Annotated in this window: 61 protein-coding genes (2 of these 61 running past the window's edge); 31 read left to right on the forward strand and 30 right to left on the reverse strand. The window is 36.3% G+C overall.

Features of this window, described 5'->3' with window-relative positions:
• The 3 genes in view from ACPF63_RS13715 to ACPF63_RS13725 are tightly spaced (at most 7 nt apart) and all read left to right on the forward strand, a layout consistent with a single transcriptional unit that may run on beyond the window.
• Positions 1–172 carry the end of a cytochrome ubiquinol oxidase subunit I gene (locus ACPF63_RS13715; RefSeq protein WP_077415116.1) on the forward strand. Its footprint begins 1,172 nt before the window's first position, so the window shows 172 of its 1,344 coding nt (coding positions 1,173–1,344); the start codon falls outside the window, past its left edge; its stop codon occupies positions 170–172.
• Entirely contained in the window at positions 169–1,173 is a 1,005-nt protein-coding gene (locus tag ACPF63_RS13720; RefSeq protein ID WP_426480285.1) for a cytochrome d ubiquinol oxidase subunit II, read from the forward strand. Before ACPF63_RS13715 ends, ACPF63_RS13720 begins: the two co-directional genes overlap by 4 nt.
• Before the next feature lie 7 nt (positions 1,174–1,180).
• Positions 1,181–1,696 (forward strand): ClbS/DfsB family four-helix bundle protein, encoded by a 516-nt coding sequence (locus tag ACPF63_RS13725; RefSeq protein ID WP_426480286.1) that lies wholly within the window; start codon positions 1,181–1,183, stop codon positions 1,694–1,696.
• Between the two features lie 36 nt (positions 1,697–1,732).
• Here ACPF63_RS13725 and lysS read toward each other — a convergent pair whose 3' ends face one another.
• From lysS to ACPF63_RS13745, 4 genes are all read right to left on the reverse strand, one after another.
• A complete protein-coding gene (gene lysS / locus ACPF63_RS13730) occupies positions 1,733–3,430 on the reverse strand; it encodes a lysine--tRNA ligase (RefSeq protein ID WP_426480287.1) in 1,698 nt (565 codons plus the stop codon).
• Positions 3,431–3,689: 259 nt separating this feature from the next.
• Positions 3,690–4,619, reverse strand: coding sequence for a 23S rRNA (adenine(1618)-N(6))-methyltransferase RlmF (gene rlmF / locus ACPF63_RS13735; RefSeq protein WP_426480288.1), 930 nt, complete (start codon positions 4,617–4,619; stop codon positions 3,690–3,692).
• Positions 4,620–4,622: 3 nt separating this feature from the next.
• The gene (locus ACPF63_RS13740; protein ID WP_426480289.1) at positions 4,623–4,997 is read right to left on the reverse strand and encodes a c-type cytochrome; all 375 of its coding nucleotides are present in this window, start codon (positions 4,995–4,997) and stop codon (positions 4,623–4,625) included.
• On the reverse strand, positions 4,997–5,215 hold the full coding sequence (locus ACPF63_RS13745; protein ID WP_047383346.1) for a hypothetical protein: 219 nt from the start codon (positions 5,213–5,215) through the stop codon (positions 4,997–4,999). Before ACPF63_RS13745 ends, ACPF63_RS13740 begins: the two co-directional genes overlap by 1 nt.
• A gap of 204 nt (positions 5,216–5,419) precedes the next feature.
• Between ACPF63_RS13745 and ACPF63_RS13750 the strand changes: the two genes are divergently transcribed.
• From ACPF63_RS13750 to ACPF63_RS13815, 14 genes are all read left to right on the forward strand, one after another.
• The gene (locus ACPF63_RS13750) at positions 5,420–5,872 is read left to right on the forward strand and encodes a cupin domain-containing protein (protein ID WP_426480290.1); all 453 of its coding nucleotides are present in this window, start codon (positions 5,420–5,422) and stop codon (positions 5,870–5,872) included.
• Positions 5,873–6,159: 287 nt separating this feature from the next.
• Complete coding sequence (locus tag ACPF63_RS13755) at positions 6,160–6,801, forward strand: hypothetical protein (RefSeq protein WP_077415131.1); 642 nt, start codon at positions 6,160–6,162, stop codon at positions 6,799–6,801.
• Between the two features lie 255 nt (positions 6,802–7,056).
• Positions 7,057–8,481, forward strand: coding sequence for an anthranilate synthase component I family protein (locus ACPF63_RS13760; protein WP_077415133.1), 1,425 nt, complete (start codon positions 7,057–7,059; stop codon positions 8,479–8,481).
• A 59-nt stretch (positions 8,482–8,540) separates the two neighbouring features.
• Positions 8,541–9,143 (forward strand): anthranilate synthase component II, encoded by a 603-nt coding sequence (locus ACPF63_RS13765; protein ID WP_426480291.1) that lies wholly within the window; start codon positions 8,541–8,543, stop codon positions 9,141–9,143.
• 41 nt (positions 9,144–9,184) lie between these two features.
• A complete protein-coding gene (trpD, locus tag ACPF63_RS13770) occupies positions 9,185–10,171 on the forward strand; it encodes an anthranilate phosphoribosyltransferase (RefSeq protein ID WP_426480292.1) in 987 nt (328 codons plus the stop codon).
• A gap of 183 nt (positions 10,172–10,354) precedes the next feature.
• Positions 10,355–11,128, forward strand: coding sequence for an indole-3-glycerol phosphate synthase TrpC (trpC, locus tag ACPF63_RS13775; RefSeq protein WP_426480293.1), 774 nt, complete (start codon positions 10,355–10,357; stop codon positions 11,126–11,128).
• Between the two features lie 20 nt (positions 11,129–11,148).
• Complete coding sequence (locus tag ACPF63_RS13780; RefSeq protein ID WP_426480294.1) at positions 11,149–11,829, forward strand: phosphoribosylanthranilate isomerase; 681 nt, start codon at positions 11,149–11,151, stop codon at positions 11,827–11,829.
• A gap of 25 nt (positions 11,830–11,854) precedes the next feature.
• Positions 11,855–12,367, forward strand: a complete 513-nt coding sequence (locus ACPF63_RS13785) for a hypothetical protein (protein ID WP_426480295.1) — start codon at positions 11,855–11,857, stop codon at positions 12,365–12,367.
• Positions 12,364–12,909: a GNAT family N-acetyltransferase gene (locus ACPF63_RS13790; RefSeq protein WP_426480296.1), complete on the forward strand. Its 546-nt coding sequence runs from the start codon at positions 12,364–12,366 to the stop codon at positions 12,907–12,909. The genes ACPF63_RS13785 and ACPF63_RS13790 overlap by 4 nt, the downstream gene beginning before the upstream one ends.
• 4 nt (positions 12,910–12,913) lie before the next feature.
• A complete protein-coding gene (trpB, locus tag ACPF63_RS13795) occupies positions 12,914–14,092 on the forward strand; it encodes a tryptophan synthase subunit beta (RefSeq protein WP_426480297.1) in 1,179 nt (392 codons plus the stop codon).
• A gap of 66 nt (positions 14,093–14,158) precedes the next feature.
• The gene (gene trpA, locus ACPF63_RS13800) at positions 14,159–14,893 is read left to right on the forward strand and encodes a tryptophan synthase subunit alpha (RefSeq protein ID WP_426480298.1); all 735 of its coding nucleotides are present in this window, start codon (positions 14,159–14,161) and stop codon (positions 14,891–14,893) included.
• 31 nt (positions 14,894–14,924) lie between these two features.
• Positions 14,925–15,653, forward strand: a complete 729-nt coding sequence (gene lipB / locus ACPF63_RS13805) for a lipoyl(octanoyl) transferase LipB (RefSeq protein ID WP_426480299.1) — start codon at positions 14,925–14,927, stop codon at positions 15,651–15,653.
• 372 nt (positions 15,654–16,025) lie between these two features.
• Positions 16,026–16,985, forward strand: a complete 960-nt coding sequence (locus ACPF63_RS13810; protein ID WP_426480300.1) for a protein-glutamine glutaminase — start codon at positions 16,026–16,028, stop codon at positions 16,983–16,985.
• Between the two features lie 69 nt (positions 16,986–17,054).
• On the forward strand, positions 17,055–17,366 hold the full coding sequence (locus ACPF63_RS13815) for a hypothetical protein (RefSeq protein ID WP_139348488.1): 312 nt from the start codon (positions 17,055–17,057) through the stop codon (positions 17,364–17,366).
• 28 nt (positions 17,367–17,394) lie between these two features.
• On the opposite strand, the gene ACPF63_RS13820 is transcribed toward ACPF63_RS13815, so the two are convergent.
• Positions 17,395–18,147 carry an SDR family oxidoreductase gene (locus ACPF63_RS13820; RefSeq protein WP_426480301.1) on the reverse strand — a complete coding sequence of 251 codons (753 nt, stop codon included), beginning with the start codon at positions 18,145–18,147 and terminating at the stop codon, positions 17,395–17,397.
• A 260-nt stretch (positions 18,148–18,407) separates the two neighbouring features.
• On the opposite strand from ACPF63_RS13820, the gene ACPF63_RS13825 reads away from it, so the two are divergent.
• From ACPF63_RS13825 to ACPF63_RS13840, 4 genes are all read left to right on the forward strand, one after another.
• Entirely contained in the window at positions 18,408–19,040 is a 633-nt protein-coding gene (locus ACPF63_RS13825) for an NAD(P)H-dependent oxidoreductase (RefSeq protein ID WP_047383317.1), read from the forward strand.
• A gap of 31 nt (positions 19,041–19,071) precedes the next feature.
• Positions 19,072–19,506 carry a MarR family winged helix-turn-helix transcriptional regulator gene (locus ACPF63_RS13830; RefSeq protein ID WP_426480302.1) on the forward strand — a complete coding sequence of 145 codons (435 nt, stop codon included), beginning with the start codon at positions 19,072–19,074 and terminating at the stop codon, positions 19,504–19,506.
• Complete coding sequence (locus ACPF63_RS13835) at positions 19,507–19,932, forward strand: organic hydroperoxide resistance protein (protein WP_426480303.1); 426 nt, start codon at positions 19,507–19,509, stop codon at positions 19,930–19,932.
• Between the two features lie 170 nt (positions 19,933–20,102).
• A complete protein-coding gene (locus ACPF63_RS13840; RefSeq protein ID WP_426480304.1) occupies positions 20,103–20,537 on the forward strand; it encodes a hypothetical protein in 435 nt (144 codons plus the stop codon).
• A 38-nt stretch (positions 20,538–20,575) separates the two neighbouring features.
• On the opposite strand, the gene ACPF63_RS13845 is transcribed toward ACPF63_RS13840, so the two are convergent.
• The 9 genes from ACPF63_RS13845 to ACPF63_RS13885 form a co-directional block, all read right to left on the reverse strand.
• Complete coding sequence (locus tag ACPF63_RS13845) at positions 20,576–21,211, reverse strand: peptide deformylase (RefSeq protein ID WP_426480305.1); 636 nt, start codon at positions 21,209–21,211, stop codon at positions 20,576–20,578.
• A 248-nt stretch (positions 21,212–21,459) separates the two neighbouring features.
• The gene (locus tag ACPF63_RS13850; RefSeq protein WP_219072425.1) at positions 21,460–22,332 is read right to left on the reverse strand and encodes a ChaN family lipoprotein; all 873 of its coding nucleotides are present in this window, start codon (positions 22,330–22,332) and stop codon (positions 21,460–21,462) included.
• Positions 22,333–22,500: 168 nt separating this feature from the next.
• Entirely contained in the window at positions 22,501–23,529 is a 1,029-nt protein-coding gene (locus tag ACPF63_RS13855; RefSeq protein WP_426480306.1) for a hemin-degrading factor, read from the reverse strand.
• Positions 23,530–23,533: 4 nt separating this feature from the next.
• Positions 23,534–24,184: a class I SAM-dependent methyltransferase gene (locus ACPF63_RS13860; protein ID WP_426480307.1), complete on the reverse strand. Its 651-nt coding sequence runs from the start codon at positions 24,182–24,184 to the stop codon at positions 23,534–23,536.
• Between the two features lie 2 nt (positions 24,185–24,186).
• Positions 24,187–24,960: a heme ABC transporter ATP-binding protein gene (locus tag ACPF63_RS13865; protein ID WP_426480308.1), complete on the reverse strand. Its 774-nt coding sequence runs from the start codon at positions 24,958–24,960 to the stop codon at positions 24,187–24,189.
• Positions 24,960–26,000, reverse strand: a complete 1,041-nt coding sequence (locus ACPF63_RS13870) for a FecCD family ABC transporter permease (protein ID WP_077415173.1) — start codon at positions 25,998–26,000, stop codon at positions 24,960–24,962. Before ACPF63_RS13870 ends, ACPF63_RS13865 begins: the two co-directional genes overlap by 1 nt.
• Complete coding sequence (locus tag ACPF63_RS13875) at positions 25,984–26,862, reverse strand: heme/hemin ABC transporter substrate-binding protein (RefSeq protein ID WP_426480309.1); 879 nt, start codon at positions 26,860–26,862, stop codon at positions 25,984–25,986. Before ACPF63_RS13875 ends, ACPF63_RS13870 begins: the two co-directional genes overlap by 17 nt.
• Before the next feature lie 22 nt (positions 26,863–26,884).
• Complete coding sequence (locus tag ACPF63_RS13880; RefSeq protein ID WP_426480310.1) at positions 26,885–28,000, reverse strand: HmuY family protein; 1,116 nt, start codon at positions 27,998–28,000, stop codon at positions 26,885–26,887.
• Between the two features lie 16 nt (positions 28,001–28,016).
• Positions 28,017–30,122, reverse strand: coding sequence for a TonB-dependent receptor plug domain-containing protein (locus tag ACPF63_RS13885; protein ID WP_426480311.1), 2,106 nt, complete (start codon positions 30,120–30,122; stop codon positions 28,017–28,019).
• Positions 30,123–30,217: 95 nt separating this feature from the next.
• On the opposite strand from ACPF63_RS13885, the gene ACPF63_RS13890 reads away from it, so the two are divergent.
• Both ACPF63_RS13890 and ACPF63_RS13895 read left to right on the forward strand, forming a co-directional pair.
• On the forward strand, positions 30,218–31,024 hold the full coding sequence (locus ACPF63_RS13890) for a T9SS-dependent choice-of-anchor J family protein (protein WP_077415180.1): 807 nt from the start codon (positions 30,218–30,220) through the stop codon (positions 31,022–31,024).
• Positions 31,025–31,218: 194 nt separating this feature from the next.
• A complete protein-coding gene (locus ACPF63_RS13895; RefSeq protein WP_426480312.1) occupies positions 31,219–32,511 on the forward strand; it encodes a T9SS type A sorting domain-containing protein in 1,293 nt (430 codons plus the stop codon).
• A gap of 131 nt (positions 32,512–32,642) precedes the next feature.
• Here ACPF63_RS13895 and ACPF63_RS13900 read toward each other — a convergent pair whose 3' ends face one another.
• Both ACPF63_RS13900 and ACPF63_RS13905 read right to left on the reverse strand, forming a co-directional pair.
• Complete coding sequence (locus tag ACPF63_RS13900) at positions 32,643–32,933, reverse strand: putative quinol monooxygenase (RefSeq protein WP_426480313.1); 291 nt, start codon at positions 32,931–32,933, stop codon at positions 32,643–32,645.
• Between the two features lie 88 nt (positions 32,934–33,021).
• Positions 33,022–33,909 (reverse strand): sulfite exporter TauE/SafE family protein, encoded by an 888-nt coding sequence (locus ACPF63_RS13905; protein ID WP_077415184.1) that lies wholly within the window; start codon positions 33,907–33,909, stop codon positions 33,022–33,024.
• Here ACPF63_RS13905 and ACPF63_RS13910 point away from each other — a divergent pair.
• On the forward strand, positions 33,897–34,145 hold the full coding sequence (locus tag ACPF63_RS13910; RefSeq protein WP_219072423.1) for a hypothetical protein: 249 nt from the start codon (positions 33,897–33,899) through the stop codon (positions 34,143–34,145). The genes ACPF63_RS13905 and ACPF63_RS13910 overlap by 13 nt on opposite strands.
• A 31-nt stretch (positions 34,146–34,176) precedes the next feature.
• On the opposite strand, the gene ACPF63_RS13915 is transcribed toward ACPF63_RS13910, so the two are convergent.
• A complete protein-coding gene (locus ACPF63_RS13915; RefSeq protein ID WP_077415878.1) occupies positions 34,177–34,584 on the reverse strand; it encodes an RrF2 family transcriptional regulator in 408 nt (135 codons plus the stop codon).
• A gap of 176 nt (positions 34,585–34,760) precedes the next feature.
• Here ACPF63_RS13915 and ACPF63_RS13920 point away from each other — a divergent pair, with 176 nt between their 5' ends.
• The 3 genes from ACPF63_RS13920 (at position 34,761) to ACPF63_RS13930 (ending at position 37,423) form a co-directional block, all read left to right on the forward strand.
• Entirely contained in the window at positions 34,761–35,189 is a 429-nt protein-coding gene (locus ACPF63_RS13920) for a DUF4268 domain-containing protein (protein ID WP_077415186.1), read from the forward strand.
• Between the two features lie 120 nt (positions 35,190–35,309).
• Positions 35,310–35,939, forward strand: coding sequence for a hypothetical protein (locus tag ACPF63_RS13925; protein ID WP_426480314.1), 630 nt, complete (start codon positions 35,310–35,312; stop codon positions 35,937–35,939).
• A gap of 251 nt (positions 35,940–36,190) precedes the next feature.
• Positions 36,191–37,423, forward strand: coding sequence for a serine hydrolase domain-containing protein (locus ACPF63_RS13930; protein WP_426480315.1), 1,233 nt, complete (start codon positions 36,191–36,193; stop codon positions 37,421–37,423).
• A 131-nt stretch (positions 37,424–37,554) separates the two neighbouring features.
• Here ACPF63_RS13930 and gldG read toward each other — a convergent pair whose 3' ends face one another.
• The 5 genes from gldG to kbl all read right to left on the reverse strand — a co-directional run bounded on the left by gldG (position 37,555) and on the right by kbl (position 42,675).
• Positions 37,555–39,225, reverse strand: coding sequence for a gliding motility-associated ABC transporter substrate-binding protein GldG (gldG, locus tag ACPF63_RS13935; protein WP_426480316.1), 1,671 nt, complete (start codon positions 39,223–39,225; stop codon positions 37,555–37,557).
• A gap of 4 nt (positions 39,226–39,229) precedes the next feature.
• Positions 39,230–39,958, reverse strand: a complete 729-nt coding sequence (locus ACPF63_RS13940) for an ABC transporter permease (RefSeq protein WP_047376920.1) — start codon at positions 39,956–39,958, stop codon at positions 39,230–39,232.
• A 59-nt stretch (positions 39,959–40,017) separates the two neighbouring features.
• Complete coding sequence (locus tag ACPF63_RS13945) at positions 40,018–40,569, reverse strand: CopD family protein (protein ID WP_077415194.1); 552 nt, start codon at positions 40,567–40,569, stop codon at positions 40,018–40,020.
• A 93-nt stretch (positions 40,570–40,662) separates the two neighbouring features.
• Positions 40,663–41,313: a hypothetical protein gene (locus ACPF63_RS13950; RefSeq protein ID WP_077415196.1), complete on the reverse strand. Its 651-nt coding sequence runs from the start codon at positions 41,311–41,313 to the stop codon at positions 40,663–40,665.
• Between the two features lie 165 nt (positions 41,314–41,478).
• A complete protein-coding gene (gene kbl, locus ACPF63_RS13955) occupies positions 41,479–42,675 on the reverse strand; it encodes a glycine C-acetyltransferase (protein WP_077415198.1) in 1,197 nt (398 codons plus the stop codon).
• 158 nt (positions 42,676–42,833) lie between these two features.
• Here kbl and ACPF63_RS13960 point away from each other — a divergent pair, with 158 nt between their 5' ends.
• On the forward strand, positions 42,834–43,712 hold the full coding sequence (locus ACPF63_RS13960) for a cupin-like domain-containing protein (RefSeq protein WP_426480317.1): 879 nt from the start codon (positions 42,834–42,836) through the stop codon (positions 43,710–43,712).
• 66 nt (positions 43,713–43,778) lie between these two features.
• Here the strand turns inward: ACPF63_RS13960 and ACPF63_RS13965 are convergent, their stop codons facing one another.
• From ACPF63_RS13965 to ACPF63_RS14000, 8 genes are all read right to left on the reverse strand, one after another.
• Positions 43,779–45,707, reverse strand: a complete 1,929-nt coding sequence (locus tag ACPF63_RS13965; protein ID WP_426480318.1) for a M1 family aminopeptidase — start codon at positions 45,705–45,707, stop codon at positions 43,779–43,781.
• An 83-nt stretch (positions 45,708–45,790) separates the two neighbouring features.
• Positions 45,791–47,260, reverse strand: coding sequence for a D-alanyl-D-alanine carboxypeptidase/D-alanyl-D-alanine endopeptidase (dacB, locus tag ACPF63_RS13970; protein WP_426480319.1), 1,470 nt, complete (start codon positions 47,258–47,260; stop codon positions 45,791–45,793).
• A gap of 161 nt (positions 47,261–47,421) precedes the next feature.
• Entirely contained in the window at positions 47,422–49,869 is a 2,448-nt protein-coding gene (priA, locus tag ACPF63_RS13975) for a replication restart helicase PriA (protein WP_426480320.1), read from the reverse strand.
• A 439-nt stretch (positions 49,870–50,308) separates the two neighbouring features.
• Positions 50,309–51,217 carry an AEC family transporter gene (locus tag ACPF63_RS13980; protein ID WP_426480321.1) on the reverse strand — a complete coding sequence of 303 codons (909 nt, stop codon included), beginning with the start codon at positions 51,215–51,217 and terminating at the stop codon, positions 50,309–50,311.
• 136 nt (positions 51,218–51,353) lie between these two features.
• The gene (locus ACPF63_RS13985; protein ID WP_426480322.1) at positions 51,354–53,819 is read right to left on the reverse strand and encodes a beta-mannosidase; all 2,466 of its coding nucleotides are present in this window, start codon (positions 53,817–53,819) and stop codon (positions 51,354–51,356) included.
• 125 nt (positions 53,820–53,944) lie between these two features.
• The gene (locus tag ACPF63_RS13990) at positions 53,945–54,607 is read right to left on the reverse strand and encodes a copper homeostasis protein CutC (RefSeq protein WP_426480323.1); all 663 of its coding nucleotides are present in this window, start codon (positions 54,605–54,607) and stop codon (positions 53,945–53,947) included.
• A 20-nt stretch (positions 54,608–54,627) separates the two neighbouring features.
• Positions 54,628–55,182: a hypothetical protein gene (locus tag ACPF63_RS13995; protein WP_426480324.1), complete on the reverse strand. Its 555-nt coding sequence runs from the start codon at positions 55,180–55,182 to the stop codon at positions 54,628–54,630.
• A gap of 47 nt (positions 55,183–55,229) precedes the next feature.
• The gene (locus ACPF63_RS14000) at positions 55,230–56,228 is read right to left on the reverse strand and encodes an isoaspartyl peptidase/L-asparaginase family protein (RefSeq protein WP_426480325.1); all 999 of its coding nucleotides are present in this window, start codon (positions 56,226–56,228) and stop codon (positions 55,230–55,232) included.
• A gap of 109 nt (positions 56,229–56,337) precedes the next feature.
• Between ACPF63_RS14000 and ACPF63_RS14005 the strand changes: the two genes are divergently transcribed.
• From ACPF63_RS14005 to ACPF63_RS14015, 3 genes are all read left to right on the forward strand, one after another.
• Positions 56,338–56,943 carry a Crp/Fnr family transcriptional regulator gene (locus tag ACPF63_RS14005; RefSeq protein WP_077415218.1) on the forward strand — a complete coding sequence of 202 codons (606 nt, stop codon included), beginning with the start codon at positions 56,338–56,340 and terminating at the stop codon, positions 56,941–56,943.
• A gap of 224 nt (positions 56,944–57,167) precedes the next feature.
• Entirely contained in the window at positions 57,168–57,533 is a 366-nt protein-coding gene (locus ACPF63_RS14010) for a DUF3302 domain-containing protein (RefSeq protein WP_077415220.1), read from the forward strand.
• A 5-nt stretch (positions 57,534–57,538) separates the two neighbouring features.
• A protein-coding gene (locus ACPF63_RS14015) for an HlyD family secretion protein (RefSeq protein WP_077415222.1) crosses the window boundary here: on the forward strand, positions 57,539–57,671 show its start. The gene runs 1,025 nt beyond the window's last position; only the first 133 of its 1,158 coding nucleotides appear in the window; the start codon lies at positions 57,539–57,541; the stop codon falls past the right edge of the window.

Raw genomic sequence — 57,671 nt, forward strand, 5'->3', positions numbered from 1 at the left:
AGATGCAGTAACCCCAATGCCTGGAATACAGTATTCATTCTATTTCTTTACGGCAATTTTCATATCATTATCAATGATTCTTATCTTTCTTTTGAGAAGACAGATTCAAATGGTACCGAAACTTTACGATCCTACCGACCCTCAGTTTAACGATAAAAACAAAAAATCATGATCTACGTTGTTATAGGTTTTCTCTGGCTTTCCATCTGTCTTTATATTATTCTGGGAGGGGCAGATTTCGGAGCTGGTATTGTAGAACTTTTCACCAATAAAAAAGCCAGACACAAGACCCATGAAATCATGTATGAGTCTATTGCTCCTGTATGGGAAGCCAATCATATGTGGCTGATCATCGCGATTGTAATTCTTTTTGTAGGATTCCCCGAAATCTATACCACGATGTCTACCTATCTTCATATTCCTTTGGTATTGATGCTTGTAGGTATTATTGCAAGAGGAACAGCATTTACCTTCAGACATTATGATGCCGTGAAAGATAACTGGCAGGTTTTATATACCCAGATTTTCTACTATGCGAGTCTTTTAACGCCTTTCTTTTTAGGCTTAATTGCCGCTGCAACGGTTTCCCACTCTATCAATCCTGATGCGGTAACTTTTGTGGATTTATATATTTTCAGCTGGCTGAACTGGTTTGGAGTTTCTGTAGGCCTGTTCACTGTTGCATTGTGTGCCTATCTTGCTTCTATCTTTTCATTAAGAGAAACCCGTGATAAAGTGGACCTTTTACTGATGATAAGAAAGTCCAAGCAGACCATGATCTTTGTGGTGGTTACGGGAATATTGGTATTTGTGACCGCGTATATTTCAGATATTCCCCTTTTAATGTGGGTATTTTCCAAGCCTTTGGGAATTATGGCGATCGCTTTTGCTACCATTGCCTTATTGCTTATTTTAAGAGCGCTGAACCGACAAAAACTGCTTCCGGTACGTGCTTTGGCAGGATTTCAAATGGTCATGATTTTAGTAGCTGCAACGTATCAGCATAATCCGAATATTATTTTATTAGGAAACGGACAGCATCTTTCATTATTGGAACATATGGCTCCCGAAAAAACCATTGCCGCGCTGGGATGGGCTTTGATGCTCGGCTCTTTATTTATTCTTCCGTTTTTATTTTATCTGATGGCTTCTTTCAGTAAGCTGAGAAAATAGTTGAAATATGCAGACTTATAAGGATAAAGCAGAACTCATTGAGGAACTCAAAAAAAGATATTTGCTCTATGATCAAGAATTTAACGATATAAAAGAAGACGAAAAAGACCTTCTGCAACCCGGAGTTGACAAAACTCCATCACAAAATATTTCCTATCAATTGGGCTGGACTCACCTGCTTTTGCAATGGGAAGCTGATGAACAAAAAGGATTAGACGTAAAAACCCCTACTCCTGAATATAAATGGAATAATCTAGGAGGACTATATCAATCTTTTTATAATGAATATAGTTCTCATAGTTTACAAAAACAAAGAGAACTTCTGCAAGATCAGGTTAATAAAATTATTAATTGGATAGAAAATCTTGACAATGACACCTTATTCACTCCCGGACAGAGAAAATGGGCAACTACACCCGCTCAGTGGCCCGTCTGGAAGTGGATTCATATTAATACGGTAGCTCCGTTTAAAAATTTCAGGACACAGCTTCGGAAATGGAAAAAAGAAAAAGGTACAGAATAACTCTGTACCTTTTATATTTATATTTCCTGAAAAATCTTAAGCCAATTTCATCAAAATATTTTCGTCAATCTTCTCTACTTTCACAATATTGTTCTTTGTCAAAGTTTTGGAAGCTTTATCCCATTTTTTACCTGATAACTGACTTCTTTGTTTTACTTCAGTTAAAGACATTGCTTCTTCCTGAGAATTAAGGATTTCAAGGATTACCTTTTCATCTTCTCCCAGTTCAATTTGTGGAACCGCTTTTTCAGGTCTCATCTGAGGGAAGAATAATACTTCCTGAATGGATGCGTTATTTGTTAAGAACATGATTAATCTGTCCATACCGATTCCTAATCCTGAAGTTGGTGGCATACCATATTCCAATGCTCTTAAGAAGTCCTGATCGATGAACATTGCTTCATCATCTCCTCTTTCAGATAAAGTCATCTGTGCTTCAAAACGCTCTCTCTGATCAATAGGGTCATTAAGCTCTGAATAAGCGTTGGCAATTTCTTTACCGCACACCATCAATTCAAAACGTTCTGTTAAACCTTCTTTGCTTCTGTGTTTCTTTGTCAGTGGAGACATTTCGATCGGATAATCTGTAATGAAAGTCGGCTGAATGAAGTTTCCTTCACATTTCTCACCGAAAATCTCATCAATTAATTTTCCTTTCCCCATCGTCTCATTCACCTCAATACCGATAGACTTGGCAAAATCGTATAGTTCCTTCTCTGTTTTTCCTGTAATATCAAATCCTGTGTATTTCAGGATCGCTTCTGTCATGGAAACTCTTGGATAAGGAGCTTTCCAATTGATGGTGTGTTCACCAAAAGTAGATTCTGAATTTCCATTAACCTGAGTGGCGCAGAATTCCAATAACTTCTCAGTGAAATCCATCATCCAGTTGTAATCTTTGTATGCTACATAGATCTCCATAGCAGTAAACTCAGGGTTATGTGTTCTGTCCATCCCTTCATTTCTGAAGTTTTTAGAGAACTCATATACTCCGTCAAAACCACCTACGATCAATCTTTTCAGATATAATTCGTTGGCAATTCTTAAATATAATGGAATATCTAATGCATTATGATGCGTGATAAACGGTTTTGCAGCAGCTCCACCAGGAATTGACTGTAAAATAGGGGTTTCTACTTCAAAGTATCCTGCATCGTTGAAGAATGTTCTCATGGCATTGAACAATTTTGTTCTCTTCACAAAAATTTCTTTAACCTGTGGATTTACCGTTAAATCTACATAACGTTGTCTGTATCTTAATTCAGGATCTGTAAAACCGTCGTGTACAACACCATTTTCGTCTGTTTTAGCCTGAGGAAGAGGACGCAAAGCCTTTGTAAGAAGTGTAAAGTTCTTTACTAAAACCGTCATCTCTCCTACCTGCGTAGTAAACAACTCTCCTTCGATACCGATAATATCACCGATATCCAAAAGGTGCTTGTATACTTCATTATATAGTTCTTTATCTTCACCCGGACAGATCTCGTCTCTGTTGAAGTAAACCTGGATTTTTCCTTTAGAATCCTGCAATTCTGCGAAAGAAGCCTTCCCCTGAATTCTGCGGGACATCAATCTACCAGCGATCTTTACCTGTTTACTTTCAGAAAAGTCCTGTTTTATAGATTCTGTAGTATCTGTAATGGTATACTCATCCGCAGGGAACGCATTAATCCCCATTTCAGTAAGCTTATTCAGCTTTTCTCTTCTAATGATTTCTTGTTCTGATAATTGCATTTCTTATTTTTCTAAAAGCGTACAAATTTAGGCATTTTTGACCTGACCATCAATGGCTTTTTTAAGAAATTTTAAAATGTGAAGAGGAATGGTGTTGAGATACGAGATTCGGGATATTGGGATATAAGATTCGGGATGCTGTCAATAGTGAATTTTGCTTCGCAAATGAATGGTGAGTTTTGATGGAAAATCAAGACAATGATAACCAATGAAAACAGCAACCAGAAACCTTAAACTTTGAATTTTGAACCTTAAACTTTTATACAAACCACGTTCTCCTCTCCTTCTGAGGAATAAACGTCCAGGCCAGCATTCTGCTTATCTTTTGTCCCTGAGCCATATCAATCGTTTTCACTTCTACGGCTTTTATTTTCTTTAAAAGATGAGTCAGTTTATCGAGATTGTCTTTTTTAGACACCAGACATGTGAACCAAAGAACCTGTGATGAAAACAATGCACTTTCATGAATCATCTTCGTGATAAAAGCCAATTCACCTCCTTCACACCATAGCTCAGATTGCTGACCACCAAAGTTTAGCAAAGGTTTTACTTTCTTTGATTTATTAAGATTCTTTGTTTTCCTGATATTCCCTTTCATGGCAGCTTCTTCTGAATCATGAAAAGGAGGATTGCACATGGTAAAAGTAAACCTGTCTTCAGGACTAATGATATTTGTAAAGATATGATCAGCATCGGGCTGACTTTTCAACTGAGTGGCAGATGAAAGTTCCGGATTCTGATCTAAAATATGCCGGGCATTGATCAAAGAATCCTGATTGATATCTGTTCCCAGCATGGCCCAGCCATAAGATTGATGACTGATTAAAGGGTATACAAGATTGGCTCCTGTTCCTATATCAAGTCCTTTTACAGAACTTCCTGTAGGAATTTTATCCAATTGTTCAGTTAAAAGATCGGCAATATAATGTACATAATCTGCACGTCCGGGAATGGGAGGACAAAGATTAGTGTCCGGAATATCCCAGCCTTTAATATTATAGAAATGTAAGAGTAAGGCTTTGTTGAGCAGTTTCACCGCTTTTGGAATGCTGAAATTAATAGTTACCGTCTGATAAGCATTAACGAAAACAAAGTGTTTCAGTTCCGGCACACAAGAAATAAGCGCATCAAAATCATAGGGATTACGATGTAGATTTCTTGTGTGCAGACTGGATTTTTCAGCGGACATATTTTATTTCTTCTGACTTAAAATATATTCCACCATTTTTTTGGCATCTTCTTTAGATACCTGTGGATGGGCAGCCATAGGCACACTTCCCCATACTCCACTTCCGCCTTCTATAATTTTGGAAGCCAGCAGTTCTGTATCCTTTTCAGAGTACTTTCCTGCAATTTCCTTATAAGAAGGTCCTATCATTCTCTCATTCACAGAGTGGCATCCTGAGCAATCCAATGTTTCCATGATCTGATCACCTGAAAGATTAGCTGGTGCCGGTTCTGAAACAGCAGCTGTCTCAGAAGAAGCTGCCACTTCTGCTGTATTTTCTTTTTTAGAACAGGAAACGATCGTAAGACCCAATATTCCTGCCAAAAGTATTTTTTTCATTATTTCTTCGCTGTAGAATCTGTTTTAGCAGCTTCAGGAGCAGTGGTAGCCGGAGTTGCAGCAGCAGGAGCAGCAGTTTTAGCTGTAGAATCTACAACAGTTGTTGCTTCTGGCTCTTCCATCATCGTGTTGCTATCCTGTAAAGAGTGATCTGGCTTTTTTTTGCAGCTTGCTACTAATAAACCTCCGATAAATGCGATTGCTAATACTTTTTTCATTTTTTTCTAATTTGGAAGCAAAAATATAAAAAATAAAGTTTTAAACTTATGACAAATGTTTTCTTTGATAAATATTTTTTAAAGGTTTAATTATAATCAGATCAATAAAAAAATAACTCAAACACTAGGGAATTTTAAGTCGGCTTGTTATTTTTGTATTACGGATAATCCGAACCAAAAATCAATCTATTAATTGAAAAGTTTATGACTAAAAAAAATTTAATGGGTGCCGCTTTCTTTGCTGTACTCTCTTCCCTGCTTCTTTCCTGTGATAATTCATCGAACGAGCCGCAATCAGAATATACTGATAAAATTGAATCAGTAACACTTTTAAAAACGACAAAGTCTTGGGATGGAACTGTATATCCGGCCTATCCCACAACACAGCCTGAAATATCGGTTCTGAAGATTGCAGTTCCTCCCAACAAAGCTCTGGACTGGCATAAACACCCTGTCATTAATGCAGCTTATGTAGAAAAAGGAGAAATACAGATCGAGAGAAAAGAAGACGGTAAAACACAATGGATAAGAAAAGGTCAGGTTCTTCCTGAAATGGTCAACATTGCCCACAGAGGAAAAACCGGAGATAAAGGAGCAACCCTGATTGTTTTCTACAGCGGGACTCCTGATATTCCTTTGTCTGAACCGGTAAAATAGTTGTTTTAAACGCTATGTTCGCAAAGTAATTATGATAAAACTCTTTTTGTTCGCAAGGGCACTTCGTTTAGCTAATAACAGCAGACCTTGCTGAGTGAAACGCCGTTGCGAGCATATTAATAATAATCTAATAGCATCCTTGCGATCTCAGCGTTTAAATTCTTTAAATTAACAACAATTTAAATTATCTGATGACTGTACATCTTACTGAATAAAAAGCCTTTGCGAACATATTATAATAATTTAATAACATCTCAACGTTTAAATAAAATAATTATATTTAATGCATGGTTTTAATTTCAAAAATTCTGTTTTTCACCAGCCATCACGGTTTTTATACTGTGATTCTGTTGTTTGTGTTCTTTGGACTTCTCTCCTATCTGACAAAAAAAGCACGGTTCCTGATCCCGATCCTTCCTCTGGCTATATTAAATGGGTTTGGAGGACAGTTTTTAAATGCATGGTTTTTAAACAAATACGGAGTGGAAAGTACCGCTATCATCACGTCTGATGTAGAAACCAATTCTACCCTGAACGACATGTATATCCACGATTATGAAGCTATTGTAAAGAAACAGGACGGGAAATACACCACTACTTTTTTCTCTACCACTTCTGCAGCAATCTATCCTATCAGAAATTCAATCAGAATACCGGGTGACAAGGATATTCCTGTAAAATACATTCCGGGATATGAAAAGAACATAGTCATCCTTTATGATCAGTCCAGAGAAGGAAAAATTTTAATCCAATACGAAAAGTTAGCGCCCGTCAATTCTGCAAAAACCAAGTATGAGGCAGACAAAACGAATAAGGAATTCATTGAAGAATATATCGCAGCATTGGAAGAGTATGTAAAATACTATGATGATGAAACCTACAAAGAGAAAATCAAAGAATTGCAACTTGAGCGTAAGCACCTTAAATAGGAGGTTCTTATATTAAGTTTTTTTAATTTTTACTATTTTTTAGTTTTTGTATTAAAAAAATTTCTACATTTGTCCCATGTTTAAAATGAGCAACAATATTTGGTGGTGGCTTTCAAACTCTTCGTCGGGTCTGAAGGTATTGTCATGTTGCTAATCATACAGCAGAATAATCAAAAAACAATATATAGGCTTTGACGGATACCGTTGAAGCCTTTTTTTATTCCTCAACTTTATAAAAAATAAAAAAACAACAAGATGTTCACTGACACAATTAAAATAAAAACTGTTTCGAAAAAAACACTGGGAGATCTTCATACTCCCATGAATATTTACCTTAAGATCAGGGATAAATTCCGTGATACGATTCTTCTCGAAAGCTCGGATTCAAAAAGTATTGATAATAATTTTTCCTTCATCGCAGTGAATGCCATTGCAGGAATTGAAGTGAAAAACCTCAACGAATATGAAATCAAGCTTCCTGCTTCTGCTCCTGTAAAGCAATTCATGATGGAGCGCAATATCACCGATATATTTGAAGAATTCAGGAAAATTTTTAAATGTGAAGAAACCAACGACCCTATAGAACAGACCGCTCAGAGCCTTTTTGGCTATACAAGTTTTGAGGCGGTACAGTTTTTCGAAAACATCAATCTTAAAGCACAAAGTAAGGAAGTTGAAATTCCTGTGCTGAGATACAGATTATATCAATACGTGATCGCTATCAACCATTTCAATGATGAAATGTATATTATTGAAAACTCTATTGATGGGGTAAAATCTGAATTTCACCTGTTGGAAAATCTTATTAAAAACCAGAATACTCCGGTGTATCCTTTCGAAAAAACAGATGAGGAAACTTCCAATATTACTGATGAAGACTATATCGAACTGGTAAAAACAGCCCAAAAGCACTGCATGCGCGGAGATGTCTTCCAGCTGGTTCTGAGCAGAAGATTTGAACAGAAATTCAAAGGTGATGAATTCAATGTATACCGTTCTTTAAGAAACATCAACCCTTCTCCATACCTTTTCTATTTTGATTACGGAAATTATAAATTATTCGGATCAAGCCCTGAAAGTCAATTAATCATCAAAAACAATAAAGCAATTATCCACCCAATTGCCGGAACATCTAAAAGAACAGGAAATCTGGAAACGGATCTTGAAGCTATCGAGGTTTTAAAAGCTGATCCTAAAGAAAATGCAGAACATACCATGCTGGTTGACCTGGCAAGAAATGACCTTGGAAAACTCGGAAAAAATGTAACGGTAAGCAAACTTAAAGAAATTCAGCTGTTCTCTCACGTTATTCATATGGTAAGTGAAGTGACTGCTGATGTGGCTGATGATATCAATCCTCTTGAAATGGTTTCCGCTACTTTCCCTCAGGGAACACTGAGTGGTGCACCGAAGCATAAAGCTCTTCAACTTATTAATCAGTACGAAAAAGATTCCCGCGGATATTATGGTGGCTGTATAGGAATTATCGGATTGAACGGTACCTGCAATCAGGCCATTATGATCAGAACTTTCTTAAGTAAAAATAATACACTCTTTTACCAGGCTGGTGCCGGTATTGTAGCAAAATCAGTTCCGGAAAATGAACTGCAGGAAGTCAATAACAAGCTGAATGCACTGAAAAAAGCAGTAGAAAAGGCAGAAAAAATAGTTGAAAAATAAAATAGTTCCAATCAACTAGCAACTAGCAACTAGCAAAAAAACAACCTAACAAAGAAGAAATGAACAACAATATAAACACTCAGCAGACTCCGCTTAAAGTTCTCGTTTTTGACAACTATGACAGCTTCACTTATAACCTAGTCCAGATTATTGAAAGAATTCTGAATCAAAAAGTAGATGTGGTAAGAAATGATAAAATTACCCTTGAAGAAATTGGAAAATATGACAAGATCATCCTCTCACCGGGACCTGGAATTCCTGAAGAAGCAGGTATTTTATTAGACCTTATTAAGGAATATGCCCCTACGAAAAGTATTCTTGGAGTATGTCTCGGACAACAGGCTATCGCTGAAGCTTTCGGAGGAAATCTTATTAACCTGACTGAAATTTTCCACGGGGTGGCAACGACTACTGAACTGGTAAAAGAGAATACAAAAATTTTCAAAAATTTAAGTTCAGGACTGGAAGTGGGCAGATACCACAGCTGGGCAGTAAATCCCGAAGGGTTTCCGGAAGAACTGGAGATCACAGCCGTAGACAAAGACGGAATGATCATGGCTTTACAGCACAAAACCTATGATGTACACGGAGTACAGTTTCACCCTGAGAGTATTTTAACACCCGAAGGAGAAGTCATCATTAAAAACTTTCTTTTACCGTGAAAACATTAGAAATTCCATCAACAACAATAAAAACACCACAAATGAAAGAAATACTGCAATACCTGTTCAACCATAATACGCTTTCAAAATCAGAAGCTAAAGCTACTATGATTGAGATTGCCCAGAATAAGTTCAATGCCGCAGAAGTTACCGCCTTTATCAGTGTTTTCCTGATGAGAAATATTACCCTGAAGGAAGTGGAAGGTTTCAGAGAGGCTTTGCTTCAGATGGCTATTCCTGCAGACATAGAGGCAAATAATGCCATTGATATTGTGGGAACGGGAGGTGACGGAAAAGATACCATCAATATATCAACATTGGCCAGCTTTGTGGTGGCCGGAGCCGGGCAGAAGGTAACCAAACATGGAAATTATGGTGCTTCCACTACCACAGGTTCATCCAATGTACTGGAAGAACTGGGATATCAGTTCAAAAACAACTCGGAACAATTGAATGAAGACCTTGAAAGAGCTAACATCTGCTTTTTACATGCTCCTTATTTTCATCCCGCGCTGCAATCGGTTGGATTATTGAGAAAATCTTTAGGATTAAGAACATTCTTTAATCTTTTGGGACCATTAGTGAATCCTGCAAAACCCAAATATTCAATGATTGGAGTGTACAACCTGGAAATAGCGAGAATTTATCAGTATCTCCTTCAAAAAGAGGAACGTGAGTTTATTCTGGTACACGGCCTTGACGGATATGATGAAATAAGTCTTACCGATGACAGTAAAATCATCACAAAAAACGGGGAGGAAATATATTCTGCAGAAGATTTAGGTTTCAATCCGGTAACGCTGGAAGATATTAAGGCTGGAAGTTCTATTCAGGAAACAGCAAAAATATTTATGAATATCCTGGAGGGAAAAGGTACAGAACAACAAAATTCTGTGATTCTGGCGAATGCTTCGGTAGCTCTTTACAACACGCACAGGTTTGGAACGTATGACAACTGCCTTCTTTTAGCCCAGGAAAGTCTGCAAAGCGGAAAAGCACTGAACAGTTTTAATCTTTTAATTAATTAGTCTTATTATTTTTTTTAACCGTTAAGAATTTTTAAGTGATGAAGAATAGTTAAGATCATAGCTAAAGCTATTTATTCAGCGACATCCTTCATTCTCCATCTTTGATGGAACTTAATTTATCTTACCATCTTAATATCCCTTAATGGTTTATCATTTTTATCATCTTATTAAATTCTGTATCAAATGACTATACTGGATAAAATTATTGAACGAAAAAAATTGGAGATTGCGGGAGCAAAATCACGCATATCTCTTGATCAATTAAAAAATACAGACTTTTTTGGAAGAAAAACCCATTCTCTGAAAGAATCTATCAAAAATAAAAACGGGATTATTGCTGAATTTAAAAGACAATCTCCTTCAAAAGGGATTATCAACAATAGTGTAGAGCCTTTAGAAGTGGTTTCAGCTTACGAAAGCTTTGGTGCCAGCGGAATTTCTATCCTGACCGATCATGATTTTTTTGGAGGAAATTTAAATGATATTCTAAGTGTAAGAAATGATATTAAAATTCCGATCCTGCGAAAAGATTTTATGATTGATGAATACCAGTTCTATGAAGCCAAAAGTATAGGAGCAGATGTTATTTTACTGATTGCGTCTTGCCTTTCACCTGCTCAGGTAGATGAATTCACATCACTTGCCCACGAACTGGAAATGGAAGTTTTATTGGAAATTCATACCGAAGATGAACTGAAACATTTTAATTCAAAAATTGATCTTGTGGGGATCAACAACAGAAACCTTAAGGATTTCAAAGTGGATCTTCAACATTCTGTTCAGTTGAAAAACCAGCTTCCCAAAGAAGTTTTATCTGTAGCGGAAAGCGGCATTTACAACCTTGAAGATTTTCAGTTTTTAAAGGAAAAAGGATTTGACGGCTTCCTGATGGGAGAATATTTTATGAAAAATACGAATCCCGCTAAAGCATTTGAAAATTTCTCAGTACAAATTTAATATATAAACCATACCTGATCATGAATCTGCAACCTTCCAGCACTCCAAAACTCAAAGTATGTGGTTTAACGCAATTAAACCAGATTCAGGAGCTGATCGCTATAAACGTAGATTTCCTTGGCTTTATCTTCTATGCAAAATCACCAAGATATGTGTTGAATCATCTGGGCTTGGATGAGATCTCTACTATTGATCATCACGGGAAAACAGGTGTTTTTGTGAATGAAGACCCAGATACCATTCTCAAAATTGTTCAAAAAGCAGGATTACATTTTGTTCAGCTTCATGGTGACGAAAGTGATCGTTTCATTGCTGAATTAAGACAAAAACTGAATCCCGAAGTTAAGATCATTAAAGTGATAAGAATAGGAAACAATAATTCAGAAACCAAAAATAAAATATTACAAACTTTCAGTCTGCAACAGACAACCGGTAATCTGTCACCTATCTCCTATTACCTGTTCGATACAGACGGAAAAGCATTCGGCGGAACGGGAAAACAGTTTGACTGGTCTTTATTGAATAACCTTACTATTCCTCTGCCCTATTTTTTAAGTGGGGGCATTTCAGAGGAAAACATTGGAAATATTGAAGCATTACAACAAAAACCATATGCTTTAGATATCAATTCAAAATTTGAAACTGAACCAGGATATAAAGATATTGACCGCATAAAAAAGTTTAAAGACCTATATCAGTAAAAGATATAACAACTAAAAAAACACAATGATGAACATACACTTGCTAAAAAAGACATTTTATAAAACCTTATTTCCTCCTAAGTTCGGGAATGAAAAAATACAGTCTCTGTACCATTTTGTTGCTGAGAATGACAGTAATATCGAGCATTGGGAAGTTGGTGGATTATTGTGTGAGTTCATTGATATTATTAAAGATTTTCAGGAAAGCGATATCCAGTATTTTTTTGAAAGAATCAGTTTATGGAACAGCTATTATCTTGTTATTATTTCAGATAAGTTTCTGGAAAACCATGTAAGATCAGTTATAAAATATGACTTAGGATTGATTTATGCTAAAATATTTCTATTGTATGAAGATGCTGATTCTTATTATCTGATTGACAATCTGGAAATTGCAATTACCATGTATCAGTCCCAAATAGATAAAGCAACTTTGATTGATTTGATGCATAAAATAGAATTATTACATTATAAAAAACTGATTACCAAACAACAACACAATTACCATCTTACATTTATTAATAGTTTGAATTCATGAAATATCAGATAAAAGAAACTAAGGATTTAACGGAAAACGAGATAGAACATATCTTGCAGCTTTGGGATATTTCTGCCTGGAATACTATGAAACCGGACTATTTCCGGACTTTTTTCAAAGATTCAGAATTTCATTTTATGCTGAATAGCGATGAGAATATACTGGCTTTGATGCGCGTAAATTTTGATTTCACCTTAAAAATAACGGGCATTGACTATTCTTTTGGAGAAGCTGTAGGTCTTGTTTCTGCACATAAAAAGAAAGGATATGGAGCTGCTTTAGTCCGTCATTTCAAAGAAAATGTCATTCAGAGAAATTTGGATACTATTGGTTTCTGTCACTTAGATCTTCGTTCTTTTTATGGAAAGTGTTCCGTTGAAATTCTTCATGATAAAGCCAAAATGATCAAAGAAAGTATCGGTTCGGAATGGATAAACTCTGAAGATGATGATATTTTGATTTTTAATGTTTCAAAGGAAACAAAAGAACTGCTCAATCAGCTGAGCTCACAGAATAATGCTTATTTAATTACTAAAGAATAAAAAAATGAATTATAAAAACCCCGATGAAAACGGATATTATGGAGAGTTTGGAGGTGCTTTTATCCCCGAAATGCTCTATCCTAATGTAGAAGAATTACAAAAAAACTATCTTGAAATTATAGAATCTGAAGATTTTCAGGCTGAGTATCAGGATTTGCTGAAAAACTATGTAGGACGCGCCACACCATTATATTTTGCTAAAAATCTAAGTCAGAAATACCAGACTCAGATTTATTTAAAACGTGAAGACCTCAACCATACCGGAGCTCACAAGATCAATAACGCTCTGGGACAGGTTCTGTTGGCGAAACGTCTTGGAAAAACCAGAATTATTGCTGAAACCGGAGCCGGGCAGCATGGTGTTGCCACTGCTACAGCGTGTGCTTTACTTGGTTTGGAATGCATCGTTTATATGGGAGAAATTGACATCCAGAGACAGGCCCCGAATGTTGCAAGAATGAAAATGCTGGGTGCGGAAGTTGTGCCAGCTACTTCAGGATCAAAAACCCTTAAAGATGCCGTGAATGAAGCATTAAGAGACTGGATCAACAATCCTCAGACAACTCATTATGTAATCGGAAGCGTGGTAGGTCCTCATCCTTTCCCGGATCTTGTGGCAAGATTCCAAAGCATTATTTCAAAAGAGATTAAAGAACAGCTTAAAGAAAAAATCGGAAGAGAAAATCCTGATTATGTGATTGCCTGTGTAGGTGGAGGAAGCAATGCTGCAGGAACTTTCTATCATTTTGTAGAAGAAAAAGAAGTAAAAATCATTGCTGCAGAAGCGGGAGGATTGGGAGTAGATTCAGGAAAATCTGCAGCTACTACATTTTTAGGAACTCTTGGTGTACTTCATGGAAGCAAAAGCCTTGTGATGCAGACGGAAGACGGCCAGGTGATAGAACCCCACTCTATCTCTGCAGGACTGGATTATCCGGGAATAGGGCCTTTTCATGCCCATTTATTTAAAGAAAAACGTGCTGAATTCTTTAGCATTAATGATGATGAAGCTTTAAAATGTGCTTTTGAACTGACCAGACTGGAAGGAATTATTCCGGCATTGGAAAGCTCCCATGCTCTGGCTGTTCTGGACAAAAAGAAATTTAATGAAAATGATGTTGTCGTTATTTGTCTGAGCGGCCGTGGAGATAAGGACATGGAAACGTATCTGAAAAACCTCTAAAATGTCGAATGTAAAATGTATTTCACCGGATGACATTCATTACATTATACTTTAATACCATAAAAAATGAAAAAACTAAATATATACTTCACCGCAGGAATTCCACAACTGGAAGATACCGCTGATATTATAAAACTGATTCAGGATTCCGGAGCAGATATGATCGAAATCGGAATGCCATATTCTGATCCTGTAGCAGACGGACCGGTGATTCAGAAGGCTCATGAACTGGCTTTACAAAACGGAATGACGATTGAAAAACTGTTGTCTCAATTAAAAGCGATCAAAAACGAAATCAGAATTCCGATTATTCTGATGGGTTATATCAACCCTGTATTGAGTTTCGGATTTGAGAGATTCTGTGCGGCATGCTCCGAAAGTGGTGTTTCAGGATTGATTCTTCCGGATCTTCCTCCAATCGAGTTTGAGAAAAATTATCAGCAGATTTTACAACAATATAACCTTAATTTTACCTTTCTGGTAACGCCGGAGACTTCTGATGAAAGGATGATCTATCTGGATTCTTTAAGTTCAGGTTTTCTGTATGCAGTAAGCTCTTCCTCCACAACAGGAAATGAAAATGCCGTTTTAAAAAATGAGAACTACCTTTCCAGAGTAGCATCCCTCCCGCTTAAAAATCCTGTGATGATTGGATTCGGAATCAAAACGAAAGAGGATTTTGAAAATGTAACGGAAAAAGCAGATGGCGGTATCATAGGAACAGCCTTTGTGAATATTTTGCTTCAGGATAAAGACTGGAAGAAAAGTGCCATAGATTTTATCCATTCCATCAAAGGGTAAAATTCACTAAATTTGTATATCAAAAATTGAAATGAATACAAATCAAAATAAATCAGTAGAATTTGAAGATTTAGGGGTCAAAGAATATCAGCCAGCCTGGGATTATCAGGAACAGCTGATGAAAAATATTATTGATACCAAAATAAAAAACAGGGATCTTCCTGCAGAACAACATAATACTACTTCCAATCATCTTCTTTTTGTAGAGCATCCTCATGTTTATACTTTGGGAAAAAGCGGACATGAAGAAAATATGCTTGCCGGCATTGATAAACTGAAAGAGATTGATGCTACTTTCGTAAAGGTAAACCGCGGTGGAGATATTACGTATCACGGCTATGGACAGGTTGTAGGCTATCCTATCCTGGATCTTGAAAACTTTTTCACAGACATTCATTTATATATGAGAAATCTGGAAGAAGTGATCATCAGAACTATTGCCGAATATGGCATTAAGGGTGAACGTTCTCCGGGAGAAACAGGAGTATGGCTGGATGTAGGGAAACCTTACGCCAGAAAAATGTGTGCTATGGGGGTGAAAGCTTCCCGATGGGTTACCCTTCATGGTTTTGCCTTAAATGTAAATACGGATATGCGTTATTTTGAATATATCATTCCGTGTGGAATCAAAGATAAGCAGGTGACTTCTCTGAAAAGAGAACTTGAAAGAGAGCTGACATCCGAAGAAGTGGAAGAACTGAAAGCAAAAATCAGAAAACATTTTGCAGACGTTTTCCAAGCAGAATTGATCTACAAATAATCAAGACAGCTTAAGATATAATAAAAAACCAGTTTCAAATGTTGAAACTGGTTTTTTAGTTTAAATAATATCATATATCAGAACATTTAGATTCCTACAGAATGACAAACTGTGGATAAACCTCCATTTCAATTGTGTCATTCTGTAGGAATCCAGACTTAATCAAAAAGAACTATTTTCCTCAATTACCACCATAATCATTAGTTTTTTGCCATTTTCAATATCATAAAATCAAAAATATAACAGGATAATGCGTTTTTTTGAAAAAAAATCTTGTATATATTTTAAATTTTATTATTTTTAATATCACAAAATAGTGAACTATTATCATTAGAAAGTTCACAGAAAATTAACCACCAAAATATAAAAACTATGAAAAAATTTCTGTTATCCATGATGGTTTTCGTAACGATGCTGTCATTCAACGCCTGTTCAGATTCAAATGCCAACCAGGACCCGAATCTTGTTGCCAAAGAGTCAAACGAAATTGCAATGAAAGATTTCGGCAAAACTGTTCCGGTAGGGATTGAAAAAGAAGATGGGAAATTTAAAATCTCATTTATGGTTACTGCCCAGCCCTACTACATAAAGGACAGTAAAGAAAATGCAGGTTATATTTCCATGATCAAACAGGCAGTTGAAAATGAAACTCCTGTTCAGATTTTCCTTAAAACCAATACCAGCGAAATCGCAAAAGTAGACAAAGCAACAGATGAAGATATCCGTTATTTCAAATCTATCTTTACTAAAGATGTAAAAGAAGAAAGCAGAAAGGCTGTAAGTGTCATTCCTAACCTTGCCACTTTAAACAGTCTGTTTGCTCAGATTAAAAACCAGGCTTGCGGAACTTCTACAGCTTCTTCTCCGTGCATCACCTTCAGATATCCTGTTGACGGATGCTACGCAAGAGCTCACAAAATGAGACAAATACTATTGAATGCAGGATATGACTGTGAAAAACAGTTTGTATATGGTAACCTTAGAGCTTCTACAGGAACATGCTGCGTATCATGGGTATATCACGTAGCGATATTGGTAAGCTTTAAAAATGCTTCCGGAATTGTTGAAAAAAGAATCATTGATCCATCATTATTCTCCAGCGGACCCGTAACAGATGCTGCATGGAGAGCTGCATGTACCAATACAGGCTGTGGATCTGCTTCTGTATCTTCTTATGCCAATACAGCAGGAAATGTATACTACAGAAGCCCGGCAGGTTCTTTACTGTATGATAACAATTATGTAAATACCAATTGTGTATTGAATATCTTCTCATCCCTTTCAGGATGTTCTCCTTCTCCTGCACCTAGCGTAGGAAGCTGTGGATTTTAACTAATTTATATAGAGCTCCTGCATTTATTTTGATACATTGCAGGAGCTTTTTACTTAATACTTTTTGCTATGAAAGCCTGGTCCTATTTACTATTACTTTTTATTATGATTACATCCTGTTCCGGTAATTCCAGTTCACAAAAATTAACATGGTATAACAATTCCGCCATCACAAATATTACTGAAGATCCGGACAAACCTAATGAAGTGGTACGCGTTGCCATTGGAATCAGTGCGCAGGTTTTTTATATATCAAAGAAGTCACCGGATTACAAGAGTCTTATAGAAAAAGCTACACTGAGCTTTAAAGAAAGTAAGACCTATAATATTGGTATTGAAAATAAGACCAATATTATCAAAGAAATTAAAGAGGTTAAATAATCTTTACTCCCTCTGAAATTGTATGCCATTATCTGATCACAGAAATTCCGGCATCCACTTTTACTTCAGCTCCATGAATATAGGAAGCTTCCTCTGAAGCAAGAAACAGAACCACATTAGCTATTTCTGACGGTTCGCCCTGTCTTTTAAAAGGTATGGTAGGAATAATATCTTCAATGGCACTTTCAATCTGTTCTCCGGTTAAGCCTGTATTATTAAAAATGTTTGTTTTAATATGTCCGGGACTCACCCCGTTGACACGGATACCCCGTTCTGTAAGCTCTACCGCAAATGTTTTAATGAAAGACTGCACTGCTGATTTGGCCGCAGAATACACGGAAAAATTATGCATCGCAATATCTGTCGCCACAGAAGTATTAAAAATAACGGAGCTTCCGCTATTCATCAATGGCAATAGCTGCTGCACTGTAAAAAAAGGACCTTTTACCAGGAGATTAAAAAGTTCGTCAAACTGATTTTCATCCACATATTCTACAGGAGCAAATTTTCCATATCCTGCATTGGCAAAGACCAGATCAATATGTTCTGTATATTTTCTGACTTCCTGCCGGAGGTTCATCAGATCTTTTATATTTCCTGCGTTGGATACAATTCCAAAAGCCTTTTCTCCCAGTTTTTCTAAAGCGATATTGACGGTCTCTTCACTTCTCCCTGTGATAATGACTGTTCCTCCTTCTTCGATGAATTTTTGAGCAGTAGCCCAACCCATCCCATTGGTTCCACCTGTAATCAAAGCGGTTTTGTTTTTAAATCTCTGCATTGTTTTTAGTTTAAATTTCTATTGCAAAGATTGGAATACAAAGGCTTTGAAAAAATCCGAATCATACGGAAATGGATTAAAAGCAAATCGCTTATTTTCTGCTTATTTTAGTTCATCAATAATTGTCATCAATAAAATCTTTCAAAATTAAATTGCATACAATTTAATTGCTTGTATATTTGCAGTGTTGTTTTACTTCAATATAAAAAAATCAGGAAGTTCAATAACCGCCAAGTAGTTTAATTTAAAACAAAGAAAAAATGTCATTAATAGAAAACCTAAACTGGAGACATGCTGTAAAAGCTTATGACCCGAACAAAAAAATTTCACAGGAAGACCTTACTACTATTTTAGAATCAGCAAGACTGGCTCCTACTTCATCCGGATTGCAGCCCTTCCGAATTATTGTAGTAGAAAACCAGGAGTTGAAAGAGAAAATGGTAGCCGGAGCTTTAAACCCTGAAGTAATGAGAGATTCTTCTCACGTTTTGGTATTTGCAGCATGGGACAGCTATTCTAATGAAAAAATTGACAAAGTTTACGATTATCATACAGATGTAAGAGATCTTCCGAGAGGACGTTTCGGAAGCTATACTGATACAATCAAGAAAATGTACGGAGCACAGACTCCTGAAGAGCATTTTGCACATACTGCCCGCCAGACTTATATTGCCTTAGGAATTGCTCTTGCACAGGCGGCAGAACTTAAAATCGACAGTACTCCGGCAGAAGGATTCAACAATGCGGTAGTGGATGAGGTACTGGGATTAAAAGAACTGGGATTAAAAAGTGTAACTCTTTTATATCTTGGATATCGTGATGAAGCTAATGACTGGCTTTCTTCTATGAAAAAAGTCAGAATTCCAATGGATGAATTTATCATAAAAAAGTAATACCTTCATCGAATCTTTCGTACCAAAACTTATGGAAAATCCGAAAACACCTAAACTAGAAAACCAGATTTGCTTCCCGCTGTATGTTATTGCCAAGGAGATTACTGGACTTTACCGTCCTTTCCTCGATGAGCTTGACATGACGTATCCGCAATACCTTGTAATGATGGTATTATGGGAAGGTGACGGACTTACGGTAACGCATATCGGAGAAAAACTGTATCTGGATAGTGGAACTTTAACACCTCTTCTTAAAAGACTGGAGTCTAAAGGATTTATTAGCAGAAAAAGAAAAAAAGAGGACGAAAGAGTGGTTGAAGTATTTTTAGATGAAGCCGGCAAACAGCTTCAGAAAAGGGCATGCGAAATTCCGGGAAAAATTCAGGAAAAACTGGGTATACAGCCGGAAGAACTGCTGCATCTTAAAGACACAGTCCTAAAAATATTAAACAAAATAGAAAAATAAATGAAAACATTATATACAACTCAGGTAACTGCTCAAGGAGGCAGAAACGGACATGTAAAAAGTGAAAACGGAGTTTTGGATCTTGAAGTAAGAATGCCAAAAAATCTGGGAGGAGCCAATGATGATTTTGCCAATCCTGAAATGCTTTTTGCAGCTGGATATTCTGCATGTTTCGACAGCGCTCTGAACAGAGTAATCAGCCTTTCTAAAGTGAAAACCGGAGAAACAACTGTTACTGCACAAGTGAGCATTGGCCAACTTGAGAACGGAGGTTTCGGTCTGGCAGCAGAGCTTGACGTCAACATCCCCGGAGTTTCTATTGAGGAAGCACAGGCTCTGACAGAAAAGGCACACCAGATCTGCCCATATTCTAATGCAACCAGAAATAATATGGAGGTGAAACTAGCAGTAACCAACAACGATTAATCCAATTTTTTTTAAGCATAGTTATAACGAAATGAGCTGTTTCCATGGAAACAGCTCATTTCTATTTTATATTTTTAACCCCAGATTTCTCAGATGGACACAGATAATTGCGTTTATTTTAAAAGACTGATTCGGCTATTACTCTCTTAAAAATAGATTAATTTTGTATCATGGACATTATTACAGATATCGTTTGTCAGGTGTATGCAGGACAAAAATCAAGAAAGACAATCAATTTGGTATTGAATACATTTCTTCCCGGCTACGAAAAATTAAATCTTGATTATACTTATCCAAGACACGACAGGAATTATATTTTTAAAACGGAAGATGAAATGATTGGTTATTTCATTGAAACGCCTTCCATCACCCAGACTTTTTATTGGAATAAATATCATGATAATCCCAACAAAATCATGGTAGGTGCAGATATTACTGATGACGACAAACTTATTATGAGCCTGACCTTAAATGGTACCAAGGAAACTGAAAAAATGTATTTCGACCAGCTCAAAAGTATTTTACAATCTGATATTGGAGTGATTTCACACGTTGATCCTTCAGATTATGAAGATGGAGAAGATTTTATTTTGAAATATAGATAAACAAATTATAGCGCACTGACATAATTCATAACTCATCATCACCTCCTGTCTTTATTTACATCACTTTTCTGATAGGCATCTACCTTTTTATAAGAATCGTTTTTTTCTTTTTCTTTTTTATCGGAAATCAGAATTCCGAAAAGATGGTCGATCTCATGTTGGAAAATTACCGCTGTAAAACCTTCTACAATTTCTGAATATTTCTGTCCTTTCAAATCAATATATTCCAGCAGAATCACTTTACTTCTGTAGAACTGATCTCTGAAATCGGGAATAGACAAATCTCCTTCAGGCCCAAGATTCTGCAGATCGGAATGCCAAACAATGACAGGATTAATAAAATATTCCAAAGGAGTTCCTTCTTTGTCAAAACGTTGTACCCAGATAATTTTTCTGTTGATTCCCACCTGAGGCGCTGCAATTCCTACTCCGCCATCCGTAGAAAGAAGAGATTCTTTCATTCTTTTTACCAGAATAGCTGTATTCGGATCAAGGGGATCAATTTCTGAAGAAATACTCAATAGCGTTTTATGTTGATGGGTATCGGTAGTCTGATAGATGGGCAATGCAGTATTTGTATCACCTTGATTAATTAACGAAATTTCATTGGAAGTGAGTTTTTGGGCATTGATCAGTCCGATAAAAAAGATCAGCAGAATGGATATTTTTTTCATGTTTTTTGGAATGTTGTACAAAGGTAAAAATTGTGGAATAAAAATGATTATTCAATAATTAATTTTACGTTTTGGCTAAAGCCAATGGAAGTTTTGTTATAAAAAATAAACGGGCTAAAGCCCGTTCCTATTGAATTCAATGTAAGTAGTTTATTTTTGTCATTCTGAAAGGAATGCAATGCAGTGAAGAATCTCATAATTAATAGTAAGATTCTTCCTTCGTCAGAATGACACTTTTGTAAAAAAAATTAAAAAGTCTTAGTCATATCTCCCGGAATAATCAGATTGAAATCTGTCGGGATATAGTCTTTGGCCGGCACTTTCAGTTCAGGATCTCCTGATTCAAAAACAGAGATTACTGCCATTTTCAAATTAGGATTTTTCTGTTTGATATACCAATAGATTCCGCCAAATTCTTTGCTGTGATAGTTTCCGTTGTAATGGATAAATGTTTTTCCGGCCTGATAATTTTTCAGAATAGATTCTGCCATTGTAGCATCTTTCGTTGCCTGGGCTGAAATAAAATTCATCACTTTTGTTCCTTCCGCATGATCTCCCATCATCTTTTTCATTTCTGGATATCCTGGGGTGTCCAGCGTAACTTTGATAGGCAGCTGAGCAATGTATGTTTTCTCTTTTCCGCTTAATTTATTCAGGGATTCAAGACCTTCCTTCGCGGTTTGAGAGGCATATTTCCTTGGGATATTGGTAGCAATAAAATTCAGTTTTTTATCTTTAGCAAAATCAACCAGAGGTTTATAATCTGTTGCATAATTGTTCCATAAACGGGCAGAGTCTTTCAATGTCTTAGCATCAAATTTTCCGTTTAAATACTGATTCAGCTGTGCCTGATTATCTCGTTCAAACATTTCTGCGCCTAAAATAAGCTGACCGTTCTTTTTTGCAAACAAGGCTTCTGTAATTTTAAGCTGAAGCCAGTGATTGATAGAACTGTTATGATTTTCTCCAAAAAAGACCACATCATAATCCGCCAGTTCTTTCACCAGTTTGTCAGTCTTTATTTCCTTTCCTTTCTTATCATAAAACTGGTAAGCTTTAAAGTCCTGGGCCTTCAATGAACAGAAACCGGCAAGCAATATCGCTATGAAAATATTTTTCATTTTATTTTATATTTAACCACAAATTACACAAATATTTTGGCAGTTATTGCACTGTAACAGCACATCTTCTTTATTTAAATCTTAAAATTATTTTTCGCCAAAACCTGAAATAAAAAAGACCGCTTTGAATTTCACAAACAAAACGGTCTCATTCAAATTATCTAATTATTACTTTTCTAATGCTGCTACAAGGTCCTTCCACTCCTGAAGCTCAGGAATTCCAGGTTTTCTTTTCCCGAAGAACTGAACAATAAAGTCTCCTTCTTTGTTGAATACTTCGATAGCTGTTACTTCTCCGTCTTCTGTTGGTTTTTTAACGATCCAAGCTTCTGCAATTTTCGTTACATCAAGGTGTAAATTGAAATCAGGATCCATTACATTGAACCATTGCTGGTGCCAAAGTGTTTTCTTCACATTTCCTGTGTGAATCTGAATAATTCCTCTGTTTCCAACGAAAACCATGATTGGTGTATTTTTTTCAGAAGCATCTTCAAGGATGTTTACCACTTTTGCGTTATCGATTTTCTTAGCAAATCCTTCCGGAGCTAATCTTAATGCCTGTGTTCTGCTTACTCCATATTTTCTTGTCATCATGAAAAAATCATGTGTGTCTTTCAATTCTGTCCAAGCTTTTTTGAATCCATCTACATCAATTTCAGAATCTGCTTTTTCAGCCTGTTTTGGAGCTACTGCTTCAAAAGCCAATACCTGATTCTGATCTTCTGCTTTGAATTTCTCTACAATCGCATCGAAAGCAGCTTCATTGCTATTTTTAGTCAAATAAATCTTGTGAAGTGCCAATCCGTCTTTTCCGAAAAACTGAAGACTTTTCTTATCTCCTTCCCATACTGCAAAAGCAAATTTCCAGTGGTTAAGGAAAATTCTAAGGTCGATATCTTCACCTACAAAAAGCTGTGCATGAGGGCTGCTGAAATCTCCGTTCAGATACGTTCCTTTTCTTTCATGAACACACTCATCATTACGGGTAAGAGCCATTACTTTTCCTAACTGCTCAGCTTCTGTAAGGATTCCCTGGAAATCCGGGTTCAGGACAGTAACTCCTTCTCCAATGCTTGTTGCCAATAATTCGGCTTCACTTACTTCTAATTGTGCTGCTGCATTTCTTATTCTGATATGTGGATTTTCTGCTTTCAGGGCTTCCCATTTTTCCTTTAAATCATTAACTAATGTGCTCATTACTTTACTTTTTTATGGTTAAAATTGTATAAATTCTTTGTATTGTTTCGTTTCCTGTTTTACTTTTTATTTCTTCTTCTTTTTCAGAAGTTTTCATCCTTTTAAAATGACTTTTGGAGATCAGTTCTTCCATTTCACTGTTGTTGTACAGGATGAAGTCATATTCCGTAAACGGCAGTTTTTCCATGAATTCTCTTTGTCCGAATGTAAGAACGAATGTTCCGTCATCTTTTAAAACCCTGTGTATCTCATTTAAAAATTCTACCGGACTTTCCCAGAAATAGACTGTATTGACTGTAAATATTTTATCAAAAGTTCTGTCCTGGAAAGGGAGTTTTCTACCTTCATACAAAATAAAATCTGCCTGGCTTTCAAATTCTTTATTGAGCCTTTTGGCTTCATTATGCATGGTTTCAGAAATATCAATCCCGGTATATCTGAGATTTTTGGCAAGACTCATTATGCTTTTCAGGTGTGCTGCATTCCCGTGTCCTATTTCGAGGATTTGCTGATCATCATCTACCACCAGTGTTTTGATACTTTCTAACGTCATACTGATGTTAGTGGTATTCATCATTTCACCAATCTCGATGCCTTTTTCCCCCTGAGGATTGGCAAGATTCTGTGCAAGGATTTTGAGTTCTTCTTTTTCCATGGTTATCCAAAAATGATCATAGGGTTATTGGTAATTGGGTGTTCGCAAATGGTACAGGGAAAATTATAGGCATTGCTGATATTTTCTGCTGTAAAAACTTCCTGTGGAGTTCCATAGGCGGAAACCTGTCCTGATTTCATTAATAAAATTTTGTCTGCAAATTGTGCCGCAAGGTTGAGATCATGCAAAACAACAATGGCACTATTGGCTTTTTTTGTAAAATTTTTGATAATTTCCAACGCCTTATACTGATGTTTTATATCCAAATTGTTCAAAGGTTCATCCAGAAAAACCAGTTTGTGGGCAATTTCATTTTCAAGCTGTGCCATTACTCTTGAAAGATGTACACGCTGCTTTTCTCCTCCTGAAAGTGTATTGTATTCTCTTTCTTTAAGATGAAAAATATCAGTTTCGTACATCATATTGTTCATGGCTTCCAGATCTTCTTTTCCGGGCTGAGCATCAAAATACGGATATCTTCCCATCATGATCACATCTTTTACCTCAAGCGGAATATCATTGCTGTTGTGCTGTGAGAACTTTGCTTTATGTTTTGAAAGCTCTTTGATATTCCATTCTCTGATGGGTTTATCCTTAAATAAAACCTTATTATTTCCGGATTTCACTTCATCTGCCAATACGCTCAGAAGACTTGACTTTCCTGCTCCGTTAGGTCCTACAATAGCCAGAAATTCACCGTATTCCAGAGAGACATTTACCCCATCCAGAATCCTGAATTCTTTATGTTTATAATTAATCTGGTGTGCCTTGATCATTACAGTGACTTTTTAAATTTAACCAAAATAGCGATAAAAATAGGTCCTCCCATTAAGGCTGTTAAAATACCGATCGGCAGTTCTGATGGTGCCACAATACTTCTGCTGAAGGTATCTGCTGTCAACATTAAAATGCTTCCACACATTGCTGATAATGGCAAAATAAAAGCATAATTGGATTTGAATAAGAGTCTTAAAATATAAGGTACAATAAGACCTACAAAACCTATAGTTCCTGAGAATGCCACACAGCTCCCTACCATTAAAGCTACAATAATAATAATCTGCTTTTTCAGCCTTTCCACATTGATTCCCAGATGGTGTGCATCTTTTTCTCCCAGCATCATTGCATTCAAAGCTTTGCCTTTCGGCAATAAAATGATATAGGCAATGATCATAACAATGGCCAGAATGATATTCTTAGTCCATGTTGCTGCTGCCAAACTTCCTAAATTCCAAAAGGTAAGATCTCTAAGCTGCTCATCTTTTGAGATGTAGATCAGAAATCCGGTTACTGAAAAACCGATAGCCGTTATTGCGACTCCCGTAAGCAGCATCATGACCACATTTGTTTTTCCTCCGCTTGTTGAAATTCTGTAGACCAACATCATTGATAAAAAAGAACCGATAAACGCCGCGATTCCTACCAGTGAAAATTGTACAGCCTCAGGAAGATATTCTTTGAAATGTCCTCCTAAAACAATCGCAATTGCTGCCAGCAAAGTTGCTCCCGATGTAAGTCCTATTAAATCTCCCGTTGCCAAAGGATTCTTGAAAAGTCCCTGAAGACTTGTTCCTGAAACCGACAACATACTTCCTACTAAAATTGCCATGATAATTCTGGCTGCTCTTACGTCCCAGATTACATATTTATCACTCAATGATAAATTGGAATCTCCTTTTATAAATTGCCATAGTGCCATGAACGGAGAGTTTCCTCCAAAATCATAAACTCCTGTATTAAGTGACAGTACTGCTATAATAGTAAGCAGTACTGCACTTATAATAAGATAAAAGTATAGTTTACTTTGTGTTTTCAATTAAAAGTTTGTTTAATCCTACTGCTGCTTCTCCTAATCTCGGTCCGAAACCTGATACTAAACCTCCGTCCATTGCGATGATCTTTTTATTCTTCCCTGCATTGGTTTGGGAAACACCCGGCATTTTTAGCGCGCCTTCATTTCCTCCTGCTCCCTGTAAACCTGTTTCAAAGAAGAACAGTACATCAGGATTGGCTTTTACAACGGCTTCAGGGGTCAATGGTTTGAAATCTTCAAAATCAGTTACGGCATTTTCACCGCCTGCAAGGGTAATTAATGAAGCCATTGGTGTATTTTTACCACTCACCATCAGCATATTTCCTCTGGCATAGATGAACAATACTTTTGGCTTTTTAGCAATAGTCTGTACCTGTTTAAGATCTGCATCGATCTTGTCATTCAGTTTCTGGTAGTCTGTATTTCCGATAGCTTTTGCTACAGATTCAATCAACTTTTTAGTTCCTTCTACCGTATACTCCTGTTTGAATACTTCAGTTTTAATTCCTGAAGATTTTATTTTCCCCATCAATTCCGGGTTGATATCTTTATCAGAAGCTAAAATTAATGTTGGAGAGACTGCCATGATCGGCTCAATAGTCATTGATCTCATGTGGCCTAAATCTTTAGCTGTAGCTTTTAAAGATGCAGGATAAGTACTTGTAACATCCGTTCCTACGATTTCTTTTTCGTGGCCCAGGGCAGATACTATTTCAGTAATTCCTCCACTTAATGTTACTATTTTATTGTTGGTCTTTGGTGCTTCAGAAGTAGCTTCCGTTGTACTTTCTTTTGGTGATCCTTCTGCCTTTTTGCAAGAATACACTGCTACAAGTACAGAAGCTGCAAGAATGAATTTTTTCATGATATACTATTATTTGATTATTTTATAAAGGTTCAAATTCAAAATTGGTGTACCCCCGGTTTCCGTTTTCGTCTTTCATTTTGTTAAACCTCAGTTTAAAGTAGAACCCTTCAGCATCTTTCAATACAAAGAAACGGTCTGAGTAGACAAAAGGAACCGGATTCGATGCCGTCCCCGTGGTTGTTCTCCACTTATCACCAATGGCTCTGTGATCATTAAATACAAATTTGGCGGGCTCAACATCTTTCAGTTTAAATGCAGTATAAGCCTGATCCAGACTTCCTGTAACACTTACCTGATAAGCGCCTACTCCATTTAAGGTATTGGTAGTTACAAAATCTGCATAGAAGTAGCTTCCCGCACTGGTTGTAGGTCCCATGAATACCTCATTGGTAAACGTTGTGAATGCTAAATCCCATCTTTTTTTCTTAGGCTGAATCTTTACCGGTGTACCCGTTTTCAGGTTAAAGAATGTGAAATTGTATTCAGTATCTTTTGTAATGATATATTCTTTAATATCTGTTCCTGTTGCATTCAAGTCGGCATAGCGAATCTTGTATCCATTTTGAGCTCTCAGAATCTGAATTTTTTTCCATCCTCTCGGATCACCGGATAATGAAACAGAACCGGCCCCAATATTGGCTGCGGAAGGTATTTCTCTTCCCATATTGATTAGATAAACAGGATTATCAGCGTCATTTTCTTTGATGGCATCAATTCCGGAAGTCTGATTTAGGAAATCTCCATTCGGATTGTCAATATATTTCATATTGGCAGCATCAAATGTTCCTACCTGAGCAATTTCTTTCAAGCTTGCTGCATCAGCATCTTTTACTTTACTGATATCTGTAGCATCAGGTATTTTAATAACTGTCATAGCAAGAGATCCGTTCATAATCACACGAAATTCATCTCCTGTATAAAAACCAAGATCCCAATCTGTTCTGCTGTTGACAGCCGGATTGGTGTAATCACTCAGATCAATCCAAACCTGATTAGGTTCTGTAGGACCACCCACTTTTACGTTAACTTCTGACCCAGTCATAGGTGGAACCGGAACCGGATCTTCATCTGCAGAAAGGCAAGACTGAGTGGCCACCATGACGGAAAGAATAGAAAATATTTTTAAATACTTCATAACAGTAACTTATTATTTAAAATTGAAACATTAATCGGGCAAAATAGCTTCTGCCGTAGTATAAATTAACAAAACCGTTCGCTGCTGTATGGGCTGAACCCGCAATTGCAGTAGAGTTTAACCTCGTCACATCAAATATATTTTTCACCCCCACAGAAATTTCGAAATGCTTATTCCAGAAAGGCTGGCTTACGATGAAATCCATCATATGAAAACTGTCTACTTTTCCCAGGCGGAAGCCACTTGCCCCGTCAGACACATAGATTCTGTCCGGACCTGTAAATTTGTAATAAAGGGCAAAATTGGTATCGGTATTTTTCAGTTTGTAAGTTGCCGAAGCTCCTGCCTGTACTAAATACTGGAAGTCTGTAGGAGAAGAGGATGTTAATTCATTCATTGATACCGATGTTCCGTTTACTGATCCTCTTAAAGACAAAGCAAACTGATCTTTTCTAAAATCTACATTGGCTGAGAATAATAGATTTTTATAGGTATTAAGATTCATGTATTTGTAGGTGGAAGGTTGTTTTACCACCACCATTTCAATCCTGTCACGTACATCCAGATATAATGCATCTACTCCGTAAGCTATTTTCCAGCCATTATTCACTGAAAAATTCTGATTCCAGAAAAGTCCTGCTGAGAATCCTTTTTCAGGATTTAAATCCGGATTTCCCTGTACATCATGGTTAAGATTTACAAAATAGGTGTACAGTTCGTCATATTTAGGAAAACGGTTTGCTGATCCTACGATCGCTCTAAGATTTGAATTCTCAGAAGTTTTATATCTTGCTGATAAGGAATAGTTGTATTGATTGTTAAAGTTTTCACTAAGGGAAAGTCTTACTCCCGGTCTTAATGAAAGTTTGTCTGAAACATTCCATTCTGCAGAAAGGAAGTTGGAATAGGTAAATATTTTTCTTTTTACGGCTTCTCCAAAGAAATCTCCTGCAATCAGTGCAGCATAACCATTGGTATAGTCTAATTCATATCCTAACTGAAAATCAAAAACTTTGCTATCCAGGAAGTTACTGAACATCCCTCTTGAGTAGATGACATCTGTCTTATAATAGGATTTTTCGTCCTGACGGCTCTTTATCGCTCTGTTTGGAATGTCGTAATTGTAGTCGTAATACTTTCTGTCCTGATTCTGATAGGAGAAGTCTCCCATGTACCGGATATGCCCCAGATTAGTTTGAATATTAAACTGGTGTACCCAGCGGTCTGTATTGTACCTTCTGTCTCTACTTTCATAAGAAACTCCACCTACACCGTCATTAAGCGGGTTTCGGCTTACTTCCGGGTTATAGAAGTTGAATTTCTCATTAAGATAGGACAGCTTGTAGAAGAATGTTGTTTTATTTTTGGTATATCTTAGCAATGCAGAAGCATCATACTGGTCTTTCGGATTCCATTCATATCCTCTCTGATTGTCCTGTCCGAAATATTTGTAACCTTTGCTTTCTCCTTCATATCCCATAAACTGGTTATGGTTGAAATTGATACTTGCAAACCATTCATTGCTGATGTTATAATCTATATTCAGGTTTTGAATATGTCTTCCGTTCCCTCTTTTCTTAAGATCGTAATTATCTCTTACGGTTTCTTCCTGTACTGAACCTCTTACACTTACTTTTTTTGTACTGGTTTTCTTGGTGATAATGTTGATTACCCCGGCAACAGCTCCATTTCCATATTCAACCCCCATACTTCCTTTTACAATTTCAATTCTTTCGATATTGCTTAAGGTAATTTTTGTAAGATCAATATTACTTCCCAATCCTGTATCTCCTACTACCGGAATATTGTCTATAAGGATTTTTACATAATCACCATTAAGTCCCATGATATTGGCAGTGGAATTTCCTGAACGGGTATCCGGAGTGATCTGTATGTTAAGACTTTGATTTAAAACCTCGGCAACATTAGTCGCCGCCATGTTTTTAATCTGTTCTGCATCAATAACCTCAACCTTATATATTGATTTGTTAATGGACTGCTGCATATACTGTCCTGTAATAACAACTTCTTCAATTTTCTTTTGATTAAGAGAATCCTTTTCTTGTGCATTCATCCATAAGGCTACAGATAATGATAGAACGGAAATCACTTTCTTCTTCATAAGGGTACAAATTTTCGACAAATATAAAACTTTATTTAGACTCATTAAAAATAAATATATATTTTTGTGGAATAATTCTAAATAAAAATAATCTCATGAAATTAAAATTACTTTTAGGAACTCTGATGTTTACAGCCTTAACAGCAAATGCTCAGGTATCTAACATCAATGAAAATTTCAATAATTTTACTGCAGGTAATACTACTTTCCCTCAGTTTGGATGGGCTGCCATTGTTGCTCCAATAACCGGAGAATTTCCTCCCGTACCTCCGAGAATGATTGTAGCAGGTGATTCAAACAGGTTCGTTCAATCCTACGCAGGAAATAATGCGACAGGGTCTTCATATCTGATTTCACCACAAATTGAAACTCCAACCGGAAATAAAACATTGACTTTTGATACTACTTTAGTGTCTCCATCTCCTGGTCCGGGAAGTATTCAGATTGGAGTAGCATCCAATCCTGCGGATATGTCAACATTTGTTCCTGTCGGAAGCCCTATCAATGTATCAGTTATTGGTACAGTTCAGAATATCAGTGTAAATATTCCGGCATCTACAGGTTCATATATTGTATTTAAATTCACTCCTACAGCAACACACGTTGCGATCCAGGTTGATAATGTCGTTTATAACACAACAGCTTCTTTAGGAGTAAATGACAATAATAAAGTGACAGAAAACCTCAGATTTGCATTAAATTCTGATCAGACAGCATTGGAATTTAAATCAAAAAAAGATCTTAAAAATATCAGTATCTATTCTGCTGCAGGACAGAAAGCAGCAGAAGGAAAACCAAACGGACAAATATTTGATATCAGTACACTTCAGACAGGAGTATATTACATGAATATTGAAACTGCAGAAGGAAAACTTATCCAATCAAAATTTATCAAGAAATAAGGTTTATTAGACTATTATCTACCTTTTTAAAGCCGGCGGGACTATTCCTTCCGGCTTTTTTATTCTTATTTTTTACTTATCAAAAGTATGATTAAAATAAAAACACGATAAAAATCATGTTTTTATTTAGACTCATTAAAAATAATTATATAATTTTGTAGAATCATTCTAAATAAGGATTTAAAAAATAAGTTATGAAAACAAAACTATTATTGGCTTCAGTATTGGCAATGTCTGTTCAGCAGACTGTTTTGGCACAAACTGATGCATTTGGATACTCACAGGTAAATATGACAATGGGAAGCGGATATCAAAACAGAGTTTTTGTAAACCTTGCAGATGGTAATATGGTTTCTCAACCTGCCAATACCTGGGATGTTGCTTTTTATAGAAATTCAAACTATGCATTTGGATCAAGAATAAATGATGCAAAAGATATCGAAGTATTCACTGCTTCAACAAATCTAGCAGACTGGGATAACATCAGCATCAGCAATGAATCTTCATGGGGAGACCCTCTTTATAACCCGGATCAGACCACTGACTGGAGCCAGGGAGCTTTTGAACAGGGGCCTGTGACATCTCCAAACCCTAATATCCCTTCAACAGGATGGGGAGTTTACAACCCGATAAATCACCATATCCAGGGGAAAGCTATTTTTGTGTTAAAATACCCTTCAGGAACATACATCAAATTTGCCATTGAAGATGCCTTTGCAGGATATACTTTTAAATACTCAAAATGGAACGGTACTGCATGGGGAGCTACAGAAACAAGAACAATCGCTAATGGAACGGATGATTCTTATTTTAATTATTTCTCATTTGATACCGGAGCAAAAGTTCCTAGTCTGGAACCGTCAAGAACTGCATGGGATTTCATATTTACTAAATATTATACATTCTATATGGGGGTACAGATGTATCCACTTTCCGGAGCAATCCAGAGCCCAAACATTAAAGTAGCAATGGTACAGCCGGAAACTCAGGCAACAACAGCCTATACAATACCTGCCACAGCAAGTTTCTCATCAGCTATTACTACTGTAGGACATTCTTGGAAAGGGATAGGAACCGTTAAAAATGATGTTGTCTACTACGTCAAAAAGGGAAATGATTACTATAGAATGTACTTTACTACAAACGGTGGAGCAAGTACAGGAAATATGTATTTCAAATACAAGAAGATTACTGAAACATTAGGTATTACAGAAGTTGGGAAAAAGGCTTCTTTTGGTATTTATCCTAACCCTGCACCAGCTGATAAAAAAGTAACGGTTCTTTTTGATGTTAAAGAAAAAGCAAGCAACAAAGGAAATGTAGAAGTCTATGATCTTACCGGTAAAAAGGTATATTCTGCTGAACTTACGAATCAGGCAGGATTCTACAAACAGGATCTGAATCTTTCTACACTTACATCAGGGAATTACCTTGTAAAAATTACTTACGGAGGTCATTCGGAAACGAAAAAGCTTATCGTAAAATAAATATTTTATTTTAATACTTTCTATTTTTTCTAATAAAAAGGCGGTTTCAAGCTATTGAGACCGCCTTTTATTTTTTAAGGAAACCGAAAAAATCTTTAAGTCTTTATTCTTAAATCTTTCAATCCTCGATATTAATATATCTTAAATCCTTTATACACTTCTGCTGAGCTCTCCATGATCTTGGAAGCATCTTTACGGAAATCCAGAAGGTGATCCTGACCGTTGTGTCTGTTGTGGTGCTCTACACTTTCCCAAAGCTCAATCAGGAAGAAAATTCCTTTATTATCTTTATCTTCAATAAGGTCATACTGCAGGCAGCCTTCTTCTTTTCTTGTTTCTTTCACAAGGTTCTGAAACAGCTCTACGGCATCCATCAGATAATTTTCATTAAACTTAAAAAGTGCAATGATATGTAAATTCATGTTCTAATATTTAGTGATGTAAAAGTAAAATATTTTCAAAACCGAATATCTTTTTAAGCTCTTTATTTTTCAATACAATGCATAATTTTTAATTAAAAACTGATTTATAAATAGTTATAGAACTCATCACAATCACCAATGTTCCGATAATCACAAACATTTTCTTCACAGGAAGCTTTGCAGTAAGCATCGCTGAAAAAGGAGCCGTAATAATTCCGCCAATCAAAAGGCCGAGAATGATATTCCAGTGCTGGATTCCCAGAGTAAAGAAAAAGGTAACGGCAGCCGTTATGGTAAGGATAAATTTGGCTACGGTAGAACTACCTACTGCAAATCTTGGGGTAAAAGCATTTTTAATCAAAGTTCCGGTTACCAGAGGTCCCCACCCACCACCGGCAAAAGAATCTATAAACCCTCCTATCACTCCCAGTCTGGTAAGATTGGTTTTTCTTTTCAATGCTTTGCTCTGTTTTTCTTTAAAAGCATTCGATAAAATCTGAATTCCGAGATATAAAGTATAAAAAGCAATCAGTGTTTTGGTGATCTTCGCATAATATTCTCCAAGGTAAGTAAGGCTTACCGCACCAATAACTGCCCCAATAACTGCCGGCACTGCAAGCTTCTTCACTAAACTCTTACTGACATTCTTCAATCTGATATGGCTGAGACTTCCCGCTGCCGTTGTAAAACTTTCTGCCGAATGGATACTTGCACTCACAATATGAGGCGGAATATTCAGAAGCATAAGTGTGGTGGTACAGATCACTCCATACCCCATTCCCATTGATCCTGCAACAATTTCTGCAAAAACGCCTACCAGAAGCATCCAGTAAAAAATGTAGTTATCTTTTGCCAGAATGGTCTGCAGCTCTTCCAGATATCCCAGCTCATACATTGAAAAAACAGCAATAGATACAATGACAGCCGTCACCAGAAGGACATTAAGCCTTACCTGAATTTTTCTTGAAATCACCATATCACAGAGTTGTTTTAGTACATATTACCTCATTACCTGCAGCTTCGATAACAAAAACATCTGATATCTGCCTGCATAAGATTTGTTTTCCGGATAAAGCAGATGCAACAGTTGAAGATACTGTCACGCTGGAAGAGGTAAACGTTTGTAATGGGTATGTTTCTTCTTTTGAAACCATAATTTATTCATTTGAAGTATTGCAAATATCTGATAAAAATATTTATTCTACAAAATAAGTAGACTAATAATTCAAAAAAAAGGACCAGGTCAGTCGACCAGATCCATTAAAGTTTTTTTCTCAAGAATATTCAGTGAAGCATCCCGAACTTCTATCAGTACATCATGAAGTCCACAGTGATCTTCATTGCAGTCGTCACATTTTTGATAAAAATTCAGACTTACACAAGGAAGCATGGCAATAGGACCGTTTACAAGACGGATAATTTTGGCCAGTTTCACATTTTCAGGTTTTTCCTTCAGAAAATATCCTCCACCCTTTCCTTTTTTACTGTCAAGAATTTCCGCCTTTTTTAATTCAAGCAGAATATTTTCCAAAAACTTTAAAGGAATTTTTTTGTGTTCCGCAATTTCGGAAATAAGAATCGGGCCTTCATTTCTTTTTTCTACAAGATATGAAAGCGCCTTAAACGCATATTGAGATTTTTTTGAAAGCATTACAGCAAAAATAAGAAAATTGTTTAACATTTGAAAAGAGCAGATAAAGGTGGACAGGTAAATTTGTAAATTTGAGGTATTCCATTACGTATTTTTGCGTATCCGGCTTATCCGTAATTTTACGGTTTCAGTACCACATTTTTGCCTTTCTCCTATTAAATCATTATGTTTGCTGTATGTTCAGTAAACAAGAAGCACAGCAGTTAAAAAAGGAATTTTGGACAGCTTTTGGAAGATCATTTCCCAGAAAATGGATTCTTTATGATACCAAAATAAAGGATATGGCATTTAAATTTTCTGCCGATAATAAAAAAGCAGAAGTTTCTCTGGATATAGAAATGAAAGACGAAATTTTCCGAAACGCCTATTACGAAAAGATCTGGTCATTGGAAGATATTTTAAAAGATTTCATTGGAGATTTTCAAAAAGAAGAATACTTCACCCTTGAAAACGGTAAGATTATCAGCAGGATATGGATAGAAAAACATGGTGTTTCCATTTTTAATAAAAATACATGGCAAGAAATTTTTGAGTTTTTTGTGGACAAAATGGACGGTTTCGAAAGGTTTTACTATGAATATGAGGATTTTATAAAGGATATATGAAATACTTACGAAATAAATACTGTTTCACACTTCAAGCTTAGATAAAAAAGAAAACTTATCTTTGTGATACCCACTTAAACTAATAGATGAAACTAAATAATATGATTAAAAATGAGAAAAGTGTACAAAAACATTTTTGGAGAAATTATCTCCAAAAGTAAAGCTGTGAAGCTAAACGAATATCATCTGTATTATTATGAGGAAGATTCTGATTTTCTAAAAGAAATCGAATTCATCAACGAGGACAGTGTTTACAATATCAATTATTTTCTAAGTGACGAAGAAGACGAAGCAAAGGTAGTAGATTATCTCAGGGAAAAATCTGACTTTTTTGATATTGAAAAAAAAGAGACAGGCGACGGATTTATTATTTCTACCAATAAATTGTATTCCTTATCAGTGGACGAGCTGCCCTTAATTTCTAAAACTGTTTTCAAAGCGGACGACCCTGAAAACTTTATCTGTTCTCAGGTCATCGATAACGAAACTTATGAACCACAACTCGAAAGAACCATAAAATGCTGGTATACACAGGACGAAAGCGGTGAAAAATATGCTGCTATAGAATGCAGCTATCAGGAAGACGGAAAGCTTGAACTGGCTGTAGACAAGACTCCTGATCCCGACAATGAAGAAAACTGGGTCCAGTATGATTATGATACCTTCCAGGATCTTCAGGCACAGATCTCTACTGATATCAGTTATTACAGAACTGCTGCTTTACTTCCAAAAGAAACCTATCAGCAATAATCTATAGTTTTTATCACCAATCTCAAACATTATTGAATATAGATGTGACCTCAACTTTTTTACCGCCCGGAAAAAAACTGAAGTCCAGCTTACAAAACTGCAGGATTTAAAACAGATTTTCCTGCATTGAAGATTAATCTTTAGAAAAATAAATAGAGACTGTTTCAGGATTTGAGACAGTCTTTCTATTTTTTAACCTACTCAATCTGTAACAAAACTATTTCACCAGGTGTCTTATTATTAAAAAACATATGGGAAGGATTTTATTATCAATGGTAATTTCAGTGATGTTGATATCATGCCATTCGGTGAAGGAAGTTCGTCATGCTAATTATGATGTCAGAGATTCTCTGGATTCGGATGTCAATGCAATATACCAGCAAGGCCTATTCAACGGGTTTGCTGTTTCTGTGGTAAATGAAAAGTCGACTTTATATCAAAAGGGATTTGGCTTTTCAGATGTGAAAGAAAAGAGATTGTATACTGAAAATACGATACAGAATATTGCATCTGTTTCCAAAACATTCGTTGGAATTGCCCTTCTTAAAGCTCAGGAACTCGGAAAATTGAATCTGGATGATCCTGTTCAAAAATATTTACCCTTTAAAGTGGTTAATCCTCATTTCCCACAAACCCCGATTACCATTCGACAGCTGGCAACCCATACCTCTTCTATTCTTGACAACGAATTTTATTTATCTAGAAATTACTTTCTGAAACCTGATCAGAACCTGAATGGAGTAAAGCTCAATTTTGATGATGAACAGGTATTCAACCCTGCAGATTCAATAATTTCAATGTCTGTTTTTTTAGAAAATGTACTGGCAGAAAACGGAAAATGGAATACAAACAGTTTCTCTGCCTACAAACCGGGATCAATCTATGAATATTCCAATGTAGGAACTGCTCTGGCAGCCTTTATTATTGAAAAAGCTACTGGACAAGCCTTCAATAATTTCACAAAAGAATACATCCTGAAACCTTTACATATGAAAGATTCAGGCTGGTCATTTGAAGAAGTAAAGTTTTCTAAATTCTCCAGACTGTATGAAAATCCCCAGATTCCACTTCCCTATTATCAATCTGCAACATATCCTGATGGTGGGTTTATTACAAGCATCAACGACCTGAGTAAATATTTAACCGAACTTATCAAAGGCTACAATGGAAAGGGAACCATTCTGACTCAGAAAAGCTATAAAGAATATTTTACCCAGCAGCTTACGGCTTCCAGCTTCACGGAACGAAATGATAAAAATCCCTACAGCGAATCTTATAATGTGGGAATATTTATGGGTTTTGGTTATACAGGATATATTGGCCATACCGGAGGTGATCCGGGAGTAATGTCTATGCTGTTTTTTGATCCTAAAAACAACCTGGGTAGGATTATGATCTTTAATACGAATTTCTCGGATAAGAAGGGAAATGATGCTTTTTATGGGATCTGGAATGTATTGGAGAAGTACCAATTGAAACTATAAGCCAGCCGAGTTACAATCGATTATTAATAACAATTCCATGAACAATTCATTAAACTGAATTGATTCTAAACAGTGTTGAATCATATTATAATAAAAAGTCCGGAAGATTTTTTCTCCCGGACTTTTATATTTTATCCAAATTTCTTTTTCCTCAACCAGAAGAACAATCCTCCGATAAGACCGATAATCGCCAGTGGGAGCAGTAAATTCAGCCACTGCCATGTGGATTTCTCTTCAGTAATTCGTTGTCTGTCAAGAAGTCTTTCTTCGATATTTCTGTTTCTAAGCTCCATCAGGTTACTGTCATCCAACAGATAATCCAAGGCGTTTCTAAGGAACTGTTCGTTTCCAAATTGTTCGTTCGTAAGCAAATCTACCCCTAGTGGAAGCGGTTTTCCTTTGATCACCTTATTTCTTCCTACATCACCGTCTGCAATAACGATCATTTTGTTTTCCGAGCTGGATGTTTTGAATCCGGGATAGGATTTTCTTTCAATTCTTGATGCATAAGCAGAATTAAATTTCCCTTCCAATGCTACCGCAAAGATTTTCGGTGTACTTGGTTTTTCCATTTGTCCAAGGCTGTCTACGCTTGCAACCTCTTTCAGATCCACATAGTTTGGAACCTGTTTCAATAATGTCCTTTCACTGGATTCGAAAAGAACTTTTGTTTTGATATTCTTTCTTCCCCCTAAAGTATCAATAGAAGTTGGAAATTCAAATTTTACAGGGTTGATATTTTTTGTAACCGGATTATTGTTTTCGGCTATTCCAAGCGGAAAATATGGCCAGGGTAAGCTTGTATATTGAGGATTTCCACTCACTTCTCCTGTCACTAATCTTAACAGGGCAAACTTCTTAACGTCTTTTACCAAAGCAGGATTAATTCTCAGCCCATAATTGAAAAAGAAGTCTGTCATGTTGATATCTACAGGGAAAGGCATTACTTTTTTGGATCTTGTTAAGGTATCCATTTCAGCATTTACGGCATCAATCATCCAAAGGGTTTTCCCTCCGTTCATAATGTACTGATCAAGAATTACTTTTTCATTATCTGTAAATGCTTTTCTCGGTTTTGCAATCACCAAAGCACTCATCTGCTTCAATAACGGGATATCTTCCAATGAAAGTTCAGTTTGATTTTTAGGAATAATAGGCCCTGCATCATAGTTTTCCATTGCCAGCTGTACAAATCCCTGGAATTCGTCCGGACTCAATTCATCCTGATTAACCAAAATCCCAATTTTCTTTCTTTTTGCTGCTGCAATATTTTTAATGTTGGAAACAAGGTTATATTCCAATCCTTCAATAGATCTTGTCAACTGCTGATCGGCATCAATTCCTGCCTGTTGTACCACCAATGGTATAGAAACGCCATCATTTCCATGCTTGATCACAGCATATGGGAAAAGCGTGATCTGTGAGATCTTCCCGTCTTTTACATCCGGAAGAATAGACGGCTGCATCCCCATCGCCATCAAAGTGTCCTGAGACATTTTTGTTTTAATCGGATCGATGAATTTAAAATCAATCTTCGGATTAATTTTTCTGAATTCTTCCAGCATGAATTTCGTTTCACTTTGCAGCTGTTTGAAACTTGCCGGAAAATCACCTTCCAGATACACTTCAACAGTCAGAGGTTTTTTTACGGACTCCAGTACTTTGATTGTGCTATCAGAAAGGGTATATCTTTTTTCTTTTGTTAAGTCTAATCTTATGCCCGAATAGGTCAGGATAATTACCAATGGAACAATTGCAAATAAGAAAATTCCCAGTGGAGATTTAGCATTGATCTTCTTCATAACTCTACTTCTTTTTGTTTATAAAATGATTGGACAATACTAATGAAGCACCAATAACAAGAACAAAATACGCTATATCTTTAAAATCAATAAGCCCTCTTGTAAAACCTAAGAAATGCTGATAAAAACCAATATTCTGAAGGATAAAGTCTGCTCCTCCCAAAAGTTTATAACTTGCTAATTGCTCGATTCCGAAATACATAATAAAGCACATGAAAACACCCAACAGATAAGCCATAATCTGATTCTGAGATAATGAAGAAGCCAAAATTCCCACTGCAGCAAATGCCGCAATTAAAATAATCAATCCAAGGTAACTCCCAAAGGTCATTCCAAGGTCTATATTTCCTGCAGGAACTCCCAGCACATATACTGTATAAAGGTAAATCAATGAAGGAATAAGGCATAGAATCCCAACAATCCATACAGAAAGGAATTTTCCGGTTACGAGCTCAGAAACTTTTAACGGCTGTGAAAAAAGCCAGTTTAATGTTCCTGTTTGCTGTTCTTCCGCAAAAGTTTTCATAGAAAGGGCCGGAATGATAAACATCAGCAGCCATGGAACCAATACGAAATAGCTCTGAAGCGAGGCCATTCCGATCTCAAAAATATTAGAATCGTTGTCGAAAAAGAACAGGAAAAGAGTTGCTATCAAACTGAAAGCGGCAATGATCACCCATGCACTCCAGTTTCCAAAGTAACTCCAAAGTTCTTTCTTTAAAATTGCAATCATAGTTTTTTTGTAAGATGTAAAAAGGATGAATGTACTCAGACATGCGCCCTACTCCACAATTATTTGTTTTTTTTATTTTTATTAACCAGTTTCACGGTCATCATGATCAGAAATACAAGAACGAAAAATCCTGCAATTAATTGCCACCAGTATTCGATCACCATTGATTTTAAAATCACCGTAAATACGACCAGAAACAGAATGAAGGTAGCAATTTCATTGGCCTGTCTCAGTTTTATATTGGCAATTGGCAGTGTATTTCCATGTAATTCCTTTAAATGAAGGACTTTTTTCCAGCACCAGTAATGGTAAATGGCAAGCCCGATCAGGAAGGTCAGTTTTAAGTGAAACCATCCCATTTTCATCAAACCGGTATTTAAAAAAATCATGACCAATCCACATACTGTCATGATTACCCCCGCAGGTACGGTAATAATATTCCACAGTCTTCTGGCCATAAAGGTGTACTGCTCTCTCAGAATTTTCTTTTTCTCTTCAGGAAATTCATCAGTATCCTTATAGTAAACGAAAATCCTAACGAGATAAAAAATTCCCGCAAAGTAGCTTACCATGAAGATAATATGTAAAGCTTTGATGATGGTATACAGCATCCTAAAAATTTGTTTGCAAAGATAGTTTATTTCGGAAAAAAAGAGAATTTAATCTAAAATCTTTAGCTTAAAATAATAAAGATTAAATATTTTTTAGAATTTAAAAATGAATTTCATATCAACATTAAAATTGAGACTCAAATTGGAACCCTGCCGATTTGAATGATAGTCAAAGGGAAGACCATCTACAGGAGCATAGTCTTCTTCCTTTCCTGTCATATTAGTATAAGAAATATTTTTTTGTCTGATACCAAAGCCAATTTTAGGCATAAAGCCAAACCATGAAGACTCTTTATGAATCAAAATGCTGTAGTTAATATTTAAGCCATATTTAGTTCTTTTATAGTCTGCTGAGCTAAAAGAATAATAAACATCATTTTCGTCATAATATTTTCCTGAAATATTTTTTCCTATCTGATTTAAATAGAAAGCTTCTGCTGATACAAAATGTTTTAATCTTGATTGAGGCGCCAGGCTGTAAAAAATTTCCGGTTTTATCTCAAAAACCCTATTTTTTCCCTCAAAATTGCCAATATTTACGGGTGTTATTTTGTCGGTTCCATATGCCAATTCGCTTCCTACCCACCATCTTTCATTTATTTTCCGCATATAACCTATATTATAGCGTTGGTCACGAAAAGGAGCAAAAGCACTTACAGTAAGTATTGATTTGTAATCATCAGATTGAGCATAAATTGTTTTGAAAAAGCTAAAAAAAACAAAAAGAAATAAATATTTTTTCACAAAATGGTTATTAGAATTAGTGTTCCAAATATATTATATTAACGTCTATTCAGCAATAGCATTTTATGATGATTAATGTAGTACTGAAGATTTTTCATAAAAAAACAGGATTTCTCTAAATATAAGAAATCCTGTTTTCATTCTACAAACGTAGAACTTTTTATATTAAGAAATCACGCCTAATTCTTTTCCAACTTTTTCAAAAGCAGCAATCGCTTTATCTAAATGTTCTTTAGTATGAGCAGCAGATAACTGTACTCTGATTCTCGCTTTTCCTTTCGGTACTACCGGATAGAAGAATCCGATTACGTAAATACCTTCATCCATAAGCTTTTCAGCCATTTTCTGAGAAAGAGGTGCATCGTAAAGCATTACCGGAACAATCGCAGCATCTCCGTCCGGAATATCAAAACCTTTCGCTTTCATTTCCGTTCTGAAATATTCTGCATTTTCCATTACCTGATCACGAAGGGAAGTGTTATCAGAAATCATATCCAATACTTTCAGAGCAGCTCCTACGATTCCAGGCGCTAAAGAGTTGGAGAATAAATAAGGTCTTGAACGCTGTCTCAGCATATCAATGATCTCTTTTTTACCGGAAGTAAAACCTCCTAAAGCACCTCCTAAAGCTTTTCCTAAAGTAGAAGTGATGATATCTACTCTACCCATTACTTCATTAGCTTCGTGAGTTCCACGGCCTGTTTTTCCGATGAAACCTGTTGCGTGAGAGTCATCTACCATTACCAAAGCATCATATTTATCAGCAAGGTCGCACACTCCTTTTAGGTCTGCAACAATACCGTCCATTGAGAATACTCCGTCTGTTACGATAATTTTGAAACGGTGGTTCTTTTCAGAAGCAGCAATTAACTGAGCTTCAAGATCCGCCATATTATTGTTTTTATATCTGTATCTCGCTGCTTTACAAAGACGAACACCATCAATGATAGAGGCATGATTCAATTCATCTGAAATAATAGCATCTTCTTCTGTAAACAACGGTTCAAAAACACCACCGTTTGCATCAAATGCTGCTGCATAAAGGATGGTATCTTCAAGACCTAAAAAGTCAGCGATTTTTTTCTCCAAATCCTTGTGAATATCCTGTGTTCCGCAGATAAAACGCACTGATGACATCCCATATCCATGAGATTGAATCATTTCCTGAGACGCTTTCATTACTTCCGGGTTGTTGGATAATCCCAGATAATTATTCGCGCAGAAGTTCAAAAGCTTTTTTCCGTTAGCTTCTATTTCTGCACTTTGCTGAGAGGTGATTATTCTTTCTCTTTTGTAAAGTCCGTCATTCTCAATATTCTGAAGTTCGTTCTGTAAATGTTGAAGGTATTTTTCAGAGATCATTTTTGGTAATTTTTTAGATGTGCTAATTTACTAAAAAGGCAGTAAAATAAAACCTTTTATATGTTTAATTCTAAAAAATCAATTCAGGTTTAAGTTTTAACATTATTAGTCTATAAATTTAGTAGGATAATATTTATATTTGTTTAAAATTTGAGAGCATGAGATTAAAGCCGGTACAAAAAATAAAGACAATCAATTCAGAAACCTTTATTAATAACTATATGAAGCCGAGAATTCCAATTATTATTGAAGATTTTATACATCCGGAAAGCCCTGCCTTCAAAAAGTGGAATTATGAGTATTTCAAAGAAATTGCAGGGGATCATAAGGTAAACATTTACGGCAGTGAACTTGATTCCCTTGACAGAGTGGCAAGTGATCCTATAGCCCAAAGCACATTTTCAGAATATCTGAATCTTATACAGTCTGCTCCTACTGAACACCGCCTTTTTTTATTTAATTTATTGAAAATAAAACCCGAACTTAAAAATGATCTTATCTACAATGATGTTACGAGTGGTAAAATACTGAAATGGCTGCCTTTTATGTTTTTTGGAGGTGAAGGTTCTGTAACCAGAAACCACATTGATATTGATATGTCACATGTCTTCATTACCCAGTTTCAGGGAACCAAAAGAATCTGGCTCTTCCCGTGGGAACAGTCCGATTTAATGTATAAACTCCCCTACAATTTTCACAGCCTGGCTCAGATTAAAAATCCAGATTACAGAAAATATCCGGCTCTACGTTATTTAAGTGGTTATGAAGCAGTGATTCATCCCGGAGAGACACTTTATATTCCTTCCGGATGGTGGCACTATATCCAGTATGATACGGAGGGATATTCTATCTCAGTAAGAGCGCTTCCATCAAGCCCTCTCGAAAAATGGAGAGGATTTAAAAATTTAGTCATCACCAGACATTTTGATAATTTCATGCGTAAATTATTCAAAGAAAAATGGTTTGAGTACAAAATAAAGACAGCCAGAAAAAGAGGAGCTAAAGCGGCCAGAAAACAAAGAAGCTTTCAAATCTGAAAGCTTCCTGTTATTTTATCGTTAATGACAAGTAAAATACTTATTGATATTTTACAGTATTTAATTTTAATGTTTAATGAATTTGATGCTCTTTTCATCAATCGTAATGAAGTAAGTTCCTGGAATCAGTTCTGAAATTCCAATCGCTTTACCGGGCTGATACGTTCCTTTTCCTACCAGTTTTCCATCTACAGCATGAATCGTAAAATCTGAAGCTCTGTTTATTCCTTTCAGATTAATTTCATTTTTTGCAGGATTTGGATATAGACCAAAACCTTCCTTCTCAACAGAAGAAACACTTAAAGTATTATCCTGGGTAACAGTAGAGTTTTTCTCCAGAATCTGGTACTCATAATTGAACTGAACACTAGCAATAGGGAATGTTACAGATTCTAAAAAACTTTGGTTATTTGTAGTATTGTTAAGAACCAGATACACAGTCTGCCCTGAAGTTCCGGTTACTTTTATAGGTAAAGGCATTTCAAAAAAGCTTACGGCAGAGCTGCTTTGTGTCTGAGAAACTTTAAATAAAGCCTGATTACCGCCCTGCATCCATTTTATAGTATAGGTAGGATATCCTTCTCCATACACCCAGTCATTGAAAAATTCTGTAAAATCTGTCCCGGTAGACTGAAGCAAAGAAGCATTAAAATCTGCAGTACGCGCATAGCTGTAAGCCAGATTCGGTCTTGCGTGATAATCTTTAAGCGCCTGATAAAAAGCAGCATCACCTAAAATCCACTTCAACATTCTCAATACATATCCTCCTTTGGAATAAGACAGTCTGCTGTCGAATATTCTGTTGATACTTGAAAGTCCGGTATCCGGTACATACACCGTTCCTGTTGTACTTGCTGTAATATAACTGGATTGACCTTGCAGATAATTCAGAAACTCTGTATTGGTCATCAGTAGTTTTTCATTGGCAAGATGTTCTCCAAAAGTAGCAAAACCTTCATTCAGCCAGATATCATTCCATGCACCACAAGTTACCTTATCTCCAAACCATTGGTGAGTAAGCTCATGGGCAATAAGCTGCTTGCTCCAACCTCCCATAGAAGACATTGTCTGATGCTCCATTCCTCCTCCATACATAAATTCCATATGTCCGTATTTTTCATTTCGGAAAGGATAAGAACCAAAATAGGTTTCAAAAGTATTCATTACCTGTTTCGTCCATTCAATATTATTCAGACTGGTTTGATTTGAATTGGTGGAAGGATAAATATAGTTGACAAAAGGAAACGGAGGGTTTCCGATGGTATCAGTAAGCTTGACAAAATTAGTAATGGAAAGTGCAATCAGATAAGCGGGTGTAGGATACATTGTTCTCCAGAAAGTAAGCTTCGTAGATCCTGTAGGAAAAGTTTCGGACATTAGTTTTCCATTGGCAGCAACGCTGTAATTGGATGGCGTTGTAATTTTGAAATCAAATCTTTCAATTTTATCATTCAAACTTTGTTTTGTTGGAAACCAGTCTTGTGCACCATAAGGTTCGTTTAACGTAGAAAGTACCGGAACTCCGCCCTGAGTAGCTGTTGTGAAGGCTCCATTGGCACTAGGCGGCGTACCTGAATAGTGAATCGTCAGAGAATCCAGTGTATTGGCAGTGACCGGAGCTTGAAAATCAATTTTCACTTCGTTGGAAGGAAGTTGTTGAAAAGTAAGGTTGTTCCCATGATATTTAACCTGAGAAACCGTTAAAGAAGTTGTCAGATCAAAATAAATACTGCCTATATTCTGAGTAGGCTTAAAATGAGAAGTTACCGATCCGGAAATAGTATTGGAAGCCGGATTAAGAGTAACATCCATTCTTTGATACTGTAAATCGTAATTCAGAGTATTGGGATTTGTATTCCCGATATTCATTTTTTGCGTAAAGGATTTTTTCTCTTTTTCGATCAATCCTTTCATATCGATGTTTTGCTCATGCTTCTGGCTATAGAATTGCTGGGAAATTAAAAATCCCAACACCAAAAGGTACAATTTTGTCATGTTTAGAAAAATTTAATCAAATATAAAAAAAACCTTTTAATCAATGATTAAAAGGCTGTTATAATATATAAAATAAAAAATATTTAAAGATCCAGTGCAGGTTCAAGAATTTTCTCCATTCTCTTTTTCACCATATCTACCGATCCGGAATAGTTATTCACCATTAAAGAGAACACCAATGTTTTCCCGGAATTCGTCTTCAGATAACCTGCTAATGTTTTTACTTTATTCAACGTTCCTGTTTTCGCAAAAACCTGTCCGTTACCTTCTCCAATGAACATTCTTTTTAAAGTACCAGATTGTCCTCCGATCGGTAAAGAAGTAAGATAGGATCTGTAATATTTCTGATCCATCAGAGAAGTAAGAAACTTCGCTTGGGAAATAGGAGTTACATTATTGCTTCTTGAAAGTCCGCTTCCATCCATATAATTAAGACCAACCATATCAAAACCGGCATCTTTCAGGTGATTAGTCACCACAATTCTTCCTGATTCTGAGGTCTGGTCACCCATTTTCTGATAACCAACTGTTCTTAACAGCGCTTCAGCCAATGAATTATCACTGTGTTGATTGGTATAATAAATAATATCACCTAAAGTCGGGGATTTATAAGCTGAAAGCATTTTTCTTCCTTCCGGAGCTGTATCTGTCATTTTTGGACTTACTTTTCCGGTAACAGGAATTCCGCTTTTTACCAATGCTGTTCTGAAAGAGTTCGCAAGATATGCAGGAGCATCAGGAAGTTTGGTTGTTAAAACTCCATTTCCTTCATATTTATCAGCATACACCATCTGATGAGCGTAAGGGGAAACATAGAAAAATTTCTTTTCCGTTGAGAAACCTCCTTTTTTAACGATCAGTTTTTCGTTAGCTGGGTTGATATCACGGGTACTTCCTGCAGGCAGATAATAATTATTGTTTTCCAACCATACAACATTTTCCGGAAGCATTGAAATATTGCCTTTGAAAAGCGCTGTCTGAATGATAATATCACCATTTACCTTTTTGATTCCCTCTCTTGAAACTCCGCCTACGAAATCTGAAATAATATCTCTGTAAGATGATGCACCCGCTTTGTTTGTTCCCAAAGAAGGGTCACCGCTTCCTATCACATAAAGATTTCCATTTAAAACTCCATTTTCATCTATAGTTCCTGAATACTCAAGCTGAGTCATCCAACGGTAGTTTTCACCCAGCAGGTTTAATGCTGTTTCCGTCGTAAGCAGCTTTGTAGTAGAAGCAGGTACTAAAGGAGTATTTTCATTGTACGAAGAAATTACCTTCTTCGTTTTCGGATCGTACACTACGAATCCCCAGCTTGCATTTTTCAGCACAGGATCCGCCATCATTGTGTTCACATTAATATCTACAAGTTCTTTTGCTGACAACACAGTTTTCTCCACCATCGTACTAACGGGTGAAGGCAGGTTTAGACTGCTTTTCTGACTGTCATAATTCTGAGAATAAAGAACGGTAGAAACGGTAGATTGAGCCAGGAAAAGACCAGAAGCCAACACCGCCGCACTTGAAATATATTTTCTGAAATTTACCATCTATCTTCTTTTTGTTCTATAGTTTTGACTCTATAAAAAATGAAAGGTTAAATCATTCAATAAAAGAGCCAAACACTTAATCAACGTCCAAAAGTAGAAATTATTGTTATATAACGGACCACTGACCCATTATAAAAGAGTGTAAAGTTTGTTAAAAATTGTTAAAAATCCACAAAAACATCTTTTTTAATACTTTGATATGCAGTGATTTCATCAAATTCTTTTAAACTTATCAAAACCAGGCTTTTGAATTTCTCATAGTTTTTCCCACGGGGAAGCTTAAGCATAATCTGGAACTGGTACAGATTATTAAGCCTTGCAATCTGAGCTCTTTCAGGGCCTAAAACACAATCTTCAGGAAGATATTTTCTGAGAATAGAACCCAGAAACTGAGAAGCTCGGTCCACTTTATCCTCCTTTCTGTGTTTCATTTCAATCATAATCAGCTTGGTAAATGGCGGATAATGGAATTTCTGGCGCTCAGTAAGGATATATTTATAGATCTTTGCAGGATTATTCATCTTGATCAGCTGGAATACAGAATGATCAGGATTGAAAGTCTGAATGAGGATTCTTCCCTTTCCGGAAACTCTTCCGGCTCTTCCTGAAACCTGTGTGATCAATTGATAAGCTCTTTCTTCTGCTCTGAAATCCTGTACATATAATAAGGAATCCGCTTTTGGAATTGTAACGAGTTCTATATGATCAAAATCAAGTCCTTTGGAAATCATTTGAGTTCCTACGATGATATCTGTTTCTCCGTCTTCAATCTTTTCATACAGCTTTTCGTAGGCAAATTTCTTACGCATAGAATCTACATCCATTCTGTCCACTTCGTTTTCAGGGAACAGTTTGGAAACCTCTTCATGAATCTGCTCTACCCCTACTCCTCTTTCGTTCAGCTTTTCGGAATTGCATTTCGGGCAGGTTCTTGGCTTGGAAGCTCTTTGTCCGCAGTAATGGCATTTCATTTCATTCGCTGCCTTGTGATAGGTCATTACCACATCACAATTGGAACAGTAGTTGACATACCCACAGCTCTCACATTCTATTACATTGGAATAGCCACGACGGTTGTGCAGGACAATCGCCTGCTTTTTTTCATCCACCGTTTTCTTAATCTCTTCAACGAGTTTCAGAGAGAAATTTCCGGAAACTTTTTTAGATTCCAGGGCTTCTTTGAAATTGATCAGTTCATATTCCGGCAGATTTACATTCCCGAATCTTTCATTCAGGAAAATATATTTCATTTTATCTTTTCTGGCTCTGTAGTAGCTTTCAACAGAAGGTGTTGCAGATCCCAGGATCACTCCCGCATTATAAAATCCACCCAATACCAACGATGCATCTTTAGCATTAAAATAAGGGGTCACTTCTCTTGGTCTGTAGGCAGAATCATGCTCTTCATCTACCACAATAAGTCCCAGGTTCTGATAAGGTAAAAACAAAGCATTCCGGGTTCCGATCAGAATGCGGATATCATTCTGCCTGATTCTTCTCCAGACTTCAACCCTTTCAAAATCGGTCAGTTTCTGGTGATAAAATCCTAGTTGCCGGCCATATTTTTTTTCTAATCTCTGGGTAATTTGTTTGGTCAGGGAAATTTCAGGAAGTAAAAACAAAACATTCTTGCCTTCTTTGATACATTCTTCAATTTTTTCTAAATAAATATGTGTTTTCCCGGATGAAGTTACCCCATGAAGCAGGACATTTTTCCCTTCTTCAAATGCTTCATCAATCTCAGATTTAGCAATTTTCTGCTGTTCTGAAAGCTCTTCCAGTTCTTCAATCTCTCCTTCATAGCTTTCAATTCTGTCTTTCTGCATGTAGTATTCCTCCACCAGACCTTTATCTGCTAAAGGCTTAAAGTGTGAACTTCCGAAATAACCATCCTCAAACAGCTCAGATTTTTTGATAGGAACATCAGGATTTTCTGTCTGTTTTTCTAAAATAAGAAGGAACAGATCTTTCTGCTTTTGGGCTCTGTTTAGTTTTAAAAGTATATCCGTAAGGTTCTGATTGGCCAAAACCTCATCCTTAATTCTTACGTAAGCTACTTCTTTGGCTTTATATTTTTCAGCAATTTTCTCGTCAATCTCAATATACTGAAGATCAATCAATGAATTGATAGTCTTGATGATATCTTTTTTAGGAATAAAAGCCTCAATATCCGTAAGATTGATCAGCTGCCGAACTTCCAGTGCCTGAATCAGGTACATTTCGTTGACATCCAGATTTTCAAAATCTACAACGACTCCAGGTTTTAATTTTAAATAGGTTTCACTCTCCAGCTTTAATGAAGAAGGAAATGAAAACCTGTAGATTTCTCCCAGACTGCACATGTAATATTCCGATAGCCAATTCCAGAAATCAATCTGTTCTTGAGGCATAACGGGTTTATCATCCAGCATGCTGATGACTTCCTTTGCTACAAAGTTTTCCGGTGCGTTATCATGAAGCTCAAATACAAGTCCTGTATAGATTTTCTTTCCTCCAAACGGTACCAGAACACGCATTCCGGACTGAATTTCGGACATCATTTCTTCGGGAACTTTATACGTGAAAGATCCTTTGAGGTTCAGTGGTAAAACAATTTGAGCGTATTGCAAGGGAAATATTTAAAGTGTAAAATTAGATTTTTCTTCAGAGAACTGCAACTTTGCAGAAATTCTTTGATGCTCTTTAACAAACCTTAGAATCCTACTTAAGAATTATGAGGTATATTCCTACCTTTCATTTTGCCATAGAAATCGGAATGACAATTGGTTTGATATACTTCAGGAATACAACCTGTCCAATCATCGAAATTTGCAAAAAAAATCAATAATAATTCAATAGGAACGGACTTTAGTCCGTTTGATAAAAATTAAAATTTCAATTGGCTTTAGCCAAAACCTAGATTAGAACGCAATATTCGCAAAGGTATTATTAATTGGTTTAATTCGTTCGCAAAGGCGTTTCACTTAGCTAAGATATTCCTACGGAATGACAAATAACACGTATAAAACCGATATCAATTGACAGTATTGAGAAAGAGCCATCTTATCGTTAAAAAAAGTATTCGGTCATTTCATACCAAAATGCAGAAGTAAAAAATCCTACAATGATACTGACTCCAATGATCAGGTTGGTCAGTTTTGTATTCAGCCTGAACTGTTCTGCAATGATACTGGAGGTAACCAATGTTGGCATTGCCGCTTCAAATACAGTAATTTTAGCTACATCTCCTTTTATTCCCAATAATAAAGCCATCCCAAGAACAATTGCCGGTGCCAGAATAAGCTTATAAAGCATTGACATCGACATCTGCGGAATGAGTTTTCTCCATCCGTTAAATTTCAGCTGTAGTCCAACCGAAAACAGAGCTAATGGACTTACCGTAGCTGCAAGCTTATCAAAAAACGGTTCTGCAACGGTAAAATCAATGAACTGCGATAATACTAAAGCGGAGATGCAGCCAATTAATGGTGGAAACGTAATAAGCCTTTTTAAAATAAATACTGCACTTACTTTTCCTGATCTGCTTCCTCCTTTCACTGCAGCAATAATTCCGAGGGTGGAAAGGGCAAAGAACATTGTTTGATCACAAATAATGGCAATACTCAGGAGACCTTCTCCATAAAAAGCACTGATTAAGGGAAATCCTATGAATGATGTATTGCTGTAACCGCTTGCCAGTTCCAAAGTACTTCTTGAACGCCTTGAATATCCCCTGCTCTTGCTGTAAAACATCATAAAGAAAAAGCAGAACACAGAAATTAAAAATGTGGCTGCAATCGGAAACAACATTTCTGTTGTCCATTTTACTTTAGGCAGATATTTAAACGAAACTGCCGGAAGAGCAAGATAAAGAATCCAGGTATTGATACCCTTATGGGCATCGGGGTGGATAGATTTTGTTGCTTTGAATATCATTCCTGCAATGATACACACTGCAATCAGAACAAAATTTACCATAATTATAAAGAAATATGATGCAAATTTACGTCTGATTTTTGAGTTGGAAGGGTAAAATTTATATTTTTTTAGGTATAAACCATGTCAAGTTTAGGACCTTGACATGGTTTGACTACTTGAGAGCGTTAGAAAAACATTAGTCCTTCATCACATCCCAAAGACTCATGACTTCAATTTTTTCCAAAGGTTTGGAAAGGGTAATTCTTTTTGAAGTTCCTGGTAACAAATCAAAGAAATTATCACTGAAATGAGTATCTCCGATCAGATAGATATCTTTTGCCAAGACATCTGTTGACATTTCAAATTCAGTGGGTGATATTTTTCTGATTTTAATCTCAGGTTTTGGGAGCTTTATATCTTTTGGTTTATTGAAAAAGAACAGTTTTTGAAGTGCTGCATCTTTTTCGGAACTGATCTTTAAAACAGTTTCAGACAGATTAAACTGAGCCAATTCTGATTTGTTAATGCTTCTAATTTTCTTACTTACATCGGCATTTACAACATCTGAGTGATTGGCTTTCCAAAGTGTTTTTCCTTTGAAGTCAATGAGTTCAAACTTTATATCTGTTTTCAGTTCTTTCAACAGATCGCTTATCAGATAAATATCATAGTTTTTTTCGGTCTCTGCAACTGATACCATTACAGGTTCAAAGCTTCTTTTTGCCTGATAATGGAAGGCTTTCCAGTTTCCAAGATAATCTATAGACGACCATGAAACTACAGGCCAGCAGTCGTTAAGCTGCCAATACAGCGTTCCCATATTATAAGGTTTTGCACGGCGGTGAGCTTCAATCGCGATCTGCATTCCTCTTGCCTGCAATAGCTGTGAAACATAATTGTATTGTGTAAAATCTGCAGGAATTTTATAATCGCGTTTCAGGTATTCATTAATAATATCCCAGCCACGGGCATGCTTTTCATGCGCTTTGATGGTTGAGTTTTGTAGATTTAAATCCGGAGTTCCTGAAAACATGGATTTTGTAGTTTCAAGGCTGGGTGTTCCCTGAAAACCATATTCAGACATAAAACGCCCTACTTTTTCGTTATAAATTTCAAATGGCTGCTCACCCCACCAAACTCCCCAATAATGAGAATCTCCTTCTGTAAGGCTTTCTTTATGTCCCCAGCCAATGGACGGCGAACTCGGCCAATATATATTTTTATCTGACTTCAGGCTTTCTGACAATGCATTGGGAATCACATCATGGAATAACTTTTTATAGTCTTTCCAAACCTGCAGCGAATCGTTTTTTGAATATTTAAACTGTTTCTGATACCCCCAGTTGACAATAGCTTCATCAATTTCATTATTCCCGCACCACAAAGCAATCGAAGGATGATTCTGAAGTCTGCTGACCTGGTCTTTTACTTCTTCTTTTACATTGTTCAAGAATGCTTCGTCTGCAGGGTAGAAACTTCCTGCAAACATAAAATCCTGCCAGACTAAAATCCCGTTTTCATCGCATGCTTTATAAAACTCATCGTCTTCATAAATACCTCCGCCCCAGATACGGATCATATTCATATTGGCGTCTTTGGTATCCTTGATCAGCTGATGGTATTTTTCTTTGGTCATTCTGGGTGAAAAACTGTCTCCCGGAATCCAGTTGGTTCCTTTAATATATAACGGATGTCCATTCACTTTAAAATAGAACGACTTTCCTTTTTCATCTTTTTCCTGTACCAATTCAACCGTTCTTAATCCTATCCTGATATTTTTACCATCAATATTCTTAAGATCTTTTGAAAGTTTTATTTTAAAATCATAAAGATTAGCATCACCACGTCCGTTAGGTTGCCAAAGCTTCATTCCTTTTGTTTCGTAAGGAACCGAAATTGTATTGATTCCTTTTTTTAAAGATATTTTTTGGTGAATTTTATTAAGATCTAAGGTGTAATCACCTGCATTTTCAGCATAAATTTCTACGTCGAAACGTAAATCAGAAGCTTTTTCGGAGTTATTCTGAATATCTTTAACAGTAATAATTTTAGCGTTATTCCAGAATTCTAATTGAATATCCTTCCAGATTCCTGCAGTAACAAGCCTTGGTCCCCAATCCCAGCCAAACTGATATTGTGCTTTTCTCACAAAGCTTCTTGGTGATTCCGGCATCGTAAACGAGACTTTTTTAGCCAGTTCTTTTCCGGTATTGACGGCAGATTGAAACTTTACCTGTATGATATTATTACCTGCTTTCAGATAGTATTTCACAGGAATATTCCACTTCCTGAACATATTATCCGTTTTTTTTAAGAGCTTTCCATTAAGATAAACTTCAGAAAATGTATCCAGACCATTAAAAACCAAATCAATATTATCATTTTTCAATTCCTGAGATGAAACCGTAAATTGAGTCTGATAATCCCAATTTTCATTTTCTATCCATTGTACTTTTTTTTCATTTTCATCTTTAAAAGGGTCAGGAATAATCTTGTTATTCATCAGATCCAAATGAACTGTTCCCGGTACTTTCGCAGGAAGCCAGTTTTGATCTTTTGAATTTTTAAACTGCCAGTTTTCGGAAGATAAACTTCTCTGGGAAAACTGTGCAGAAAGGATATTCTGCGTGAAAAGAAAAGCAAAAAGGATCGTTCTATTCATCAATAAATTTGTTTTGTATCATTACAATACCAGTGATTTTGTCATTCCGAGGTACGAAGGAATCTCTACTCTAAGAATTTAGATTCCCACTGCGCTTGGAATGACAAACTGAGCGTATATCATTATTATTTACTCTTCAATGCAGCCACCTCATCCGGATTGGCAAAAGCACCACCATCAGTAATTGCAGAAGAATGGAAGTAACCGGCATTCGTAATGGCTCTTATTTCTTCAATATTGGATGAACGAAGTCCACCTCCTATAAGTATTTCTATTCTTCCATCAGAAAGTTCAACCAGCTTTTTCAGATTTTCTTTTCCTTCTGATACATTGGGTTTCTGGCCGGAAGTAAGAATAGTTGTAAAGCCACATTCAATTACTTTTTCTAACGATTCTTCCAGGCTTGCAGCACGGTCAAAGGCACGGTGGAAAGTACATGGAAGCGGTGCAGCCAGTTCTACTAAAGTTTTATTCTGTTCAATATTAACCTCATCATTTTCGTCGAGAATACCGAATACAAAGCCATCTGCCCGTAAGGATTTCAAATGAACCAAATCATTTTTCATCTGTTCAAATTCTGAATCAGAATAAGTAAAATCTCCTCCTCTAGGACGGATCATTACAAAAATTGGGATATTAATTTTTTCATGAAGCTTTTCCATGGTTTCAAAATCCGGGGTTGTACCACCTTCACTGAGACCGTCACATAATTCTATTCTGTCAGCTCCGTTTTCAAAAGCAATCATTGCTGATTCAGGATTAAAACACGCTATTTCTATCTTTGACATTGTATTATATCTGTTTAATTCTATTTTGGTTCGTCCTGCAATACATCTGCAATGAGAAAGGAACCGTTTTCTTTTACTACTTTTATTACTGAAGGATATTTCGCTTTAAAACCATCATCAACCAACACTACATTAAAGGTATATTCATCTTTTGAGGAAGATTTTAAATCACAGCTTCCGACTTCAATCTTATTCCAATCCTGAGCTGTAATTAAGAAACCTACTCCAATCCCTGATTTACTCGTATCAAATTTCGATTTCCACTTATCCTGAAACTCTTTTTCTGTAAGGCTTCCATCTACATCCATATCTACATTTGTTGCATCCGTTTTATAATCGAAATAATCTTTGGTTGTGATCTTCTGCATATTCTTTTCTTCACTTCCGATATCAGCTTTAAAATAATCAACAATGCTCTTTTCCAACCATTTTTTTACATCTTCTGCTTCATTGGATTCATTATTTAAAACTACTTTTTCTTCTGTCTGCTGTGGTTCTATGGCTGTTTTCATCTCCTTCTTTTCTTCTTTGCATGCAATAATCAGAAATAAAGAAGCGATAATCGTTCTTTTCATATTTGTTGTATGTTTTGGCTAAAGCTCATTCCTATTGAATTTTTAAATTATTTCAAAGCAAATTCCGGTTTCTCAAGGCGGTTTCCTTTCTGATCATAAACGGCAAAGTTGAATCCGTCCTGAATACAGTAAGAACCATATTCTCCCTGTTTATTAATCGCAATAAAGCCTACCTGAATGTCTTTTAGGTTTTTGTTTCTTCGCTGTGCAATTTTTACAATTCTGTCTACTGCTTCTTTGCATGCTTCCTGTGGATTTCTGCCCTGTCTCATCAGTTCAACCACAAGATGGGTTCCTACCGTTCTTATCACTTCTTCGCCATGACCGGTTGCCGTAGCTGCTCCTACTTCATTATCTACAAACAGGCCTGCTCCGATAATGGGGGAATCTCCTACTCTTCCATGCATTTTAAAAGCCATTCCGCTGGTTGTACATGCTCCGGAAAGGTTTCCCTGGGCATCCAACGCGATCATTCCTATGGTATCGTGATTTTCAATATTGGCTATGGGCTTATACTGGCTGGTTTTTAACCATTCTTTCCATTCTTTTTCAGATTCCGGAGTGAGAAGATTTTCTTTTTTAAATCCTTGTGAAAGGGCAAACTGCAATGCTCCGTCACCTACCAGCATAACATGGGGTGTTTTTTCCATAACTGCTCTGGCAACGGAAATAGGGTTTTTCACATGCTCCAGACATGCTACTGAACCAATATTATAATTTTCATTCATGATACAGGCATCCAGCGTTACTCTTCCATCTCTGTCCGGACGGCCTCCATACCCAACACTTCTTTCTTTAGGATCTAATTCTACAAGACGAACTCCTTTTTCTACTGCATCCAAAGCCTTTCCTCCTTTTCCAAGGATCGTCCATGCTTCTTCGTTGGCTTTTAATCCGAAATTCCAGGTAGAAAGGACAATCGGTTTATTTACAGTTGTGACAATAGGTTCAGGTAATTCGGCAGCCATTAGATCCAGTGGGTTTACGGCAAGTGCGGCTGTTGCAATTCCCAGTTTTTTAATAAAACTTCTTCGGTTATTGTTCATGGTATCTCAAATTGTATAATACCCACAAATCTAAAAAAAACTTCTATGAAATCCTCATGGCGGCTCAACGAATATCCGTGTATTATTTTTATTTATCTTTACTGCTGTAATGGACTCATTTAAAACTTTCAGAAATATCTCTTTTTTTCAGGAACTTTCTGATGAAGAAATTACTATTTTGGTTAATATCAGTACCCCAAAATTGCTTCAAAGAAAAGAAAAGCTTACAGAACCCGGCAAGTCTTTTAATCAATTATTCATTCTTTCCCATGGATTATTAAGGTTTTTCTTTGATGATGAAGACGGCGTTGAAAGCAATCTTTTTCTCCCTTCTGAAAAGGAAGCTGCCATTATGGAAAGCCCGGAGTCATATGCTAATAAAAATGAAGGAAAATATACTATAGAAGCCGTATTGGAAAGTCAGATTTTCCTTTTCAACAAGAATGAATTTGAAGAAGCTGCATTTCAGAACAGAGGGATTTATAATGTATATCTCAAATCTTTGAAACAGATCATCAGTATATTAAAAGTACGTACAGAACAGTTTTGTTCTACTTCCCCGCATTCCCGGTATGAAGAGTTTCTGGAAACCCGTCCTTTTACTTCACAGAATGCCAACAGAAAGTATATTGCTAATTTTCTGGGTATCACTCCCAACTCACTTTCAAGAATGACAGCCCGTATCCATAAAAAAAGGAACGAAAGAAAAAAATAACTTAGGAATACTTTTTCTCACTTTATTCATTCTATTTTTGCTTACTCAAAACACTATTATACCATTAATTAAAAAGCAAAATGAGAAAAATATCACCTAAAAAAACGACTTATTATTGAATTACCTTTAATATTTCTTAAGATTCACAGTAATCGGCAGGTTAAATACTGACCGCCAGGTTACAACCTTGTTTACATTTTATTATTACCTCATACAATTATTTTATGCAAAGAATATCCTTACTTCTTTGCCTGTTATTATCATGCAATTTTGTTCAGGCATCAACAGGCAGTTTAGAAGACAATATAGCAAATTCTGCTTCTTGGTTAATTTTACTTGTTTTACCTATTGCAGGAATTTATCTTTTCTGGAAAGTTCATATCTATCCGGAAAAAGTAGCTGAGAAAAAAAAACATCCTCAGCTGAACGCCATAAAAAGTATGTGCCTCCTTTCCCTTGTTTTCGGAGGCCTTTTATGGCCGATTGCGTTAATCTGGGCCAACTATGATTACGGAAACCCAGAACCCCCTAAAAAAGACATGGATAACACAGATTCTACTGAAGAAGAATTTAAAACCCTCGAAAATTAACAAATATGCTGGAACTACTCGTCGCAATATATGCCGGAATATGCTGGCTCCTTATTAAAAAATTAAAACTGATCCCTTGGACATTTACCACACAGGTGGTGGTATATTCATTACCTATCTTCGGATCTATTGCTTTGA

Origin of the sequence: Chryseobacterium sp. R2ACT005 (genome assembly GCF_049949215.1) — a bacterium.
In the GTDB taxonomy this organism is placed as follows: Bacteria; Bacteroidota; Bacteroidia; order Flavobacteriales; family Weeksellaceae; genus Chryseobacterium.

What these genes read in the sequence shown, in the direction of transcription:
- ACPF63_RS13720 (WP_426480285.1), top strand. Translation starts at nt 169, where the DNA reads ATGATCTACGTTGTTATAGGTTTTCTCTGGCTTTCCATCTGTCTTTAT.
- ACPF63_RS13725 (WP_426480286.1), top strand. Translation starts at nt 1,181, where the DNA reads ATGCAGACTTATAAGGATAAAGCAGAACTCATTGAGGAACTCAAAAAA.
- lysS (WP_426480287.1), bottom strand. Translation starts at nt 3,430, where the DNA reads ATGCAATTATCAGAACAAGAAATCATTAGAAGAGAAAAGCTGAATAAG.
- rlmF (WP_426480288.1), bottom strand. Translation starts at nt 4,619, where the DNA reads ATGTCCGCTGAAAAATCCAGTCTGCACACAAGAAATCTACATCGTAAT.
- ACPF63_RS13740 (WP_426480289.1), bottom strand. Translation starts at nt 4,997, where the DNA reads ATGAAAAAAATACTTTTGGCAGGAATATTGGGTCTTACGATCGTTTCC.
- ACPF63_RS13745 (WP_047383346.1), bottom strand. Translation starts at nt 5,215, where the DNA reads ATGAAAAAAGTATTAGCAATCGCATTTATCGGAGGTTTATTAGTAGCA.
- ACPF63_RS13750 (WP_426480290.1), top strand. Translation starts at nt 5,420, where the DNA reads ATGACTAAAAAAAATTTAATGGGTGCCGCTTTCTTTGCTGTACTCTCT.
- ACPF63_RS13755 (WP_077415131.1), top strand. Translation starts at nt 6,160, where the DNA reads ATGGTTTTAATTTCAAAAATTCTGTTTTTCACCAGCCATCACGGTTTT.
- ACPF63_RS13760 (WP_077415133.1), top strand. Translation starts at nt 7,057, where the DNA reads ATGTTCACTGACACAATTAAAATAAAAACTGTTTCGAAAAAAACACTG.
- ACPF63_RS13765 (WP_426480291.1), top strand. Translation starts at nt 8,541, where the DNA reads ATGAACAACAATATAAACACTCAGCAGACTCCGCTTAAAGTTCTCGTT.
- trpD (WP_426480292.1), top strand. Translation starts at nt 9,185, where the DNA reads ATGAAAGAAATACTGCAATACCTGTTCAACCATAATACGCTTTCAAAA.
- trpC (WP_426480293.1), top strand. Translation starts at nt 10,355, where the DNA reads ATGACTATACTGGATAAAATTATTGAACGAAAAAAATTGGAGATTGCG.
- ACPF63_RS13780 (WP_426480294.1), top strand. Translation starts at nt 11,149, where the DNA reads ATGAATCTGCAACCTTCCAGCACTCCAAAACTCAAAGTATGTGGTTTA.
- ACPF63_RS13785 (WP_426480295.1), top strand. Translation starts at nt 11,855, where the DNA reads ATGATGAACATACACTTGCTAAAAAAGACATTTTATAAAACCTTATTT.
- ACPF63_RS13790 (WP_426480296.1), top strand. Translation starts at nt 12,364, where the DNA reads ATGAAATATCAGATAAAAGAAACTAAGGATTTAACGGAAAACGAGATA.
- trpB (WP_426480297.1), top strand. Translation starts at nt 12,914, where the DNA reads ATGAATTATAAAAACCCCGATGAAAACGGATATTATGGAGAGTTTGGA.
- trpA (WP_426480298.1), top strand. Translation starts at nt 14,159, where the DNA reads ATGAAAAAACTAAATATATACTTCACCGCAGGAATTCCACAACTGGAA.
- lipB (WP_426480299.1), top strand. Translation starts at nt 14,925, where the DNA reads ATGAATACAAATCAAAATAAATCAGTAGAATTTGAAGATTTAGGGGTC.
- ACPF63_RS13810 (WP_426480300.1), top strand. Translation starts at nt 16,026, where the DNA reads ATGAAAAAATTTCTGTTATCCATGATGGTTTTCGTAACGATGCTGTCA.
- ACPF63_RS13815 (WP_139348488.1), top strand. Translation starts at nt 17,055, where the DNA reads ATGAAAGCCTGGTCCTATTTACTATTACTTTTTATTATGATTACATCC.
- ACPF63_RS13820 (WP_426480301.1), bottom strand. Translation starts at nt 18,147, where the DNA reads ATGCAGAGATTTAAAAACAAAACCGCTTTGATTACAGGTGGAACCAAT.
- ACPF63_RS13825 (WP_047383317.1), top strand. Translation starts at nt 18,408, where the DNA reads ATGTCATTAATAGAAAACCTAAACTGGAGACATGCTGTAAAAGCTTAT.
- ACPF63_RS13830 (WP_426480302.1), top strand. Translation starts at nt 19,072, where the DNA reads ATGGAAAATCCGAAAACACCTAAACTAGAAAACCAGATTTGCTTCCCG.
- ACPF63_RS13835 (WP_426480303.1), top strand. Translation starts at nt 19,507, where the DNA reads ATGAAAACATTATATACAACTCAGGTAACTGCTCAAGGAGGCAGAAAC.
- ACPF63_RS13840 (WP_426480304.1), top strand. Translation starts at nt 20,103, where the DNA reads ATGGACATTATTACAGATATCGTTTGTCAGGTGTATGCAGGACAAAAA.
- ACPF63_RS13845 (WP_426480305.1), bottom strand. Translation starts at nt 21,211, where the DNA reads ATGAAAAAAATATCCATTCTGCTGATCTTTTTTATCGGACTGATCAAT.
- ACPF63_RS13850 (WP_219072425.1), bottom strand. Translation starts at nt 22,332, where the DNA reads ATGAAAAATATTTTCATAGCGATATTGCTTGCCGGTTTCTGTTCATTG.
- ACPF63_RS13855 (WP_426480306.1), bottom strand. Translation starts at nt 23,529, where the DNA reads ATGAGCACATTAGTTAATGATTTAAAGGAAAAATGGGAAGCCCTGAAA.
- ACPF63_RS13860 (WP_426480307.1), bottom strand. Translation starts at nt 24,184, where the DNA reads ATGGAAAAAGAAGAACTCAAAATCCTTGCACAGAATCTTGCCAATCCT.
- ACPF63_RS13865 (WP_426480308.1), bottom strand. Translation starts at nt 24,960, where the DNA reads ATGATCAAGGCACACCAGATTAATTATAAACATAAAGAATTCAGGATT.
- ACPF63_RS13875 (WP_426480309.1), bottom strand. Translation starts at nt 26,862, where the DNA reads ATGAAAAAATTCATTCTTGCAGCTTCTGTACTTGTAGCAGTGTATTCT.
- ACPF63_RS13880 (WP_426480310.1), bottom strand. Translation starts at nt 28,000, where the DNA reads ATGAAGTATTTAAAAATATTTTCTATTCTTTCCGTCATGGTGGCCACT.
- ACPF63_RS13885 (WP_426480311.1), bottom strand. Translation starts at nt 30,122, where the DNA reads ATGAAGAAGAAAGTGATTTCCGTTCTATCATTATCTGTAGCCTTATGG.
- ACPF63_RS13890 (WP_077415180.1), top strand. Translation starts at nt 30,218, where the DNA reads ATGAAATTAAAATTACTTTTAGGAACTCTGATGTTTACAGCCTTAACA.
- ACPF63_RS13895 (WP_426480312.1), top strand. Translation starts at nt 31,219, where the DNA reads ATGAAAACAAAACTATTATTGGCTTCAGTATTGGCAATGTCTGTTCAG.
- ACPF63_RS13900 (WP_426480313.1), bottom strand. Translation starts at nt 32,933, where the DNA reads ATGAATTTACATATCATTGCACTTTTTAAGTTTAATGAAAATTATCTG.
- ACPF63_RS13905 (WP_077415184.1), bottom strand. Translation starts at nt 33,909, where the DNA reads ATGGTGATTTCAAGAAAAATTCAGGTAAGGCTTAATGTCCTTCTGGTG.
- ACPF63_RS13915 (WP_077415878.1), bottom strand. Translation starts at nt 34,584, where the DNA reads ATGCTTTCAAAAAAATCTCAATATGCGTTTAAGGCGCTTTCATATCTT.
- ACPF63_RS13920 (WP_077415186.1), top strand. Translation starts at nt 34,761, where the DNA reads ATGTTCAGTAAACAAGAAGCACAGCAGTTAAAAAAGGAATTTTGGACA.
- ACPF63_RS13930 (WP_426480315.1), top strand. Translation starts at nt 36,191, where the DNA reads ATGGGAAGGATTTTATTATCAATGGTAATTTCAGTGATGTTGATATCA.
- gldG (WP_426480316.1), bottom strand. Translation starts at nt 39,225, where the DNA reads ATGAAGAAGATCAATGCTAAATCTCCACTGGGAATTTTCTTATTTGCA.
- ACPF63_RS13940 (WP_047376920.1), bottom strand. Translation starts at nt 39,958, where the DNA reads ATGATTGCAATTTTAAAGAAAGAACTTTGGAGTTACTTTGGAAACTGG.
- ACPF63_RS13945 (WP_077415194.1), bottom strand. Translation starts at nt 40,569, where the DNA reads ATGCTGTATACCATCATCAAAGCTTTACATATTATCTTCATGGTAAGC.
- kbl (WP_077415198.1), bottom strand. Translation starts at nt 42,675, where the DNA reads ATGATCTCTGAAAAATACCTTCAACATTTACAGAACGAACTTCAGAAT.
- ACPF63_RS13960 (WP_426480317.1), top strand. Translation starts at nt 42,834, where the DNA reads ATGAGATTAAAGCCGGTACAAAAAATAAAGACAATCAATTCAGAAACC.
- ACPF63_RS13965 (WP_426480318.1), bottom strand. Translation starts at nt 45,707, where the DNA reads ATGACAAAATTGTACCTTTTGGTGTTGGGATTTTTAATTTCCCAGCAA.
- dacB (WP_426480319.1), bottom strand. Translation starts at nt 47,260, where the DNA reads ATGGTAAATTTCAGAAAATATATTTCAAGTGCGGCGGTGTTGGCTTCT.
- ACPF63_RS13980 (WP_426480321.1), bottom strand. Translation starts at nt 51,217, where the DNA reads ATGGTAAATTTTGTTCTGATTGCAGTGTGTATCATTGCAGGAATGATA.
- ACPF63_RS13985 (WP_426480322.1), bottom strand. Translation starts at nt 53,819, where the DNA reads ATGAATAGAACGATCCTTTTTGCTTTTCTTTTCACGCAGAATATCCTT.
- ACPF63_RS13990 (WP_426480323.1), bottom strand. Translation starts at nt 54,607, where the DNA reads ATGTCAAAGATAGAAATAGCGTGTTTTAATCCTGAATCAGCAATGATT.
- ACPF63_RS13995 (WP_426480324.1), bottom strand. Translation starts at nt 55,182, where the DNA reads ATGAAAAGAACGATTATCGCTTCTTTATTTCTGATTATTGCATGCAAA.
- ACPF63_RS14000 (WP_426480325.1), bottom strand. Translation starts at nt 56,228, where the DNA reads ATGAACAATAACCGAAGAAGTTTTATTAAAAAACTGGGAATTGCAACA.
- ACPF63_RS14005 (WP_077415218.1), top strand. Translation starts at nt 56,338, where the DNA reads ATGGACTCATTTAAAACTTTCAGAAATATCTCTTTTTTTCAGGAACTT.
- ACPF63_RS14010 (WP_077415220.1), top strand. Translation starts at nt 57,168, where the DNA reads ATGCAAAGAATATCCTTACTTCTTTGCCTGTTATTATCATGCAATTTT.